General features: G+C 57.7%; 44 protein-coding genes, 3 tRNA genes, 3 rRNA genes and 1 pseudogene (1 of these 51 running past the window's edge). 28 read left to right on the forward strand and 23 right to left on the reverse strand.

Translation table 11 applies throughout. The annotated features are described in order from the left end of the window. Positions 1–190: 190 nt before the first annotated feature. From A0U94_RS00005 to A0U94_RS00030, 6 genes are all read left to right on the forward strand, one after another. A 16S ribosomal RNA gene (locus tag A0U94_RS00005) occupies positions 191–1,687 on the forward strand. 129 nt (positions 1,688–1,816) lie between these two features. Then, positions 1,817–1,893 (forward strand) — tRNA-Ile (locus A0U94_RS00010). Positions 1,894–1,915: 22 nt separating this feature from the next. Then, positions 1,916–1,991, forward strand: a tRNA-Ala gene (locus A0U94_RS00015). 366 nt (positions 1,992–2,357) lie between these two features. After that, positions 2,358–5,093: ribosomal RNA gene (locus tag A0U94_RS00020) — 23S ribosomal RNA — on the forward strand. 87 nt (positions 5,094–5,180) lie between these two features. Further along, positions 5,181–5,295, forward strand: a 5S ribosomal RNA gene (gene rrf / locus A0U94_RS00025). Together the 16S, 23S and 5S rRNA genes with 3 tRNA genes alongside form the textbook arrangement of a ribosomal RNA operon. A 50-nt stretch (positions 5,296–5,345) precedes the next feature. After that, positions 5,346–5,422 (forward strand) — tRNA-Met (locus A0U94_RS00030). Between the two features lie 731 nt (positions 5,423–6,153). On the opposite strand, the pseudogene A0U94_RS15615 reads toward A0U94_RS00030, so the two are convergent. Next, a pseudogene (locus A0U94_RS15615) lies at positions 6,154–6,405 on the reverse strand (IS5/IS1182 family transposase); the annotation flags it as partial. Positions 6,406–6,752: 347 nt separating this feature from the next. Here A0U94_RS15615 and A0U94_RS00045 point away from each other — a divergent pair. After that, positions 6,753–8,972: a TonB-dependent receptor gene (locus A0U94_RS00045; RefSeq protein WP_276329211.1), complete on the forward strand. Its 2,220-nt coding sequence runs from the start codon at positions 6,753–6,755 to the stop codon at positions 8,970–8,972. Here A0U94_RS00045 and A0U94_RS15620 read toward each other — a convergent pair. Continuing rightward, complete coding sequence (locus A0U94_RS15620) at positions 8,962–9,864, reverse strand: sensor histidine kinase (protein ID WP_167369324.1); 903 nt, start codon at positions 9,862–9,864, stop codon at positions 8,962–8,964. The genes A0U94_RS00045 and A0U94_RS15620 overlap by 11 nt on opposite strands. Positions 9,865–10,103: 239 nt before the next feature. Between A0U94_RS15620 and A0U94_RS00055 the strand changes: the two genes are divergently transcribed. Continuing rightward, a protein-coding gene (locus A0U94_RS00055) for an IS3 family transposase (RefSeq protein WP_149026621.1) occupies positions 10,104–11,235 on the forward strand; the annotation gives its coding sequence in 2 pieces (ribosomal slippage) (positions 10,104–10,351 and positions 10,350–11,235; 1,134 coding nt in all). Here the strand turns inward: A0U94_RS00055 and A0U94_RS00060 are convergent. Continuing rightward, on the reverse strand, positions 11,222–11,707 hold the full coding sequence (locus A0U94_RS00060; protein ID WP_077802025.1) for an SDR family oxidoreductase: 486 nt from the start codon (positions 11,705–11,707) through the stop codon (positions 11,222–11,224). The genes A0U94_RS00055 and A0U94_RS00060 overlap by 14 nt on opposite strands. A 452-nt stretch (positions 11,708–12,159) precedes the next feature. Here A0U94_RS00060 and A0U94_RS00065 point away from each other — a divergent pair, with 452 nt between their 5' ends. Both A0U94_RS00065 and A0U94_RS00070 read left to right on the forward strand, forming a co-directional pair. Further along, positions 12,160–13,425, forward strand: coding sequence for a multidrug effflux MFS transporter (locus A0U94_RS00065; RefSeq protein ID WP_077802026.1), 1,266 nt, complete (start codon positions 12,160–12,162; stop codon positions 13,423–13,425). Between the two features lie 17 nt (positions 13,426–13,442). After that, positions 13,443–14,174: a dihydrofolate reductase family protein gene (locus A0U94_RS00070; RefSeq protein WP_077802027.1), complete on the forward strand. Its 732-nt coding sequence runs from the start codon at positions 13,443–13,445 to the stop codon at positions 14,172–14,174. Here A0U94_RS00070 and A0U94_RS00075 read toward each other — a convergent pair. Further along, on the reverse strand, positions 14,131–14,457 hold the full coding sequence (locus A0U94_RS00075) for a carboxymuconolactone decarboxylase family protein (protein WP_338030059.1): 327 nt from the start codon (positions 14,455–14,457) through the stop codon (positions 14,131–14,133). The two genes, A0U94_RS00070 and A0U94_RS00075, sit on opposite strands and share 44 nt — an antisense overlap. Before the next feature lie 221 nt (positions 14,458–14,678). Between A0U94_RS00075 and A0U94_RS00080 the strand changes: the two genes are divergently transcribed. Next, on the forward strand, positions 14,679–15,572 hold the full coding sequence (locus A0U94_RS00080) for a LysR family transcriptional regulator (RefSeq protein WP_077802028.1): 894 nt from the start codon (positions 14,679–14,681) through the stop codon (positions 15,570–15,572). 52 nt (positions 15,573–15,624) lie between these two features. On the opposite strand, the gene A0U94_RS00085 is transcribed toward A0U94_RS00080, so the two are convergent. The 7 genes from A0U94_RS00085 to paoA all read right to left on the reverse strand — a co-directional run bounded on the left by A0U94_RS00085 (position 15,625) and on the right by paoA (position 22,670). Further along, positions 15,625–16,686: an NAD(P)-dependent alcohol dehydrogenase gene (locus tag A0U94_RS00085; protein ID WP_077802029.1), complete on the reverse strand. Its 1,062-nt coding sequence runs from the start codon at positions 16,684–16,686 to the stop codon at positions 15,625–15,627. A gap of 34 nt (positions 16,687–16,720) precedes the next feature. Further along, positions 16,721–17,719 carry an aldo/keto reductase gene (locus tag A0U94_RS00090; RefSeq protein ID WP_077802030.1) on the reverse strand — a complete coding sequence of 333 codons (999 nt, stop codon included), beginning with the start codon at positions 17,717–17,719 and terminating at the stop codon, positions 16,721–16,723. A gap of 48 nt (positions 17,720–17,767) precedes the next feature. Beyond that, entirely contained in the window at positions 17,768–18,094 is a 327-nt protein-coding gene (locus A0U94_RS00095) for a carboxymuconolactone decarboxylase family protein (RefSeq protein WP_077802031.1), read from the reverse strand. A gap of 29 nt (positions 18,095–18,123) precedes the next feature. Further along, positions 18,124–18,720 carry an SDR family oxidoreductase gene (locus A0U94_RS00100; protein WP_077802032.1) on the reverse strand — a complete coding sequence of 199 codons (597 nt, stop codon included), beginning with the start codon at positions 18,718–18,720 and terminating at the stop codon, positions 18,124–18,126. A 169-nt stretch (positions 18,721–18,889) separates the two neighbouring features. Beyond that, positions 18,890–21,094: an aldehyde oxidoreductase molybdenum-binding subunit PaoC gene (gene paoC, locus A0U94_RS00105; protein WP_077802033.1), complete on the reverse strand. Its 2,205-nt coding sequence runs from the start codon at positions 21,092–21,094 to the stop codon at positions 18,890–18,892. After that, positions 21,091–22,044: an FAD binding domain-containing protein gene (locus tag A0U94_RS00110; protein WP_077802034.1), complete on the reverse strand. Its 954-nt coding sequence runs from the start codon at positions 22,042–22,044 to the stop codon at positions 21,091–21,093. The genes paoC and A0U94_RS00110 overlap by 4 nt, the downstream gene beginning before the upstream one ends. Further along, complete coding sequence (gene paoA, locus A0U94_RS00115; RefSeq protein WP_077802035.1) at positions 22,041–22,670, reverse strand: aldehyde dehydrogenase iron-sulfur subunit PaoA; 630 nt, start codon at positions 22,668–22,670, stop codon at positions 22,041–22,043. The genes A0U94_RS00110 and paoA overlap by 4 nt, the downstream gene beginning before the upstream one ends. A gap of 605 nt (positions 22,671–23,275) precedes the next feature. Between paoA and A0U94_RS00120 the strand changes: the two genes are divergently transcribed. Genes A0U94_RS00120 through A0U94_RS00130 form a run of 3 tightly spaced genes read left to right on the forward strand, consistent with a single transcriptional unit; the run spans position 23,276 to position 29,025 of the window. Further along, positions 23,276–24,397: an efflux RND transporter periplasmic adaptor subunit gene (locus A0U94_RS00120; protein ID WP_408735617.1), complete on the forward strand. Its 1,122-nt coding sequence runs from the start codon at positions 23,276–23,278 to the stop codon at positions 24,395–24,397. Positions 24,398–24,403: 6 nt separating this feature from the next. Next, the gene (locus tag A0U94_RS00125) at positions 24,404–27,580 is read left to right on the forward strand and encodes an efflux RND transporter permease subunit (RefSeq protein WP_077802037.1); all 3,177 of its coding nucleotides are present in this window, start codon (positions 24,404–24,406) and stop codon (positions 27,578–27,580) included. Beyond that, entirely contained in the window at positions 27,577–29,025 is a 1,449-nt protein-coding gene (locus A0U94_RS00130) for an efflux transporter outer membrane subunit (RefSeq protein ID WP_077802038.1), read from the forward strand. Before A0U94_RS00125 ends, A0U94_RS00130 begins: the two co-directional genes overlap by 4 nt. A 73-nt stretch (positions 29,026–29,098) precedes the next feature. Here the strand turns inward: A0U94_RS00130 and A0U94_RS00135 are convergent, their stop codons facing one another. The 3 genes from A0U94_RS00135 to A0U94_RS00145 are packed head-to-tail and all read right to left on the reverse strand — an operon-like array spanning position 29,099 to position 33,375. After that, positions 29,099–30,598: an efflux transporter outer membrane subunit gene (locus tag A0U94_RS00135; protein WP_167369325.1), complete on the reverse strand. Its 1,500-nt coding sequence runs from the start codon at positions 30,596–30,598 to the stop codon at positions 29,099–29,101. An 8-nt stretch (positions 30,599–30,606) separates the two neighbouring features. After that, positions 30,607–31,683, reverse strand: a complete 1,077-nt coding sequence (locus tag A0U94_RS00140; protein WP_062032190.1) for an HlyD family secretion protein — start codon at positions 31,681–31,683, stop codon at positions 30,607–30,609. Between the two features lie 15 nt (positions 31,684–31,698). Further along, positions 31,699–33,375 (reverse strand): MFS transporter, encoded by a 1,677-nt coding sequence (locus A0U94_RS00145; protein ID WP_077802040.1) that lies wholly within the window; start codon positions 33,373–33,375, stop codon positions 31,699–31,701. Positions 33,376–33,543: 168 nt separating this feature from the next. On the opposite strand from A0U94_RS00145, the gene A0U94_RS00150 reads away from it, so the two are divergent. From A0U94_RS00150 to A0U94_RS00180, 7 genes are all read left to right on the forward strand, one after another. Beyond that, positions 33,544–34,506 carry a LysR family transcriptional regulator gene (locus A0U94_RS00150; protein WP_077802041.1) on the forward strand — a complete coding sequence of 321 codons (963 nt, stop codon included), beginning with the start codon at positions 33,544–33,546 and terminating at the stop codon, positions 34,504–34,506. Positions 34,507–34,681: 175 nt separating this feature from the next. Next, on the forward strand, positions 34,682–35,713 hold the full coding sequence (locus tag A0U94_RS15625) for a hypothetical protein (RefSeq protein WP_149026623.1): 1,032 nt from the start codon (positions 34,682–34,684) through the stop codon (positions 35,711–35,713). Between the two features lie 10 nt (positions 35,714–35,723). Then, positions 35,724–39,497 carry an AAA domain-containing protein gene (locus tag A0U94_RS00160; RefSeq protein ID WP_167369326.1) on the forward strand — a complete coding sequence of 1,258 codons (3,774 nt, stop codon included), beginning with the start codon at positions 35,724–35,726 and terminating at the stop codon, positions 39,495–39,497. Beyond that, positions 39,487–40,317, forward strand: a complete 831-nt coding sequence (locus A0U94_RS00165) for a DNA topoisomerase (RefSeq protein WP_149026625.1) — start codon at positions 39,487–39,489, stop codon at positions 40,315–40,317. Before A0U94_RS00160 ends, A0U94_RS00165 begins: the two co-directional genes overlap by 11 nt. After that, positions 40,314–41,300, forward strand: a complete 987-nt coding sequence (locus A0U94_RS00170) for a hypothetical protein (RefSeq protein ID WP_077802045.1) — start codon at positions 40,314–40,316, stop codon at positions 41,298–41,300. The genes A0U94_RS00165 and A0U94_RS00170 overlap by 4 nt, the downstream gene beginning before the upstream one ends. Further along, positions 41,297–42,073, forward strand: coding sequence for a hypothetical protein (locus A0U94_RS00175; protein WP_077802046.1), 777 nt, complete (start codon positions 41,297–41,299; stop codon positions 42,071–42,073). The genes A0U94_RS00170 and A0U94_RS00175 overlap by 4 nt, the downstream gene beginning before the upstream one ends. Positions 42,074–42,124: 51 nt before the next feature. Beyond that, positions 42,125–42,694 carry a hypothetical protein gene (locus A0U94_RS00180; protein WP_077802047.1) on the forward strand — a complete coding sequence of 190 codons (570 nt, stop codon included), beginning with the start codon at positions 42,125–42,127 and terminating at the stop codon, positions 42,692–42,694. Positions 42,695–42,700: 6 nt separating this feature from the next. Here A0U94_RS00180 and A0U94_RS00185 read toward each other — a convergent pair whose 3' ends face one another. After that, positions 42,701–43,339: a cation efflux transmembrane domain-containing protein gene (locus A0U94_RS00185; RefSeq protein ID WP_456303945.1), complete on the reverse strand. Its 639-nt coding sequence runs from the start codon at positions 43,337–43,339 to the stop codon at positions 42,701–42,703. A gap of 115 nt (positions 43,340–43,454) precedes the next feature. Between A0U94_RS00185 and A0U94_RS00190 the strand changes: the two genes are divergently transcribed. Continuing rightward, positions 43,455–43,904, forward strand: coding sequence for a MerR family transcriptional regulator (locus tag A0U94_RS00190; RefSeq protein ID WP_077802049.1), 450 nt, complete (start codon positions 43,455–43,457; stop codon positions 43,902–43,904). Positions 43,905–43,945: 41 nt separating this feature from the next. Here the strand turns inward: A0U94_RS00190 and A0U94_RS00195 are convergent, their stop codons facing one another. The 5 genes from A0U94_RS00195 to A0U94_RS00215 form a co-directional block, all read right to left on the reverse strand. Beyond that, positions 43,946–44,152: a hypothetical protein gene (locus A0U94_RS00195; protein WP_077802050.1), complete on the reverse strand. Its 207-nt coding sequence runs from the start codon at positions 44,150–44,152 to the stop codon at positions 43,946–43,948. Between the two features lie 107 nt (positions 44,153–44,259). Next, positions 44,260–44,928, reverse strand: a complete 669-nt coding sequence (locus A0U94_RS00200; protein WP_062032279.1) for a LexA family transcriptional regulator — start codon at positions 44,926–44,928, stop codon at positions 44,260–44,262. 34 nt (positions 44,929–44,962) lie between these two features. Then, on the reverse strand, positions 44,963–45,730 hold the full coding sequence (nagB, locus tag A0U94_RS00205; RefSeq protein WP_077802051.1) for a glucosamine-6-phosphate deaminase: 768 nt from the start codon (positions 45,728–45,730) through the stop codon (positions 44,963–44,965). Then, a complete protein-coding gene (gene nagA, locus A0U94_RS00210; RefSeq protein ID WP_208611684.1) occupies positions 45,727–46,833 on the reverse strand; it encodes an N-acetylglucosamine-6-phosphate deacetylase in 1,107 nt (368 codons plus the stop codon). Before nagA ends, nagB begins: the two co-directional genes overlap by 4 nt. A gap of 51 nt (positions 46,834–46,884) precedes the next feature. After that, positions 46,885–49,269, reverse strand: coding sequence for a TonB-dependent receptor (locus tag A0U94_RS00215; RefSeq protein ID WP_077802053.1), 2,385 nt, complete (start codon positions 49,267–49,269; stop codon positions 46,885–46,887). A 311-nt stretch (positions 49,270–49,580) separates the two neighbouring features. Here A0U94_RS00215 and A0U94_RS00220 point away from each other — a divergent pair, with 311 nt between their 5' ends. The 4 genes from A0U94_RS00220 to A0U94_RS00235 are packed head-to-tail and all read left to right on the forward strand — an operon-like array spanning position 49,581 to position 53,922. Continuing rightward, entirely contained in the window at positions 49,581–51,104 is a 1,524-nt protein-coding gene (locus A0U94_RS00220) for a sodium:solute symporter (protein WP_077803746.1), read from the forward strand. A gap of 4 nt (positions 51,105–51,108) precedes the next feature. Beyond that, positions 51,109–52,041 (forward strand): N-acetylmuramic acid 6-phosphate etherase, encoded by a 933-nt coding sequence (locus A0U94_RS00225; protein ID WP_077802054.1) that lies wholly within the window; start codon positions 51,109–51,111, stop codon positions 52,039–52,041. Between the two features lie 7 nt (positions 52,042–52,048). After that, positions 52,049–52,813, forward strand: a complete 765-nt coding sequence (locus tag A0U94_RS00230; protein ID WP_077802055.1) for a GntR family transcriptional regulator — start codon at positions 52,049–52,051, stop codon at positions 52,811–52,813. Continuing rightward, positions 52,813–53,922 carry an anhydro-N-acetylmuramic acid kinase gene (locus tag A0U94_RS00235; RefSeq protein WP_149026626.1) on the forward strand — a complete coding sequence of 370 codons (1,110 nt, stop codon included), beginning with the start codon at positions 52,813–52,815 and terminating at the stop codon, positions 53,920–53,922. The genes A0U94_RS00230 and A0U94_RS00235 overlap by 1 nt, the downstream gene beginning before the upstream one ends. A gap of 10 nt (positions 53,923–53,932) precedes the next feature. Here A0U94_RS00235 and A0U94_RS00240 read toward each other — a convergent pair whose 3' ends face one another. Beyond that, a complete protein-coding gene (locus A0U94_RS00240; RefSeq protein ID WP_077802057.1) occupies positions 53,933–55,366 on the reverse strand; it encodes a sugar porter family MFS transporter in 1,434 nt (477 codons plus the stop codon). A gap of 253 nt (positions 55,367–55,619) precedes the next feature. Further along, positions 55,620–56,366, reverse strand: a complete 747-nt coding sequence (locus A0U94_RS00245; RefSeq protein WP_077802058.1) for an SDR family NAD(P)-dependent oxidoreductase — start codon at positions 56,364–56,366, stop codon at positions 55,620–55,622. Between the two features lie 145 nt (positions 56,367–56,511). On the opposite strand from A0U94_RS00245, the gene A0U94_RS00250 reads away from it, so the two are divergent. Then, entirely contained in the window at positions 56,512–57,135 is a 624-nt protein-coding gene (locus A0U94_RS00250; RefSeq protein ID WP_244178029.1) for a TetR/AcrR family transcriptional regulator, read from the forward strand. A 54-nt stretch (positions 57,136–57,189) separates the two neighbouring features. Further along, positions 57,190–57,651: a YbaK/EbsC family protein gene (locus A0U94_RS00255; protein WP_062032307.1), complete on the forward strand. Its 462-nt coding sequence runs from the start codon at positions 57,190–57,192 to the stop codon at positions 57,649–57,651. Positions 57,652–57,669: 18 nt separating this feature from the next. Here A0U94_RS00255 and A0U94_RS00260 read toward each other — a convergent pair whose 3' ends face one another. Further along, positions 57,670–57,671, reverse strand: partial view of a DUF1826 domain-containing protein gene (locus A0U94_RS00260; RefSeq protein WP_077802059.1) — a 2-nt sliver only. The gene runs 604 nt beyond the window's last position; only 2 of the gene's 606 nt are visible here; its start codon lies off the right edge, out of view; its stop codon straddles the right edge of the window (only 2 of its three bases are visible, at positions 57,670–57,671).

A 57,671-nucleotide genomic window follows, 5' to 3' on the forward strand; every position in this document is an offset into this window, starting at 1 on the left:
GGGCTTCTGGGGCGGCGGGGATGACGGTCTTTGAAAATTGAATATGGAATTGGAAGGGATATGTTGGCGGCGTTTTGGTGCTGGTGATTTAGGATTAAGTTCCTGGGTCTAAGTATCGGAGATGTTGGTTGATGTATCTTTTAGATGCTTCGAATAGCCTAACGTTTTTGATATTTGGGTTTGTGGGATTGAACCTGAGAGTTTGATCCTGGCTCAGAGCGAACGCTGGCGGCATGCTTAACACATGCAAGTCCGCACGAAGGTTTCGGCCTTAGTGGCGCGGACGGGTGAGTAACGCGTAGGGATCTATCCACGGGTGGGGGGGACAAACTTCGGGAAACTGGAGCTAATACCGCATGATACCTGAGGGTCAAAGGCGCAAGTCGCCTGTGGAGGAACCTGCGTTCGATTAGCTAGTTGGTGGGGGTAAAGGCCTACCAAGGCGATGATCGATAGCTGGTTTGAGAGGATGATCAGCCACACTGGGACTGAGACACGGCCCAGACTCCTACGGGAGGCAGCAGTGGGGAATATTGGACAATGGGGGAAACCCTGATCCAGCAATGCCGCGTGTGTGAAGAAGGGTCTTCGGATTGTAAAGCACTTTCGACGGGGACGATGATGACGGTACCCGTAGAAGAAGCCCCCGGCTAACTTCGTGCCAGCAGCCGCGGTAATACGAAGGGGGGCTAGCGTTGCTCGGAATGACTGGGCCGTAAAGGGCGCGTAGGCGGTTTGGACAGTCAGATGTGAATCCCCGGGCTTAACCTGGGAACTGCATTTGATACGTCCAGACTAGAGTTCGAGAGAGGGTTGTGGAATTCCCAGTGTAGAGGTGAAATTCGTAGATATTGGGAAGAACACCGGTGGCGAAGGCGGCAACCTGGCTCGATACTGACGCTGAGGCGCGAAAGCGTGGGGGAGCAAACAGGATTAGATACCCTGGTAGTCCACGCTGTAAACGATGTGTGCTGGATGTTGGGTAACTTAGTTACTCAGTGTCGAAGCTAACGCGCTAAGCACACCGCCTGGGGGAGTACGGCCGCAAGGTTGAAACTCAAAGGAATTGACGGGGGCCCGCACAAGCGGTGGAGCATGTGGTTTAATTCGAAGCAACGCGCAGAACCTTACCAGGCTTGCATGGGGAGGACCGGTTCAGAGATGGACCTTTCTTCGGACCTCCCGCACAGGTGCTGCATGGCTGTCGTCAGCTCGTGTCGTGAGATGTTGGGTTAAGTCCCGCAACGAGCGCAACCCTTGTCTTTAGTTGCCAGCACTTTCAGGTGGGCACTCTAGAGAGACTGCCGGTGACAAGCCGGAGGAAGGTGGGGGATGACGTCAAGTCCTCATGGCCCTTATGTCCTGGGCTACACACGTGCTACAATGGGCGGTGACAGTGGGAAGCTACATGGTGACATGGTGCTGATCTCTAAAAGCCGTCTCAGTTCGGATTGTACTCTGCAACTCGAGTACATGAAGGTGGAATCGCTAGTAATCGCGGATCAGCATGCCGCGGTGAATACGTTCCCGGGCCTTGTACACACCGCCCGTCACACCATGGGAGTTGGTTCGACCTTAAGCCGGTGAGCGAACCGCAAGGACGCAGCCGACCACGGACGGGTCAGCGACTGGGGTGAAGTCGTAACAAGGTAGCCGTAGGGGAACCTGCGGCTGGATCACCTCCTTTCAAGGATGTTTCCTGACACGTTGGGAAACTCCGAAATAAAAGTCCTTGGCCAGATTGGCTAAGGCGCCAGACAATTCTGGATGATCGGCCTCAGGGCGCCGTCAACATATCCCTTCCTATAATTTTCCCGGGCTAGTAGCTCAGTTGGTTAGAGCACACGCTTGATAAGCGTGGGGTCGGAGGTTCAAGTCCTCCCTGGCCCACCATGGGTTTCGGATTTCGGAGTTTGGGGGCATAGCTCAGCTGGGAGAGCACCTGCTTTGCAAGCAGGGGGTCGTCGGTTCGAACCCGTCTGCCTCCACCAGTCATGGTTGAGACCTTGGTCTCCCCTGAGTGGTGAAAAGCTCGAAATCTGGTCCATACGGGAAAATCATAGGAAACGGGACGTCTGTTTCCTGATCCTGTCTCCACGAAGTTGGATGACGCGTCAGGGATGTTGGGTCTTTTAGAGTGTGAATAGGTTGGTGCGCAGTCTGCGTGTGCCATTTCCGGGTTGGTCTGACCCGTTGCTTTGAAGCTTAGGCTTTGAAGGGACGTTAAGGAAATGGAGAACACATTCAGACAGCGTGAAGAAAAGTGTGACTGACACCGCATAAGTGCGGAAGTCGGCAGCATCTTTATGGTGTGGCTGGTTTCTGTGCATGTGTCTTTGTCTTCGGATAAAGAATGGTGTGAGAATGAGAAGGGCGTTCGGTGGATGCCTTGGCACTAAGAGGCGATGAAGGACGTGGTACGCTGCGAAAAGCCATGGGGAGCCGCGAACAGGCTTTGATCCGTGGATGTCCGAATGGGGCAACCCCCTCGCAAGAGGATCATGCACTGAATACATAGGTGTATGAGGCAAACCCGGGGAACTGAAACATCTCAGTACCTGGAGGAAAAGACATCAACAGAGATTCCGCTAGTAGTGGCGAGCGAACGCGGAGCAGGCCAATGCCTGATCAGGAAGAAGCAAAACGGTCTGGAAAGTCCGGCAATAATGGGTGATAGCCCCGTATGCGTAGTGTTCTGATGAGGATTCGAGTAGGGCGGGGCACGTGAAACCCTGTCTGAACATGGGGGGACCACCCTCCAAGCCTAAATACTCCTTAGTGACCGATAGCGAACAAGTACCGTGAGGGAAAGGTGAAAAGCACCCCGATGAGGGGAGTGAAAGAGACCTGAAACCGGACGCCTACAAGCAGTCGGAGCCTCTTATGGGGTGACGGCGTACCTTTTGTATAATGGGTCAGCGAGTTTCTGTTTGCAGCGAGCTTAAGCCGTTAGGTGTAGGCGTAGCGAAAGCGAGTCTGAATAGGGCGAATGAGTTGCTGGCAGAAGACCCGAAACCGAGTGATCTAGCCATGGCCAGGCTGAAGGTGCGGTAACACGCACTGGAGGGCCGAACCCACGCCTGTTGAAAAAGTCGGGGATGAGCTGTGGCTAGGGGTGAAAGGCCAATCAAACTCGGAGATAGCTGGTTCTCCGCGAAATCTATTGAGGTAGATCGTCGGGTGTTTACCCTGGGGGGTAGAGCACTGGATGGGCTAGGGGGGCCCAAAGCCTTACCAAACCTAACCAAACTCCGAATACCCAGGAGTATAGCCCGGCAGACAGACAGTGGGTGCTAAGGTCCATTGTCGAGAGGGAAACAGCCCAGACCACCAGCTAAGGCCCCTAAATCGTGGCTAAGTGGGAAAGGATGTGGGGATTCCAAAACAACCAGGAGGTTGGCTTAGAAGCAGCCATCCTTTAAAGAAAGCGTAATAGCTCACTGGTCTATTAGAAACCCTGCGCCGAAAATGTAACGGGGCTCAAGCCACGTGCCGAAGCTGTGGGTGCATTCTTTGAATGCGCGGTAGCGGAGCGTTCCGTAAGTCTGCGAAGGAGACGGGGTGACCCTCTCTGGAGATATCGGAAGTGCGAATGCTGACATGAGTAGCGACAAACAGTGCGAGAAACACTGTCGCCGAAAGTCCAAGGGTTCCTGCGCAAGGTTAATCCACGCAGGGTGAGCCGGCCCCTAAGGCGAGGGCGAGAGCCGTAGTCGATGGGAACCAGTTTAATATTACTGGGCCTGCCAGAAGTGACGAATGAGAGATGTTGTCTGTCCTTAACGGATTGAACAGGCTTTTCAATCATTCCAGGAAATAGCTCTGGCGTATAGACCGTACCCGAAACCGACACAGGTGGACTGGTAGAGAATACCAAGGCGCTTGAGAGAACGATGCTGAAGGAACTAGGCAAATTGCTCGTGTAACTTCGGGATAAACGAGACCCAACCGTGGGCAACCATGATTGGGTGGCACAGACCAGGGGGTAGCGACTGTTTAGTAAAAACACAGGGCTCTGCGAAATCGTGAGATGACGTATAGGGCCTGACGCCTGCCCGGTGCCGGAAGGTTAAGAGGAGGTGTGCAAGCACTGAATTGAAGCCCCGGTAAACGGCGGCCGTAACTATAACGGTCCTAAGGTAGCGAAATTCCTTGTCGGGTAAGTTCCGACCTGCACGAATGGCGTAACGACTTCCCCACTGTCTCCAGCATCGACTCAGCGAAATTGAATTCCCCGTGAAGATGCGGGGTACCCGCGGTCAGACGGAAAGACCCTATGAACCTTTACTGCAGCTTTGCAGTGGCATCAGAGACATTCTGTGTAGGATAGGTCGGAGGCTTTGAAGCCGGGGCGCCAGCACCGGTGGAGCCATCCTTGAAATACGACCCTGAATTTTTCTGATGTCTAACCGAGACCAGTAAGCCTGGTCCGGGACCCTGCATGGTGGGCAGTTTGACTGGGGCGGTCGCCTCCCAAAGTGTAACGGAGGCGCGCGATGGTGGGCTCAGGCCGGTCGGAAACCGGCTGTCGAGTGCAATGGCATAAGCCCGCCTGACTGTGAGAGTGACAGCTCGATCAGAGACGAAAGTCGGCCATAGTGATCCGGTGGTCCCACGTGGACGGGCCATCGCTCAACGGATAAAAGGTACTCTAGGGATAACAGGCTGATCTCCCCCAAGAGTCCACATCGACGGGGAGGTTTGGCACCTCGATGTCGGCTCATCACATCCTGGGGCTGGAGCAGGTCCCAAGGGTTCGGCTGTTCGCCGATTAAAGTGGTACGTGAGCTGGGTTTAGAACGTCGTGAGACAGTTCGGTCCCTATCTGCCGTGGGTGTAAGAGACTTGAGAGGATTTGTCCCTAGTACGAGAGGACCGGGATGAACATACCTCTGGTGCACCGGTTGTCACGCCAGTGGCACAGCCGGGTAGCTAAGTATGGACGGGATAACCGCTGAAAGCATCTAAGCGGGAAACCCACCTCAAAACTAGGTCTCATAGAGCCGTGAGAGACCATCACGTTGATAGGCCGGGTGTGAAAGTGCAGTAATGCATGCAGCTAACCGGTCCTAATCGCTCATACTTCTCACATCAAACACATGCACAGAAATCAGCCACACTCTCTTCATAAAAACGCACCAACCTCCACCCTCTCTCAAAAGACAGGGTGGGCTGGAAGACCTGGTGGCCATTGCGAGGGCCCTACACCCGATCCCATCCCGAACTCGGCCGTGAAATCCCTCAGCGCCTATGATACTGCACCTTAAGGTGCGGAAAAGTCGGTCGCCGCCAGGTCCCCCAGCCCACTCACACCACAAAAAATACCCCAACATCAAAAACACCACCGCGGGGTGGAGCAGCCCGGTAGCTCGTCAGGCTCATAACCTGAAGGCCGCAGGTTCAAATCCTGCCCCCGCAACCACAGATTCCGACACTCCCGTGAGTACAGCTCCGGGAGTGTTTCTTTTTTCAGCCTTTCCAATGGCTTGCCGCTCGATCCAGGTCAGGATCGTTCCCAGTTCCCCATATAGCATCGCGACGAAGGCCGTGAGACGTCGGCTTCGTCTTTATCGCCTCAGTCTCCCTTTGGATCAGCTTTGTCCAAGGGCGCTAGCTGGACTTGGGCGGGTCGGACTTGTTGCTCCGATGCCCGCAACATTCTCTGTCAACTTGGAAGCCTTCTATTGTGCTCCCAATTATACCCCTGTGCCTTTATCGGTGGCGGAATTACAAACTGCAGCGGTAGGTTGGGTGGGACGCGATTAGAAAGGCAATCCAGTCAGTCGCCTCGTTCTTACCGATGGAGCCTGCGATAGTCTTTTGGCTGCGTTGGTTGGCTTGTTGGAAGAAATGGTCGCACCAGAGTCGCGGGGGCCTCTGCGGCTTGCTTGTTCTTCTGCAGCACTTCGCCGCAAACTTGAGACTGGCTTGGATCTCAAGAGCGTCAACGATAAGCGTTGGAGCTCCATATCCGTCAGTCGAGATGATAAGCTCTGTACTATACCATGGTGAAGGGATTGAAGAACTATTAATTGAATCTTTTACGGCCTGGTTTTTGGCTATAGCGGGCAGGTATTAATGGTTCTGGCTGATGATTTTTGCTCTGCGTTTTGAACAGAACAAGGGCCCCATGTTCTGGATGACTACGCCATCGGCGTTGATCCGTTCCAGGAACCGGAAGCTGCGCATGCTGCAGACGATACTGGCCAGCCCGATCCTCATGGTTGCCCGAGGTCTGGCTGAGGTTCGGACAAACAGTCCCGTCTTTGATTTCTGATCGGCAAAGACATGCTCGACATAGGGTCGGATAACGGATTTTCCGGCATTGGACCGCTAGATATGCTGCAGCATGGGTTTGAGATGCGGCTTTTTCCTGTGAATCTCCGAGACAAAACCATGCCTGTCCTTATGAGACAGCTTTAAGGGTTTGTCCCGCCCATCTTTTGGGAGCCGTCCTTCTCGGTCCACGCAGGGGAAGTAGAATCACAGAGACAGCTTCAAAACCACGGGGTTTCCCAAACCCTCCAGATCGCAACGTTCTCATGCTGGTGATATAAGGTCGCGATGAGTTCTATTGCGAATTAGTCGCATAATTAATAATCCCCAATGTTGCGTAATGTTGATTGTCCAAGGAGGCAAACAGATATAGCTAATGCGAAGCGTTCTCATTCAGGTTTGGAAAAATGTATCACTGTCAGAATGTCGTCCGTCTCTGTTCGTGTTCATTTATTTTCGGTTGTCTTGCGGGTACGATGCTTGGAAACTCGGCATGCGCAGCCGCTTCAACAGAGGTGAAATCTGAGCCCTCGAAAACAGGTTCGTCAAAATCATCAAAAAAGCCCCTAGAGCCCGGTGCGCAAGCCCTCAATTATAGCGGAAGCACACAGTCTAACGGCCAGGAAAAGCTGACAGTCTGGGGAAAGAACCATTCCCAATTGACGGGTAAGTCCCCAAACCGGAAATATACAGCATCTCTGCTTGATACGCCCCGCTCGGTTTCTGTTGTGACCCAGGAACAGATGAAACTGGTGAACGCGACCTCTTTTGAAGAAGCCATGCGAACCGTTCCAGGGGTAAGTTTCCGAGGTGGAGACGCTTATGCCATTCCTGGTGGTAACTATCCGGTGATCCGCGGTTTTGGTTCTTATAGTAACATGTTCATTGACGGATTGCGGGACAGTGGCGTCAGTCAACGCGAAGTATTCGATGTCGAAGAGATAGAGGTCCTGAAAGGTCCGGGGTCGGTGTATGGCGGTCGTGGTGGTCTGGGTGGCCAAATCAATATTACGACCAAGAAAGCTCAACTTGGCAACTTGACTTCGGGACAGATCGGTTTCGGGACAGCTGCTTACAAGCGAGGGACAATCGATATTAATCGGCAGATCAGCTCTTCGACTGCGTTTCGTCTGAACGCTATGGGCGATGAGGGAGACACGGCTGGTCGTGAACCTACTGGCGGTCATAAATGGGGGGTGGCACCGTCCATGTCTTTCGGGTTAGGGACGCCCACGCGCCTGACGCTTGGATATTATCATCTTTATTCTTTTGACATGCCGGATTATTCTGCACCGTACAGCAAAATTACGCATGAGCCACTCGATATTCCGCGGCATACGGTATTCGGTTTGCAGGAGCGGGATTTCGAGCGTAGTACAACAGACCTTGGTCAAATCATTCTTGAACGGGATTTGTGGCGTAATTTCGTATTCCGTAACACACTTCAGTGGACGAGTACCCAATTTAATTATATAGCCACCAATCCTCAGTGGCAAAATACATCTCTCACTAATCAGAACATTCTTCTGGAAGCAAAATCCGGAAAATTTCATACGGACAATTTCCAGGAACAGGCGATGGTGTCCGGAACATTCGATACCGGGTTCATTCATCATTCGATCAATACCGGTATCGAGGTGTCGCGTGAACGACTGACCCGTAATGAGTATTACGTAACCGACTCAACCGGGCATAATTTACGGAATGGTGGTTCCTGTTCCGTCGCTTACAATTGCGTATCTGCAACAAATATGGAGAGCTGGAGTGCCCATAACCCTTGGACCGGCTCCTATTCACTGGGGGAGCCCGGTATTGCCCCGCTTAATACCAATGTCACGACGGGATCAGCTTACGCTTTCGATACGATGAGCATGTTGAAGGACCATTTGCTCATCAACGGGGGGGTGCGATTTGATCGTTTCATGACGTCTGCCGTGCAAGGAAATGTTGGTCTGAGTAATAATCAGAGCTTCATTAATTATCAGGCAGGCGCGGTCTATAAGCCAATCAAGCCGGTCAGCATCTATTTCTCTTACGCGACAGCTTCCAATCCGGTTGGTGTGGATGCGGGTGCGGATGGGCAGATCGCTTTGTCGACAGTCAACAACAAACTTGCTCCGCAGAATGGCAAGAACATTGAGGTAGGCGCCAAGGCTGAGTTTTTTGACGGACGTTTCTCCATCACAGGCTCACTGTTCGATGGAAAGATGACCAATGCCCAGGTTTCTGACGGCTATGGAAATCAGATTGATGCCGGAACGCAGCGCGTCCGGGGAGCTGAAATCAACGTTGCGGGTAATATCACGCCTCGTTGGGAGGTCTTTGGTGGCTGGACATATCTGGATAGCACCGTGATGGACGGCGGCCCTACTCATGCGAATGTTGGAAAGCGCTTCCCTTACACACCAGGAAACTCCGTGTCTTTCTGGAGTACTTATAAAATACTGTCTCATTTCAAGGCTGGTGGTGGCCTAACCTATATGAGCAAGCGCTATACAAATGTGAACAATCAGACATGGGTGCCGGAGTATGTTCGCCTGGACATGGTAGCCGACTATCAGATTACCAGAACTCTGGATCTACAGGCCAATCTGCAAAATCTGACGAACAAGCGATATTATGATCGCGTTTATACCAATTATTCCCGAATTGCGGCTGGCCGAGCCGTTACATTCCAGTTGAGCTTCAAGATGTAACGTCGGAAACCTTGGGAAAATCTATCTCACATCGGAGGCCAGGTTCGTTATCCAGAAGGCGGATCTGCCCTCGATGAAGCCGAACAATAGCCCTCACCATGCTCAGGCCAAGTCCGGTTCCCGGGACAGAGCGGCTCCTGTCGAGCCTGACCATTTTGTCAAAGACACGCTCGCGTTCGTGAGCGGGGATGCCTGGGCCGTTGTCAGCGATCACAACGGTCACTGTCGTGGACTGTGCAGAAGCAGAAAGAGTAATCCTGCTTCCCGCAGGGCAATGATTTGTGGCGTTTTCAAGAAGGTTTGCAAGCATTTGCGTCAGAAGCACTCTGTTGCCCTCAAGACGCATGTTGAGAGAGGGCATCCTCAAGTCGAGGCTCTGGTTCCGGTCTTCCAGAATCGGTCGGTATAGGTCTGAAATCATGACCAGAAGATCTTGAGCGTCGAGAGCCTGACTATCAGGTGCGCGATCATCGGCCTCAATCTGAGCGAGCTTCAGCAAAGAAGAAAAAATTTCCAAAGCTTCGTCCAGATTATCTCTGGCTTGGCTCAGCGTTTCTGTTCCCGCTGGAGGTAGTGAAACTCCAGACAGATCCTCAAGGTGCTGCCTCAAATGCGCAAGTGGGCGTCGCATATCATGAGCGATGTCATCGGTAACCTGCCGTATACTGGTTACGAGGGCCTCGTTTCTTTCGAGCATAGCATTCAAGCTGACTGCAAGGTGATCGAACTCATCATCTGTCGCGTTCAAAGGCAACCGACGTGACATGTCGCCAGACATAATGTCACGAGTGGTCTGGCTGATGGCTTCAATCTTGCCCAAAACAAGCCGACTCAAAATAAAACCCCCGGCTACACCAATGAAGATAAAGCCGATGGTACTCCACCCCCACATGAACCAGAGATCCCGACGAAGGGTCTGAGCTGGCTCTGCGTCGATACCAACGAACAGGTACCCACCGTCTTGTAACGGCAAACCGTATCCGATAACGGGACGATGTTCAGGTGACAGGGAGCGATGGGTCCAGGATAGTCTTCGCCAGCCTGGGACGGGTCTGAGGTGAAATGGACTTGTGACGGTTTTGTGCCGGTGCACTGAGCATTTTATGCTCGCATCAAGAGAGGCACGGAACCATGGCTGTAACGCACACAGAAGAATTTCGCCGTGAGGCGGTAAGGATTGCCTTGAACAGCGGTTTGTCACGGACCCGCGTGGCGGCGGATCTGGGGATTGGCAAATCGACATTGGGACACTGGATTTCGCAGTATCGGACGGTCGAACTGCCAGTGCCTGAACTGCAGACGGATCTGGCTCGGGAGAACGAGCGTCTTCGCCTGGAAAACCGCGTTCTTCGGGAGGAGAGGGAGATCCTAAAAAAGCTACGCAGTTCTTCGCGAGCCAAAAGACGTGAGGTTCACCTTTATCCGTGAGCACCGCCATGACTGGTCCATCGAAAGATTGTGCCAGGTTTTGCAGGTCTCAACGCGTGGCTATCGGGCGTGGAAGGTAAGGCCGGTGTGCCTGCGCCAACGCATCGACTTGAAGGCCCTGGCGCATATCCGGGAGCATTTTGTCCTGAGTAACTCCACCTATGGTCGCCCTCGGATGACAAAGGAACTCAAGGAGGCCGGGCTCGATATCGGCGAACGTCGTGTAGGGCGTCTGATGAAACTCAATGGGATCCGTCCAGTGCGCACCCGTCGTCACAAAGTCACAACCGACAGCCGTCATTCCCTTGGTGTTGCAGCCAATGTTCTAAACGGCGATTTCGTGGCCAACGCTCCCAACCGGAAATGGGCAGGCGATATTAGCTACATCTGGACAAACGAGGGGTGGCTTTACCTGGCTGTCGTCATCGATCTGTTCAGCCGACGCGTCATTGGCTGGGCCGTGAGCGACCGGATGAAGAAGGACCTTGCAATCAAAGCGCTCGATATGGCTGTGCGACTGCGCGATCCATCGCCTGGCTGTATTTTCCACTCTGATCGTGGAAGTCAATATTGCTCACACGATTTCCACAAGAAACTGACGGAATACAGGATGATGCCATCCATGTCCGGCAGGGGAAACTGCTTCGACAATGCAGCCGTAGAGACCTTCTTCAAGAGCCTGAAGGCCGAAATGCTCTGGCGACAGACATGGCCCACACGGCAGCAGGCAACTGCCGCCATCTTCCAGTACGTCAACGGCTTCTACAACCCGCGACGGCGCCATTCATATCTCGGCAGCATCAGCCCACTCGCTTTCGAGGCTAAAGCCGCCTAACAGGATAACATACCGGCACAAAACCGTCACAAGTCCAGATCGCAAGCGCAGCGTTTTGTTCCTCCGTCAATGCTCCCAGGCGGTGCCCAGACTGGGACGCAATGACAACGGCTGAACCTCCCGCTGCGATAACGTTGCCAAACGTTTCGAGTACGAGTGCGGTCCCATAAAGATCAACGGCCAGAATTGTGGCCGGGGAGGCTTGTGAGGGTGAGACACCCGCCGCGTGGACAACACCTGTAATGTCACCCAGTGCGTTTGCTTTTTGAGCGAGCGCTTCGACAGAAATCCGGGAGGACACATCGACCTGTGTCGTACTGACCGTGAAGCCTGCATTGAACATCACCTCAGCAGCGGCTTGAGCATTTTCCATACGCAGATCGGCAAGAAGGATATGTTTTCCGACACCAACACGCCTGGCAATCGCCTGGCCGATAGAACCGGAGCCGATGACAACAAGCACTTTCTTCATGAATGATTCCTCTCGGTATTTCCTGAATTTAAATGCGTTAGAATTGTCTTCAGCATACGAGGGTTATTATTTTATACTGTTCTGCAGTCATCGGTTACTATCTGTTCGTCGCATAATGTTATGCTCCGAATTCATAAGTTCTTCTGTCGCAGATCAGCGTCACGCATTTTTCAGGCTCGTTTCAGAGCATGTGCAGGGATAGTTTCTCGTATTTTTTGTTTAATGAATCCGGTCAATTAATGAGATGCAGATATAATTGTATGCCAGTTTTCCCTCCTAATCGTGGGTCGCAATCTCATTTAAAATGACGAGACTACGCAGCGTGTTTCCGGAGGTATTTTGATAGTCAGGCAGGAAAGTAGTCTGTCAGCATCGGAAGGCGCCATGTGCCCAATTTGGGAATTCAAATACAGGGATCTGCTATTGTTATTCCTCAAAAGAATAACGTCATCATGACGGAAAACACCGATGATGTTTTCCCCGGTGATGCTTTCGAGAGTGCAGAAAGCGTCAATCATGATCCTTTGCTACGGGCAAAGGAGGCAGACCAAGGTTGGCATGTTCTTGCAATCCTGAGTGTGTTGATGGGGTTTGCGTCGATTTCGACAGACCTCTATCTGCCCGCCATGCCGACAATGGTCCGTGCTCTGGGAACGACAGTTGGAACGATTGATCTGACTGTTTCGGGTTATCTGATGGGCTTCAGTATTGGACAGTTATTCTGGGGGCCCCTCAGTGATCGATATGGGCGCAGACTACCTGTTGCAAGTGGCCTTGTTCTGTTCGTCATCGGTTCAGGTGGATGTGCCCTGGCGGGGAGCGGAGAAAGTCTGATCATCTGGCGCATGGTCCAGGCAGCAGGGGCCTGTGCGAGCGTGGTGCTGGCACGGGCTATGGTCCGTGATCTGTATGAAGGGCCGCAGGCCGCCCGAATGCTCTCGGTTCTGATGACTGTGATGGCAATTGCGCCATTGCTCGGACCTATCGTCGGAGCCCAGATCCTTGCTTTGGCGGGCTGGCGCGCCATCTTCGGGGTCCTGGGTATGATCGGTCTGTTAACGCTTGCTGCGCTGTTTACGCTGCCTGAAACTCTTCCTGAAGCGCAACGGAATTCTGAACCGCTTGGGAGAGCCATACTCCGTTATGGTGATCTGCTCCGTCATAGGCGGCTTCTTGGATATATGGGGGCCGGTGGGTTTTTCTATGCTGGCATGTTTGCTTACATTGCCGGAACCCCCTTCGCTTATATCACTTACTATCACGTTCCTTCAGGACTTTACGGGATTCTCTTTGGCGCGGGGATCCTGGGTATCATGGCGACCAATCTCCTGAATGGTAGGGTTGTTGCGTTTTTTGGCAGCGACCGGACTTTGCTGTGGGGGACGGCAGTCACGGCACTTTCTGGCCTGCTCGCCGGCGGTCTGGCTTGGACTGGCTGCGGCGGCCTTTGGGGGTTGGTCCTGTCCCTGCTGGTCTTTGCCGCGATGGCCGGATTTATTGTGGCCAATGCAATTGTAGGCGCAATGTCTGATTTTCCACGGCAGGCAGGCGCTGTTTCGGCTCTTGTAGGCGCTACTCAATACGGGAGCGGCGTTTTCAGCTCAGCCCTTGTAGGGCTGTTCGCCGATGGAACGCCCTGGCCCATGGGCCTCATTATCGCGCTGTGCGGTATTGCCAGCTTTGCCTCTGCGTTAACGCTCAAATATTCTGCAACCTGAAACCAAAGATAACAGTCATGCGCCCGCATATCATTTGTCATATGATCAGTTCCATTGACGGACGGATCCTGACCGATCGTTGGACACAGCCTGTTGATGGCAAAGCACGCGATGATCTGGTCAATCGCTACTATGACATCGAGAAGACATTCAAAGCGGATGCCTGGCTTGTCGGCCGTCAGACCATGCAACAACATTTTGTCCATGCAGGAGAACCAGATGCCTCAGGGCGCAGGGAATTGCCCCGTCGCGCCCATGTCTCTGAAGCGGCAAAACGCAGAGCCGGACGTCTGGCCGTTGTGGTCGATCCAAAAGGAAAGCTGCGCTACGAAAGTGACAACGCTGACGGTGACCCGATTATCACGATCCTTTCTGAACAGGTGGCGGATACCTATCTCCATGAGCTGCAGGGAACAGGGGTTTCCTATCTCTTTGCTGGGGAAGAAGGAAAAGATCTGGGGCATGCAATGAACAGCCTCAGAAGCGACTTCGGCGTAGAAAACCTGCTGGTAGAAGGAGGGGGACGGATCAATGGAGCCTTTCTCAAGGCCGGCCTTATCGATGATATCAGTTTGATGATCTATCCCGGCCTCGATGGATTGTCGGGCGGGACATGTGTCTTCGAATATGAAGGCGAAAAAGACGAAGAGCCCGCTATCGGGCAGTCTTTGTGCCTGACTGCATCAGAAACGCTTGAAGACGGGATCATTTGGGCACGCTACAAGGTGGAGCAGAACCACCAGCCGTAATCCGGATGGGCATATGTGACGCAATACCGGTTTGAAAAGCGTAAGGGCTGCACGGGGACAGGTCTTCGAGCACCTTGCGCAGGTGGCCTATGGAACTCGCAGCAGATGGGCCGCCTGCATAGAAGCCCAGATGCGTGGTCGTGCTGCTGAGTTCCTCGCGGGTCACACCGTGGTCCAGCGCGATCTTCAGATGGGTTTCCAATGCGCCCAGCCGGTACATCGACACCAGCGCTGAGACGGTGATGAGGCTTTTATACGAATTGAGAGGCTTGGCTGTTCCCAGGCGTTATCGAACAGGATCCTGTCCGTATAATCCGCAAGACCGGAGGCAATGTCACTATAACAGCGCTGTCCGATCGCGGATTTCCTCGCTCATGGCAGAGCACTTTTTCTAAAACTTGAATCGTTGAGTGGGGAGAGGCTGCCCCTGCCGAAATACAAGCAAGTATCTTTATACCGAATAATTGGCTACTGATCTATTGAAGCTATATTGGGAGTTCATGAATGCGGCGCGAAGAACTGGTCGATCTCAATGCCTTTCTTATTGTGGCGGAAGAGCAGAGCTTTACCAGGGCTGCGGCGCGGCTGGGGACATCTCAATCTACCCTGAGTTATACAATCCGCCGTCTGGAAACGCGGCTTGGTGTCAGGCTTCTGACCCGGACGACGCGGCGTGTGTCCCCAACAGAAGCGGGAGAACGCCTCCTGCGGACCCTTGCACCGGCCCTTGACAGTATCGCTGGTGAAATCGAACAGCTTGGGCAATTGCGGGACAAGCCGGCGGGCACGATCCGCATTACCGCAGGCGAGCATGCGGCGAACAGATTCCTCTGGCCGGTTCTGGAAACACTGCTTCCCGATTATCCCGACGTTCATGTCGAGGTCGCTTTACAGGCGGGGCTGACAGATATCGTCGCCGAGCGCTTTGACGCCGGTGTGCGGCTCGGAGAGTCGATTGCCAAGGACATGGTCGCTGTGAAGATCAGTCCCGACATGCGGATGGCTGTGGTCGGGGCGCCCTCTTATTTGGAGGGGAAAGAAAAGCCCAAAATACCGCAGGATCTGGCGCAACACCAATGCATAAACCTGCGTCTTGAGACATCGGGTGGCATTTACGCTTGGGAGCTGGAGAAGGGGAAGCGGGAACTGCATGTCAGGGTTGATGGCCAACTGGTCTTCAACAACGTCCCGATGATCCTGCGGGCGGCTGTAGCAGGGTTCGGTCTGGCCTGTGTTCTGGAAGATCAGGTGACGGGCCATCTTGCTGACGGCCGGCTGGTCCGGGTGCTGGAAGACTGGTGCCCGCCATTTTCGGGCTATCATCTCTATTATCCCAGCCGCCGACAGTCCTCCGCGGCTTTCAGGTTGCTCGTCGATGCGTTGCGTTATCGTCAGTAATGGATTTTTAAGAGATGCCCCATCTGCTCTCAAGGGGGATGGGGCATCTGTCTTACGAGGCTGTTGCGTCTGGCGTGAGTGTCGCCATGTCGATCACGAACCGGTAATGAACGTCCGAGCGCTCCAGCCTATCGAAAGCCTCGTTGATCTGGTCCATACGGATCATCTCACAATCAGGCAGGATGTTTTTACGGCCACAGAAATCAAGCATTTCCTGCGTCTGCGCAATGCCTCCGATGGGGGAACCCGCAATACGGCGACGCCCCATGATCATGGGAACGGTGCTGGGTTCATTTAGTGGCCCAACCTGACCGACGAGCACCAGTGTGCCGTCAATATCCAGCAGAGGCATATAAGGGTTGAGGTCATGCTTGACCGGGACTGTATCGATGATGAGATCGAAGCTGGAAGCCGCTTTGGCCATGGCTGTTTCATCGGTCGACACCAGAAGCCGATCCGCACCAAGAGCAAGGGCATCTTTCTCTTTGGCATTTGAGCGGCTGAGGACCGTGACATCTGCTCCCATGCCAGAGGCGAGTTTGACCGCCATATGTCCGAGGCCACCAAGCCCGATAACTGCTACGCGACTGCCCGGTCCTGCGTTCCAGGTGCGTAAAGGTGAGTAAGTGGTGATGCCAGCGCAGAGAAGGGGAGCTGCGCGGGAAAGATCCAGTGTTTCCGGAACTTTCAGGGCGAATTCTTCCCGCACGACGAGATGTTTGGAATAGCCGCCATAGGTGCGCTCGCCCGTAATACGATCCTTGTCGTTATAGGTCTGCGTATTGCCCTCCCGGCAGAGTTGCTCCTCGCCTTTGCGGCACTGATCGCAGGTCTGGCAACTGTCGACCATGCAGCCTACAGCTACAGCATCACCTATTTTATAGCGTGTGACGGCCTTTCCTGTGGCTGTCACACGCCCGACAATTTCGTGACCGGGGACCATGGGATACTGCGACCATCCCCAGTCATTCCGCGCCTGATGCAGATCTGAATGACAGACGCCGCAATACAGGATGTCCACGGCAATGTCGTTGTCTCGCAAGTCACGTCGCTCGAAACTGAACGGTGCGAGAGGGGCTTCACATGAGGTTGCTGCAAAACCATAGGTTTTCATGAGTGTTCTCCGTTTTTTTCGGAATTTTTCAGATTCAGGAAACAACGCGTCCTTCGACGGGGTAGCCCGGATCGGTGTAACCGGGAGTGGATGCATGCCCCGGATGGACCAGATCATTGATGAACGCCTCATCTTCCGCTGTCAGCGTAGCGTTGAGAGCATCCATGTAACTGTCCCAGTGGATTTCAGTACGAGGGCCTGCAATGGCTGCGCTGATGAGGCGGTTTCTCAAGACCCACGCGAGTGCAAAGGCGATGGAGGAAATGCCCTTTCCCCGGGCACGCTCGGCCACTTTCTGCGCGACAATTAGAGATTCAGCACGGAGTTCGGTCTGCTGAATACGGGCATCGCCACGGCCTGCCCGGGAGTCTTTGGGCAGATTGTCGAGAGACGCGTATTTTCCGGTCAGGACGCCGCGGGCCAAAGGGCTGTAGGGGACGACCCCAAGGCCGTACTGAGCGGCTGCAGGCAGTTGCTCGACTTCAGCAGAGCGGTCCACCAGATTGTAGAGTGGCTGACTGACTGTGGGGCGCTGGATGCCGAGATGATCTGCCAGTCTGACAATTTCGGCAATCCGCCAGCCATGGAAGTTGGAGACACCATAATAACGGATCTTGCCCTGACGGATCAGGTCCCCAATGGCCCGCAGCCCTTCCTCCAGCGTCACGCCGGGAAGGGCGCGATGGAAATAAAGGATATCAACATAATCTGTGCCAAGGCGCTTGAGGCTGCTTTCAAGCGTCTGCATGATCCATTTACGGGATTGTCCCTGCTGATTGGCACCACTCCCGTAGCCAAATTTGGTGGCAATAATCCAGGCATCCCGGTTGCCCTTTACGCTGGTGCCAACCACCTCTTCGGATTTTCCACCATTATAGACATCGGCAGTATCCAGAAAATTGATACCTTGTGAGGCAGCTTTGTCGATGATCCGCTTTGCCGTCTCGGCATCGGTCTCTCCACCGAACATCATGGCCCCGAGGCAAAGAGGGGAAACTTTAAGCGCGCTCTGTCCGAGATAACGGTAGTCCATGGGAGTATCCTTACTCTGCATCGTCTTGAAGGAAGTTTTTAAGAAGGCTCAGGATTTGGTTTCCTCGAACACGCCGCGCGCGATCGTCAAAGCCGTGGAGGCCGTTGGCCAACCTGAATAAAAGGCCAGATGTGTAATGACCTCGATGATTTCTTTACGGGTTATGCCGTTTTCGAGAGCTTTGCGGATATGGAAGCCGAGCTCGTTGGTTCTGTAGAGCGAAATCAGGCTGGAAACAGTTATCAGACTTCGGTCGCGCGGTGAGAGTTCGGGACGCTCCCACACATCCCCGAAAAGAACCTTGTCGGAATATTCGGCCAAGGCCGGAGCAATATCACCAAATGCCTTGCGTGCGGCTGAAGGGGTCTCAGACATGGAGAATCTCCTGTTGAAAACAGGGTTGGTTACTGGGCTGAATATCCGCCATCGACCAAGAGAGCATGCCCAAGCACCGGACTGGCCTCCGAACTGCAGAGCCAAAGAGCCGCCGCAGATTTCGTCAGACCAATAATGCCATATTTGGAAGCGATATAAGCAGGCAGTCCCGCAACGCCGTTCAGGCCACCAACAGAGGAAGCGTTGACGATTGCGCTGCTCTCCTGAGAGAGCATTCGCTTCAACTCATGCTTCATGCAGTACCAGGTGCCACGCAGGTTGATCGACACGACACGATCCCACTCTGCGTCTGGCAGGTCTGCTGTATCGTGATGCGGGCTGATAATTCCGGCGTTATTGAAGGCGCAGTCCGGACGTCCAAAAGTCTCGACCGTCCGAGCCATCATGGTTTCAACATCTGTTTCTGAGGCAACATCACACCTGACGGTAAGAGCCTTGGCTCCTTCCTTGGTTGATGCCTTGGCCGCAGTGACAACGCTTTCCTCATTGATATCCACAAGAACAACGTTGGCAACGGCCCGGGCGAATGCCTGAGCTGTGGCTAGTCCCATCCGGGCACCGGCACCTGTTGCCAACGCAACTTTACCCTTGAATTTACCGCCCATAATGAACTGCCCTCCATTTCTCGGTGTATCAACCAAGGACAGTAATTCATGAAACGACTATTGATTAGGACGTATAGAGCGCATGAAGCTATATCGGATGTTCATGAATACGATCATCCGCACGAGCTGCTTTCATCCGAGGGATGATCATGGAAGGCGTAGTGAGTATTCAAGACAGACGGGGTAGATCAGCCAGATGCTTGTCCAACGTGACTGGGTAATCACGGACACGGACACCTGTTGCATTATACACGGCATTGGCAATCGCTGCGGCTACACCACAAAGCCCCAGTTCTCCGACCCCTTTTGCTTTCATGGGTGAAGAGAGAGGATCTACTTCATCAAGAAAAATTACGTCCTGATGAGGGATATCGGCATGAACGGGGACCTCGTAGCCCGCCAGATCATGATTAACGAAGAAACCGTACCGGGTATCGACCGCCAGCTCCTCCATGAGGGCTGCACCCGCTCCCATGGTCATGGCACCAATGACCTGGTTCCGGGCAGTTTTGGGGTTCAGAATGCGGCCTGCGGAGCAGACGGCCAGCATCCGGCGGATACGGACTTCGCCGGTAAATCCATTGACACCAACTTCGACGAAATGGCTCGCAAAGGTGGATTGCTGGTATCGTTTGTCTACGTCAGCATATTCAATAGTGTCCTCGGCAACCAGGTCGCCCTCATGTGCCGCCTGCCCAAGGGGGAAAACACTGTTACCGACATGGACATTCCCGCCGGAGAACTGCGCTTCGGCTGGCGGCAAGCCCAGCTTCTCCGCAACATTTTCCCGTAGTTTGACGCAGGCGGCATATACGCCCGCAGCGGAATTGTTGGCGCCCCACTGGCCCCCGGACCCTGCTGATACGGGGAAATCTGAATCACCAAGAATGACCCGGACCTGATCGATGGAAACTCCCATCATTTCGGCGGCTGTCTGGGCAAGGATGGTATAGGTGCCTGTCCCGATATCGGTCATATCGGTTTCGACCGTTACGGTGCCCTGTGAATCAAGTCGCACGCGTGCTGCGGATTTTGTCAGGAGATTGTTTCGGAAGCCTGCTGCGACGCCCATGCCAATCAGCCATTCTCCCTCCCGCACTGATGCGGGGCGAGGGTTGCGATGGCTCCAGCCAAACTTTTCGGCTCCACGTTCCAGGCAATCGACGAGATGCCGCTGCGAAAACGGCCGTCCCGGCTTTTCGGGATCGACCTGCGTGTCATTCAGAATTCGGAAACGCACGGGATCCATGCGCAGGCGTTCAGCCATCTCGTCCATGGCGATTTCGAGCGTCATCAGGCCGGATGCTTCGCCGGGCGCGCGCATCGCATTCCCTTCCGGGAGATCCAGAACAGCCAGCCGCATTGCTGTCCGTCGATTGGCCCCCGCATATAACAGCTTGGTTTGATCTGTCGCGGCTTCCGGACGCCCGTGAGGAAGATTTCCCGACGTGCTTTCATGGGCAATGGCGGTGATCCTGCCGTCACGATCCGTACCGATCCGGATGCGCTGGATCGTCGCAGACCGATGGGTTGTATTGTTCATGATAAAGGGGCGGGTGAGCGCAACCTTGACGGGACGTCCTGCGGCTTTGGCGCCGAGAGCCGCCAGCACGGCGTCAGATCGCAAAAACAGTTTCCCACCGAAACCGCCCCCGATATACGGGGAATCAACCCGGACATTGTCCTTCGACAGACCAAGCGCGGTCGCGATATCGCGCCGGTTCCAGGCGATCATCTGGTTGGACGTCCAGAGCGTAAGTTTTTCGCCTTCCCATGCGGCGATCGTCGCATGAGGCTCCATCATGGCATGTGTCTGATCCGGCGTAGTGTAAGTCTCGTCCAGACGCGTTGCAGAAGCCGAAAACGCCCTTTCAAAGTCTCCAACACAGTCCGCAGGAGATCCGTTGGCCCCCGGAACCGGACGAGCGGCATGTTGCGCCTGCTTCAGATCGAACTGACCCTCAGCGTGGTCATATTCTGTTTCGATCAGAGCGGCTGCCGCGCGGGCCTGTTCAAAGGTTTCGGCCACCACGATCGCAGTGGCCTGATGGTAATGGGTTATTTCGGGTCCACCAAAGAGCTTTGCCGTATTCATGGGACCGTTTTTCAGGGCTGGCATGTCAAGTGTTGTGACGATTGCCAGAACGCCCGGTGCGGCCTTCGCGCGGGCAACATCCATGCGGGTAACCCTGCCTGTGGCGACAGCACTTCCTATAATGTAGCCGTAAGCCTGATGAGGGACGACATCATGCCGTTCATAGGCATACGGTGCAGTGCCTGTTGTCTTGAAACGTCCGTCGATGCGGTCCAGAGGATGGCCGACGACATGTAACTGATCAATGGGGTTTTGGCCCGCGGCCCTATCGAACTTCATGATGCCTTGGCCTCCTGAATGATGGCTGCCAGAGTGCGCTCTACCAACGGAACCTTAAACGCATTCGCGGGGGTGGGAGTGGCACCTGCCAGAAGCCTTGCCGCAACAGCCTCTGATCCTTTCGGCATTTCTGAATCCGCAGCCTCGACACGCCATGGTTTCGGCGCGATACCACCAACGGCAATCCGGCCTGTACCATCTTTCTGAAGGATGGCTGCAACCGAGACGAGGGCAAAGGCATATGAAGCCCGGTCACGAACCTTACGGTAGAAATGTTGTCCTCCAGAGGGAGGCGGGAGGGTTACGGAGGTGATCAGTTCATCCCGGTTCAGAGATGTTTCGATATGCGGACTTTTTCCCGGAAGACGGTGAAAATCGGCAATGGGAATACGACGGGATTGCCCACGGACATTTATGGTCTCAACAGTGGCATCAAGAAGGCGCATGGCGACGGCCATGTCACTGGGATGCGTCGCAATACAGGCCTCGCTTGTCCCGATGATGCCGAGCTGTCGGCTGACGCCTCCAATGGCCGCGCATCCTGCTCCTGGCTGGCGTTTGTTACAGGGCTGGTTCGGATCATAAAAATAGGGGCACCGTGTGCGCTGTAGCAGGTTGCCGGCTGTCGTTGCCTTGTTCCTAAGCTGTCCTGAAGCACCTGCAACAAGGGCACGGCTCAAGACGCCGTAATCGCAACGAACCCGCATATCCGTTGCAAGATCCGTATTCCGGACAAGCGCACCAATACGGAGCCCTCCGTCTGAGGTGTCATCAATGGTGTCCAGACCAATCCGGCCGATATCGATCAGATGTTCCGGCGTTTCGATCTGGAGCTTCATCAGATCAAGGAGGTTCGTTCCTCCGGCAATGAAACGCGCTCCCGGTGTCCGGGCGAGGGCAGTAACCGCTTCGTGGGGCGTCCGGGCACGTTCATAAGTAAATGCTTTCATGGTTGCGCTCCCGCGACTTCGGCCATGGCTTCCGCGATGTTCGAATACGCACCACAACGACAGATATTGCCACTCATCCTCTCCCGCATTTCCAGACCGCTATGCTCCATCGGTGCGAGCAGATCCTTCGTCACATGGCTGGGAATGCCCTTCCTGATTTCATCAAGAACCGCAACGGCAGAGCAGATCTGGCCGGGTGTGCAGTATCCGCACTGATAACCATCATGCCGAATGAAAGCGGCCTGCATCGAGTGAAGATGATCCGGATTTCCCAACCCTTCGATGGTTGTAATTGTGTCTCCCTCGTGCATGACGGCAAGGCTCAGGCAGGAATTGATGCGCCGGCCGTTCACAATAACCGTGCAGGCCCCGCATTGCCCATGATCGCATCCCTTTTTGGTGCCCGTCAGAAGCAGATGTTCGCGGAGGGCATCCAGAAGCGTGGTTCTTGGATCCAGACGAAGGCTGTGAGCGCGCCCATTGACTTCGAATGTGACGTCCATGTCTTTGCTCACCTGTGTTCGAGCCTCAGCGAATGGCACGCCAGAGGCTATGATGGTCGCGGTGCTGCCTGCCAGAACCATGCGACGAGGAAAGCGCGGGCTCTTAATCGTCTGAAAGATCATGATTGGGTTCCTCGCTCGTGGTTGAGAGCAGGCGGCACCAGCTTAACTCAGTGCTGACTGGTGGTTAGGATATTCTATTGCTTATCAGAATAACGTATCCGGACCACAGAGGTTCTGGTCCGATTGATCGTTCATTTCGCATAAGGTTATAGGCCTTATTCATTAATCATCTTTTGTTTATCGCCGAGATGTCTCTCCATGAGGTCTGTTCGTCATGAGATGCGGTAAAATAAATGCATAAATATTTTGATAATTCCGGGTATTATAATCAATAAATGGGTTGGTCAAATACTGGATATTACCATTGATATAGACAGGTACCTTCTGATTGCCAGGCTAACCACCCGCATATATCATTAATATCTGCCGTAGCGGCTCAATATGCGTGAAACAAGTTGTCTGTCATTCATATTAGTTTTTCATAAGACCATGCTGTTTTTATGATCTAATCGACATTTTTGTCCTTGGCTATGTTGCGAAGTCAAACTGAGAATTCTCAAGCCTTCAGAGCGATTTCGGACATAATGCCTCATCGAAGATACGCGCCACCAGCGCCGCATAGCCCGTTCACCCCCAAAAGAGATCGCTTTCGTTCCGCGTTCGGTCTGATTTCTCTTTGCTCGGTGCCGCTCGCCTTGGCAGGTTGCCAGAAGAAAGCCACGCCCCCGCAACTGTTACCGCAGTCTGTGGGGATCATGACGTTACAAACACAGCCGGTCACGCTTGAGACGTCTCTACCCGGTCGAACGGATGCCTACGAACAGGCGCAGATCCGCCCGCAGGTGAATGGTGTCATTGTCTCGCGCGACTTCGAACAGGGTGCAGACGTTAAAAAAGGGCAGCAGCTCTTTCAGATCTACATCGCGCCGTATCAGGCTGCTTATGACCAAGCCAAGGCCCAGCTCATGAACGCGCAGGCCGTGGCCGCGCGGGCGAACGGTCAGCTCAAGCGGTATCGTCCGCTGGTGGCGGCTCATGCCGTGAGTTCACAGGACTTCGATAATACGCTGGCAACGGCGCGTGAGGCTGAAGCGCAGATTGCCCAGGCGAAAGCCAATCTTGAGGCCGCTGAAGTTAATCTCAATTATACCCATGTCCGGGCCCCGATTGATGGTCGTATCGGTCGTACGCTTTACACACCCGGTGCGTTGCTGACAGCCGGTCAGACCCCGCCTGTTGCAGTCGTGACACGACTTGATCCGATCTATGTGGACGTCAATCTGGCAGCTTCGGACATGTTGCGGCTCAAGCATGAGCTGGCAACAGGCCAGGTCGAACGCAGGGGTGATGATGCCGCCGCTGTTGGTCTGAAGCTTGAAGATGATTCAGACTACCCACACCGCGGTAAGCTCCAGCTTTCCGAAGTCACGGTGGATCCGGCGACCGGAACACTTGTCATGCGCGCCGTTTTCCCGAACCCGGATCATCTGCTGCTGCCGGGCATGTTTGTGCACGCCCATATTCGTGAAGGTATTGATCCGAACGGTATTCTGGTGCCGCAGGTGGCTGTCCAGCGTGACGCGAAGGGAAACCCCTTTGTGATGACCGTTGGTGCAGAGAACACGGTGCAGCCGCGCCCGATCCAGACGTCCCGGACGGTTGGAAAGGACTGGCTGGTGACGGAAGGCGTGCAAGCAGGTGACAAAATCATCGTGAATGGTCTGCAGAAGGTTCAGCCGGGCGTGAAGGTCGCACCTCAGGACGTTCCTGCGGGAAAGGCTGAGTAACAGCATATGACGCTTTCACGCTTTTTCATTGATCGGACGATTTTTGCATGGGTGATCGGGCTGATCATCATGCTGGTTGGGGGCGTTGCCATCACCCGCATGCCGATTTCTCAGTATCCCAGCATCGCACCGCCGCAGATCGGCATCACTGTTGACTACCCTGGGGCATCTGCCGAGACGGTGAACAATACGGTTGTCCGCCCGATCCTTCAGCAGATGTATGGTCTGGACCATCTCGAGTATCTGTCTGCTTCGTCTTACGCGAGCGGACATATGGAAATCGACCTGACGTTCGAGCAGGGTACGAACCCTGACATCGCGCAGGTTCAGGTCCAGAACAAGCTTCAGCTGGCCCAGCCGCGTCTGCCGGCGGAAGTCACGGCGCAGGGGCTGAGCATCACGAAGGCGACCAAGAACTTCATGATGGCGATCGGATTTATTTCCGAAGACGGCAGCATGTCTGGTCAGGATGTCGCAGACTATGTGGCCTCTACCATATCCGATCCACTGTCCCGTGTTTCAGGTGTAGGCGACCATACGCTCTTTGCGTCCGAATATGCGATGCGCGTCTGGCTGGACCCGTCGAAGCTCTACAATTTCGGCCTGACGGTCGGCGATGTCCAGTCCGCCATCCAGGCGCAGAACATCCAGGTTTCTTCGGGTGAGCTGGGTGGTCTTCCGGCCAAGAAGGGGATCGGGTTCGATGCCACGATCATTGGTCCGACCCGTCTGAGCACGCCTGACCAGTTCAAGGAAATCCTGCTCAAGGTGCAGCAGGATGGCAGTCAGGTGCGTCTGAAAGACGTGGGGCGGGTCGAGCTCGGAGCACAAAGCTATAGCATGACATCCTTTATCAACAACCATCCTGGCGCCGCCCTGGCTCTCAAGCTGGCAGCCGGCGCCAACCAGATTGTTGTTGAAAATGCTGTTCGGACAAAGTTGAAGGAACTTTCACATTATTTCCCTCCTGGTCTGAAAACAGTCTATCCGCTTGATACCGAGCCTTTCATCACGCTCTCCATCAAGGAAGTCATTGAGACGCTCGTGGAAGCCATCGCGCTCGTATTCATCGTGATGCTGATCTTCCTGCAGAACTTCCGCGCCACGCTGATTCCGACGATTGCCGTGCCAGTCGTTCTTCTGGGGACGTTCGGGCTGCTGTCTGTTCTCGGGTATAGTATCAACACGCTGACCATGCTGGCCATGGTGCTGGCGGTCGGCCTGCTGGTCGATGACGCGATCGTGGTGGTCGAGAACGTCGAACGTGTGATGACGGACAGGGGGCTGTCACCGAAAGAAGCGGCCCGTGTCTCGATGGACGAGATCTCGGGTGCGCTTGTCGGCATCGTGCTGGTGCTGACGGCGGTGTTCCTGCCGATGGCAGCGTTCGGCGGTTCCACGGGTATTATCTATCGCCAGTTTTCCATCACGATCGTTGCGGCCATGTGGCTGTCCGTTCTGGTGGCGATGGTTATGACGCCGGCCCTCTGTGCGTCCATGCTCAAGCCGACCCACAAGGGGCATGATCGTGGACCCGCAGCCTGGTTCAACCGGACATTCGATCGTCTGACCAATGGATATCTGAGTGGCGTGAAGTGGCTGACACGTCATGTTTTTATCAGCATGGGGGTGTTCATTGCCACAACAGCGGGTGTCATCTTCCTTTTCATGAAAATTCCTGGTGGGTTTCTGCCGGATGAAGATCAGGGTCTGATTTTCGGTCAGGTGACAATGCGCGCGGGGGCCACAGATGCCCAAACCGCGGCCGTAAATCGCAGGATTGCAGACTATGTTCTAAAAACTTACGGGAATACGGTAGATTCTGTTCTGTCGATGAACGGGTTTAATTTTGCAGGACAAGGGCAAAATGCAGGTGCTTTCTTTATTCGCATGAAGCCTTGGGATGAAAGGCCCGGCTGGAAGAACTCAACGGCTGCAATCGCGGGCGAAATCATGAAGCATTTCCAATCAGATCCGGAAGCCATGATCTTTGCCGTCAATCCGCCAGCCGTCCTTGAACTGGGCAATGCGACCGGTTTTGATCTGGAGTTGGAAGACACCGGACATCTGGGTCATGAAGCGCTGCTGGCCGCGCGAAACCAGATCCTGAGCGAAGCAGCGAAAAATCCGCTTCTGATGGCTGTTCGTCCGCTGGGTATGGAGGATGCGCCGCAGTTCAAGCTTGATATCAACCGTGAGCGCGCCAACGCTTTCGGCCTGACGAATGCGGATATCAACACGACAATTGAAGGTGCGTTTGGCTCCATCTACGTCAACCAGTTCATGCGCAATGACCGCGTCAAGCAGGTCTATATCCAGGGCGAGCCCTGGGCGCGCATGACGCCGGAGGATCTGAACCGCTGGTATGTCCGCAATACGACGGGAACGATGGTGCCGTTCAATGCCTTTGCTTCGGGGGTCTGGGTTAACGGTCCGCAGAAGGTCGAGGACTATAACGGTCTGAACTCCTACGAAATCCAGGGACAGCCGGCCGTGGGCGCAAGCTCGGGTCAGGCGATGACGGAAATGGAGAAGCTTCTGGCCAAGCTGCCGCGCGGCATCGGTTATGAGTGGACGGGTCTGTCGTTCGAGCAGCTTGCTTCGAGTGGATCGACCGGGCCGCTTTATGCTCTGGCCGTTGTGGTCATCATGTTCTGTCTGGCGGCGCTTTATGAGAGCTGGGCCATTCCGTTCGCGGTGCTGCTCGTGCTTCCGCTCGGCGTGCTGGGTGCCATCGCATCGACGCTGGGACGCGGGTTGGCCAACGACGTCTATTTCCAGGTCGGGCTGCTCACGACGGTGGGTCTGTCGGTGAAGAACGCGATCCTGATCGTGGAATTCGCCAAGGCCTTCTTCGAAAGTGGCGAAACTCTGGAAGACTCGGTTCTGGAAGCCGGGCGTGAGCGTCTGCGTCCGATCCTCATGACGTCGATCGCCTTTGTCTGTGGTGTGTTTCCGCTGGCGATCGCGACCGGGGCTGGCTCGGCAGCGCGCGTGGCGATCGGAACCTGTGTCGTGGGTGGCATGCTCTCGGCAACGCTGCTGGCGGTCTATTTCGTCCCGGTCTTCTTCGTTGTGGTGCTGCGTCTGTTCCGTGTGAGCCGGGTCAGGGACCGCAAGGACCCGTATGCCCATCTGGACAACAAAGCGGCGCCTGTCGCTGAAGGGGAGCACGGAGCATGAAGGCCCGTCTCGGACTGACTTCCGGATTTGCCGGAATGCTGATGCTTTCGGCCTGTAACATGGCGCCGGTTTACCACCGGCCCACGCAGGCCATCCAGAACAGCTACCCCGCGGATACGGCATCGAGGAACACGCCTGCGGCTCAGGCCGCGTCCAATCTCGGGTGGGAGGATTTCTTCACCGACCCGCGGCTGAAGGCGCTCGTGGCGCTGGCGTTGAAAAACAACCGCGACATCGCAGCGCAGCTTGATGCTGTGGGCGTGGCGCGCGGCCAGTACGAGATCCAGAATGCCTCGCTGTTTCCGATCATCTCGGCTGGCGGACAGGGGCTGTTCATGGCGCCATCCGATACGGCAGGTTTCTCCTTTGCGCCTGGCGTTGGCGAGCATATCTCAACCCTGCGTCTGTATCAGACGTCGATCGGATTTTCGTCTTACGAAATTGATCTGTGGGGCCGCATCCGCAACCTGACGCGTCAGCAGAAGGAAACGGTGCTGAACAACGTCGAGAACGCGCGGAACGTTCTCATCACGACGGTCTCGCAGATCGGGACGACCTACATCCAGTGGCTGGCTGATCGCGAGCAGCTCCGGGTGACGCGTGCCACGCTGGCGTCCGAGCGCGATACCCTGCGGCTGACCCAGCTTTCCTATGACAATGGCGAAACGGATGCGCTGACGCTGGCGCAGGTCAAGACACAGGTCGAGCAGGCTTCCGCCTACGAGGCGCAATATACGCGCGCTCTGGCGGATGACGAGCATGCGCTTCAGCTTCTCGTCGGCTCGCCGCTGCCCTCGACCTTGCCGGAACCGGCGCCCTTCGGATCGCAGACCATGATCACGGATCTGCCGGAGGGCCTGCCTTCGGATCTGCTGGAGCAGCGGCCGGACGTCCGTGCGGCAGAGCATACCCTGCTGGGGGCCAATGCCAATGTGGGTGCAGCGCGCGCGGCGTTCTTCCCCCGCTTTACGCTGACGGCTTCGGAAGGCACCAGTTCGCTTCAGTTCCGCAAGCTGTTCACGCCGGGTGCCGAAACCTGGAGCATTTCCCCGTCCATCAGCATTCCGCTGCTGACCTGGGGGCAGAGCGAAGGGAATCTGATGATGGCCAAGGCGCAGTCCCGTCAGAATGCGGCGCAGTATGAAAAGACCGTACAGTCGGCGTTCCGTGAAGTTTCGGATGCATTGACGGCACGGGAAACCTATACGACCCAGCAGCGCCACATGGACGAGCTGGTGGCGCAGTCGCAGCAGGCATTCGATCTGGCCAACATGCGCTACAAGGCCGGTATCGACAGCTATCTGACCACCCTGACGCAGCAGCGCACCCTCTATCAGGCGCAGCAGAACGACATCATGGTCAAGGCCGCAAGGTTCCAGAATATTGTAACATTGTATCGCGCACTCGGGGGTGGCTGGAGCCAGAAGACAGTTTGGCAAGACTGATCGTCTGTCGAAGATTACGTGTTTAGCACCTGTGTTTAAGCGAGGGTGAGAACGATTTCAGTTGGATTGAACGTCAGGGTTTCTGTGTCCACCCCCCTCCGAGTGCCCTGTACAGGTGGGCAATGGAAATCGAGACGTTGGCGCTCGATTCCGCCAACGCGCTCCGACTTGCTAGAAGAGCATTCTGCGTCGTCAGGACGTTGAGGAAGTCTCCGGCCCCCTGACTGTACTGAAGCTGCGCGATATGGACGGCGGTTTCATCTTCCGAAACCGTTTCTTCCAGTCGGTTGCGACGTTCCTGCGCTGCGCTTAGATCCGCCATGGAGTCATCGACTTCTTCCCACGCCTTCAGGAGCGTGCGATGCAACGCAATCGCGGCTTCCTTCTGCTGGGCTCTGCGGAGATGAAGCTGCCCCGTCAGCCGTCCCCCTTCGAAAAGCGGCAGCGTCATGGTCGGACCAAACCCGTACTGACGCGACGCCCATGAACCCAATCCGCTGAACTGCAACGCCTGAATATCCAGACTGCCCGACAGCGTGACACGCGGAAAAAAGTCCGCGACCGCCACGCCGATACTCGCCGTCGCGGCATGAAGATGGTCTTCAGCCGCTCGCACATCCGGGCGACGCTCCGCCAGTTCGGACGGCAGACCAACTGGAATATCAGCCGGGACGGGCGGGATGATCCGGCTCGATCCAAGTCTGTCCTTCAACGCGCCTGGTTCCCGTGCCGTCAGGAAGCTCAGCGCGTTTACGAGATGCACTTCCTGACTTTTCAGGACCGGAAGACGCGCCTCGAAGCCATGCATCTGTCCACAGGAATAGGCGACATCGAGCTTCGTCGCCGTGCCCTGCGCGAACCGGAGTTCCGTGAGTTTCACGCTATGCTTTGCGATATCAATGCTCTGTTGCGTGATGCCGATCTGTGTCTGGACATTGCGCAGGTTCAGATAATCCTGCGCCGTTTCAGCCATGAGCGAGACGAGCACATCACGGCGCAGCTCGTCGGTTTCGTGCATCGCAGCCGTCGCCGCTTCGACCTGCCGGCGGACATGCCCCCAGAAATCGACTTCCCAGGATGCACTCAACCCGTATTGGGGCAGATTGAACGAGGGATTGCCCTTTGCTCCATCCATGGCAGCCGGCCCAAAGCCCTGTTGACCGCTGGCGATCTCGCCGGGGCCCGCCTGCTGCATGGTCCCCAGTAGACCGAGAATACCATTTGTGCTGGCGCGTTCGCGGGCATAGGAGGCAGCACCTTCCATATGCGGCATCTGGGCTGCACTGGCGATCCGGCGTTCAGCCTGACTTTCCGTGAAATGCAGGGCGGCCTCGCGCAGGTCGAGGTTGTTACGCGCCACATCTTCTTCCAGCGCCGTCAGCGTGGGGTCACGATAGATCTGCCACCATTGTGCATCGACGGCGGAGGTTTCCTGCGGATGACTGGCAGCGGGGGCCAGGCTCTGGTGCCAGTGCGCGGGCGCATGGGGATCGGGCCGATGATAGTCCGGCCCTACCGTGCAGGCAGAGAGACCTGTCAGCGCCAGGAGAAGGCAGCGGGAGTTCTGGAACATGGAAGCTCTCATTTCCAGAGATATCGTGCGTCATGGGAATGAGTGCCCTCGGGCGTCGAAGACGTGTCGATCCGTGCTTCGACGGACATACCGACGCGCACTTTTTCTGCCAGATTCTGACCGGGGTCGAAGGTCAGTTTGACGGGAACGCGCTGAACGACCTTCGTGAAGTTTCCGGTTGCGTTATCGGGCTGGATAGCAGCGAAAGCCACACCTGTGGCTGGGGCCAGACTGTCCACATGGGCCTTGAGCGGATGACCGGGAAACGTATCGACCCAGACCGTCGCACTCTGGCCGGTCTGGACTTTCGTCAGCTGGGTTTCCTGAAAATTCGCCAGCACATAGGCCTTGCGGACCGGCACGACCGCCAGCAGCCCCGTGCCCGGATGGACATAGGCACCGACACGCACGCCGCGCTCTCCCACCACGCCGTCCACCGGTGCGGGAACGGTGCAGTAGGACAGGTTCAGTTCGGCCTGATGCTCGGCACTTTTCGCCTTCAGAAGCGCACCCTGAGCCTTTTCAAGCTGCGCCTTCAGCACCGCGACCTGCTGTTCAGCCGTACTGGTTCCGGCCTTGTCGCGGGCAAGGGCCGCAACCGCTTCAAGCTGCCGGGCTTCCGCGCCCTGCTGCTGTTCGATCGTGCTCGCGCCCCCTGCGGACAGATTGCGATACCGGGCCGCATTCTGCCGTGCAAAAACCAGCGCCGCCTCGTCGGACTGCACGGTATATTTCGCCGCGTCGACGATGGAGCCCTGACGGTCCAGCAGGGCCTGAAGATTGGTCACATCGCCCTGAGCCGCAGCCGTATCGCCACGGGCCGCATCCAGCGCTGCGCGGTAATCGTCGTCCTCGATATGCGCAAGTTCTTCCCCGGCATGGACGTATTCATTGTCCTCGGCCAGCACCCGGTCGATACGCCCGGAGACCTTCGGAGCCACGGTCGTGAAATCGGCCGTGACATAGGCATCGTTGGTTTCCTGCCGGATACCATCACCCACGAAGAAACGGTCTGCCGTCCAGGCCAGACCCGTCAGAACAATGACCGCACATCCGGCCAGAAGAAGGGGTTTTCCGTAAATCATATAAAGGCAGGTCCGTCAGTGCGCGGTGGCGGGAATGGGTGAGGGGGCGGGTTCAGGTCGGGGGTCACGGGCGGCGGCAGGCATGGCCGGAGCAGGCCCCTTGCCGGGCGGATAGACCCGTTTAGGCAGCACGGCGGTCAGCGCGACATAAGCAAGGCAGAGGCACATCACGACGAAATAGATGTCCACCAGCGCCAGCGTGATCGACTGCTCGTGCAGATAGGTGTGGAAGATCTGAAGCGTATTTCGCGCCACATGATCGCCGTCAGGCGAGCTGTTGCTGATCGCTCCGTGAATTGGATCACCCATACCGGACAGCGCTGTAGCGTTATTGCCCGCCCGGTCCAGCAGCATCGTGGAATGATACTGTTCCCGACGACGGAGCAGGATTTCGAAAATAGCGGCAGCGAACGCATTGGCCATGCCCTTGAGCATGTTGACCATGCCCGAGATGAACGGGCCGTCCGCCGGCCCCAGAGACATGGTGGCCAGCATCAGCACCGGGATCACGACCATTGGCTGACCGAGGATCTGAAGCGCCTGCAAGAGATAAAAATTGTCCCGTACCCAGTCCGGCGTCAGCCAGGTTCCAAGGAACGCTGCCAGCGCCAGACACGACATGCCGAACGCCAGCACATACCGGCAGTCCACCCGCGCGGAGTTGCACAGAGCAGCTGTCAGCGGCAGCATGATGAGCTGTGGCAGGGCAACCGTCAGCGCGACCGGAGCTGCCTGAATGGGCCGATAGCCCCGCACGGCTTCCAGATACGTCATCGGCACCTCCATCATCAGCCCGCAGATGATGAGCACACCCACGAGTGTCAGCAGAGACATCGTGATGTTGCGGTTCTTCCAGTACTGAAGCCGGAAGAACGGGCTGTGATGGTGCCATTCATGGAACAGGAACCCCACGAACAGCGCACCGCCCCAGAATGTCAGATGAGAGATGATCGGCGAACGGAACCAGTCCAGCCGGTCCCCCTGATAGAGTACGGTCACCACACACAGGATGGATGGCACACCAATGAAGAAACCGCGCCAGTTGAACTTTTTGAACCGTTCGAGATGCACCGGATCGCGCGGCAGTCCGTAGGCCATCATGGCGATGGCGATGATGCTGAAGGGAATGACCTCCCAGTACAGCCAGCGCCAGCCCACATGCTCGAACCACATTGCCTCAAGCGGCCCACCCAGATTGGGGCCAAAGGTGGCGCTCATCGCATAGCCGCCAATGCCGAAGACCTTGATGGGCGGCGGCAGATATTTCAGCATGACCGTCATCAGGACGGGTGGCAGACACCCTGCACTCAGCCCCTGTGCCGCACGAAGAAAGCACAGCGAGACCATGTCCGGCATGAAGGGCAGGGGGATCGACAGCATGGCGAGCACGGCCGTCATGAAGATCGAAAACCGGTAGATCGAAAACGTCATGTAGAACCAGGGCGTGAAGGCCATGGCCGCGATGTTGAAAGCCTCGTAGATCGAGGTGAACCACGTCCCCTCATCATGCCCGATATGCATCGCGCCCCGGATATCGGCGAGGCCGATTTCCGTGATGTGTTCGTTGAATCCGGCGACATGCACGGCCAGCAGCATCCCCAGACAGCCGACAATGGTCCGCATACCGAAAGGCGGAATATAGGAAGGCTGCGCGGGTGGAGCCTGCGGCGATGATGAAACTGCTGGGGTCATGGATCTTTTCCGTTACCCGACAGCCTGTATCCGGCAGGCACAGGCCCGAAAACCCACGTTTGCGGCAAGTGACGTTTCCACTTTCCGCAAGGGTTGGAATAATGCCTTCCGTTTTGTGCAAGAAACCGTGAAAACGGGGTGTGGAAACGGCAGGAAACAGGAAGAACGATGGCGAGACGCAACAACAGCCGCAGATTCTATGACCTTGATCTTCTGCGCTATCTTCAGGCCCTGGTGGAGGAAGAGAGCGTCTCGAAAGCGGCGCTTCGCCTGAAGGTGAGTGATGCCGCCATGAGTCGCCATCTCGCCACGTTGCGGAGCGTTTTTGGCGACCCCATTCTGGTCCTGTCCGGGCGCCGGATGATGGCGACGACTTTTGCCAGTCGCATCCGCGACCGGGTTCAAAGCATTGTGAGGGACGCAGACGCGCTGGTGCACGATAGCGAAACGCTGAATCTGCGCCATCTCTCGCCCCGTTTCACGATCCGCGCCAACGATCTTATCGTGAGCGCATTCGGCCATGTGATCCTGATGGCGCTCAAGGCTGAGTGCCCGAATTGTAGCGTGGTGTTCGCTCCGGAGACGGAAGAACCAGCCAGTGAGGCACTGCGTAACAGCCGGATTGATCTGTACGTAGGTGCAACGGATGATCTGCGTCCAGAAATCATGCGCCAGACTTTGTTCCTGACGTCATTCCGCGCCATGGTCCGTGAGGGGCACCCCATTTTCGCGCAGGGGATCACTCCGCAGACACTCGTGGAATACGACCATATCAGCGTCTCCCGCAAAGGCCGCCCCTATGGTCCGATGGATGTCATTCTCAAGGAACGCTACGGGCTGACCCGACAGATCGCGATGGTCGTTCCAACCTATCATTCCATGATCGAGACCATCCGCGAAACAGACATGATCCTTCCGCTACCCGATATCGTTATCGACCGTCTGCCACTTTCCCAGATCCAGCTTGAGGCTTTCGAATTTCCGTTCGAACTGCCCCCCGTCATATCCTTTCAGGCATGGCATCCCCGTGTGGATAGCGATGGCGTTCATCGGTGGCTGAGGGATACGGTCTTTCAGGTCATTCAACGCGAACTGAAAAACAGAAGACCCCCTGAAACCGCAACGGTCTGATTTCAGGACTGGCGGATATGACAGTCATGAGCAGTCGAAGACATATCTCGATGATTTTATGATGCTCTTCCTTCAGTAGATCAAAGTCGTGTCCTGATACCGGAAAACGGATTGACCATCCCTCTTCGCAGACTATCATGGCCTCGATGGAAATTCTGTTTTCGGGGGAGCAGGTGTGCCTGAGACGATAAAGGCGCGGGGACGGCTTTACTTCGGACGGAAGGGCAATAATTCCTACTGTCGTTTCAGCGGGCTGACCGAGGATGACAGTCAGGAGGTCACGGCATTCGCGGATGAAGACGCTGTGCGGGTCTGGTTCGTTGGTGAAGAAACGGACGAATGCAAGGTGATTCTTGTCCGTCGTTCCAATGGCTGGAAGCTGGAGGGCCCGCATATATTGCATGCCTTTAAGGATATTGAGGCAGTTGCCACGGGCACCTGTTCCGAGCCCGATCCGGTGACGGGTCTTCCCGAATGGATCGAGATCGCTTTTACGGCGGCTTCCGGCGTACGGCAGATTGTTCGCCTCTGGTCTTCGGTGATGCATAAAGCCGGAGTTGCGGAAATTGGCGAAGGCTGCGTCGTACGCGGCACTTTTTCAAAAAATTCGAAAGGCTGGTGGGAGGTCTCTGATCTTTCTGTGCCAGGCTTGGCGGGCGCATTCCCTGAAGACGAAGATATCAGTGGCGTGCTCGCTTCAGACTGGAACAGGGCGGCCCGGACTGCGCCCAAAATCGTGTTCCGCTCCCCTCACACCAGCCTGTCAGTCATAAAGGAAGTTCCTTCGGCGCTGGCCAATTTTGCCGGCTGGACACGTATGGAGCGCGGCACAGAAATTACCTGCAAGCTGATGTGGCGCGAAGGGGGTGCCATCGCACGCAAACATGAGCGCTGGACGGTCTCCGAACTGTGCGCGCCCGTCCGCAATACCGTGTTTTCGCGTCTGAAGAACGCGCCGGAGAGCGATATTTTCGAGGTGTCCGGCCTGATCCTCGAACCGGAGCGTGAGGAGAGCATCCTGGTGCACTTCAGTGACAGCAAGATCGGTGGCGACATGATCCTCAGCGGATCGTTCCAGAAATGGCCGCTCAAAGCCCTTTCAGCGGCGGTGTGCGCGGAATTGGTGCCGGGACGCCGTGTCGTCATGGATATCGCCCTTCGAGCACAGCAGGCCTATGCCGGACGCCTGCACCGGATTGAACTCTAAGGAGCCGGTCATGGATGCGCTGACCCTCACCCGCTATCTGGCCGGGGCACTCGATTTCTTCAACATGGACGATCTTGTCCTGAACAACGATCCGCTGGCCACTCTTGACGAGGCTCAGTGCGCGTCAGGCCGGGTGGGCGGGTCGGGCGGCGGAAAAGTGGACAAGGCCGTGTTTGTGCTCTGCCTTGTCCGGTCGGGATACAAGATGCGCCGCTTCGCACTTGCCGCCTGTGCGTGCTCGATCGACGAAGAACAGTGTCTTGTTCCCGTTCCGGGTGAAACACCGTTTTTCAATCATCGTTTCTTCGAGGATTCACAGCAGGATTCTGCCTTCTCGATCGGAGAGTCGAGCACCGATGTGGAGTTCCGTGGAACATATCCCCCTCCACTGGCGGCGGAATGGCGGCCTCTGTGGACATGGATGGCCTCACTCCTGTGCGCGGTGACGGAAACCCGGACATTTGCAGAAGCGGAAGCGGAGCTTGGCCGTCGGGCGGAAGAGGCGGTCGCCTACGGAAAAAAATCAGAAGCCTCCTATTCCCTGTGCGGGCTGATCTATGAGGCAACGTCGGAAAAAGGGGCAACGATCAATACCCGCGCGCTGGGCGCATCCCTGCTCGAAGGCTGGGATTATGCCCGCATTGGCGAAACGGCGCTCGCAGCGTTCGAGAGTAACGAAGGTCTTCGCCCCACCCGGCATCAGTGGGGCACGGACGGCATTTATGGCCACATGGACGAGCGGTCGGGTCTGGGGCGCGTACAATTCCCCCTTGATGCCAGTCAGAGGAGCGCCGTACGTCATCTGGGTGCGCTCGCCCCAGGCGAGGCGCAGGCTGTTAACGGGCCACCCGGCACCGGCAAGACTTCGATGCTCAAGGCCGCTATTGCGTCACGCTGGGTACAGGCCGCCATCCGGGGAGAGGACTGTCCGGTTACGGTGGCGTGCGGCGCGACCAACCAGTCCGTAACCAACGTCATCCGTGCTTTCGGGGACGTGCATGCCGAAGAACATGCTCAGTTTGTGCTGGGGAAGCGCTGGATTCCTTCTCTCGTCTCTTATGGCAGTTTCTTTCCATCCAAAAGCTATCTGGACAAGAAGCCGGAGACCGCAAACCTGTTTCAGGTGATCCGGGAAGACAGGGAAGGTGCGCTGTATGAGTTCGTAGGGCGCAAACCCGTTTTCAGCGCAGCGGACAGGGACGCGCGCGAGTCAGACTATCTTGATTTCTTCCGTGAGATATTTCCACAGAAGAATGGCACGACCACGCTTGCCGATGCGATCGCCACGTTGCGGGAGCGGGTGATCGACTGGGGCGAGATGTTTCCTGCGCTGCTGGCCCGTCATCTGCATGCGGGCGACGGAGCGTCGGCTTTTGGGAACAGGGAGGCACTGCGCGCCCGGCTGAATCCGTTTGGCCTCGTCTATAATGAAGCCGCAGCGCAGGCGGTTGATGACCTTCTGGAACTTCTGTTCGCGCCCCACAGCGCGGATGCACAAGCACTCGTGGCCGGGGCCATGGAAGACGGGCAGGACGGACGGGCGGCGCGTCAGATGGTGCTGGAAAAGGCGCTCGACTGCAGCCTGCGTCCGCTCGCATTCCATGCCGCCGCGCGCTACTGGGAAGGGCGTTTCATCGCAAGCCTTGGAACGCGCCTGTTTTCCCGTTCCGAGCGCAATGTGACAGAAGGGTTGCGGCGGCTGTGCATGATCACGCCCTGTCTCGTCACCACCCTGAACATGGCTCCGAAGCTGGCGAGGCTGGAGGCGCTGGATCCGGACATGCCGCGTCGTTACGCGTTCGGGCTCATCGACATGCTGATCATCGACGAGGGGGGACAGGCGCTGCCGGAGATCGGTATTCCGGTTCTTGCTCTGGCCAAGCGCGCCGCCGCCGTCGGAGACCGGCTGCAGCTTGCGCCGATCTGGACGCTCGATACGGTGCGCGACGTGGCCCTTTTCGGGCGATGTGGCTTGTCCGACAGAATTGACCGCTTCATGGACGCGGGCGTTTCAGCATCGTGCGGGAGTGTTCTGGCGGCTGTGCGCGGTGTGGCGCGATACAACGAGGTTATGGATCGGGGAATTACGCTCCGCTATCATTACAGATGCCACCCTGACATCATCGAATACTGCAATATTCTCTGTTACGGTGGGACGCTGATCGCGAAAACGTCGCGTAAGGTTCTCACCGCGACAGAAGCCGGGAAAACATTTCCTGCGATGTCGTGGGTGGATTGCGGTACGGAGGCCAAGAAACAGAGCGGCTCCTGGGTCAACGAGGAGGAAGCGCGGCAGATCGCCTCCTGGATCGTGACGAACTGGCCTGCCCTGAAGGAGGCGACGGGCAAGACGGAGCTGAAGGAGACGATTGCCGTTGTCACGCCGTTCAAACCGCAGGTCGAGCGGATTTATGCCGCCCTGAAGGAGAGAATGGACCCCGAGGAGGCCGAGGCCGCAGGCCTCGACGATATGATCATCGGCACGGTTCACTCTCTTCAGGGGGCGGAATGCCCGGTCGTGATCTTCTCTTCCGTCTTTTCAGGGCAGGGCAGCCGGCTGCCGTTCTTCGACAAGGGAACGGAACTGCTGAATGTCGCTGTCTCCCGTGCGAAATCCTGTTTCCTGTGCTTTGGCGAGGATGCGCGTTTCGGCTTTACACGGCCCGAACCGCTTCCGTCCGATCTTCGTGAACTCCGCGACCCTCCCTCCCGTCTTCTCGGGCGGCATATGGCCAATATCGGCGCAAAGCGGCTGTTTCCGAATGTCCTCGTGATTGTGGAGGCACCTGGAAAGGTCGAGAGCATCAGTCATTATCTGGGGCTTGATTACCAGGTTCTGGCCACGGGAGGTGCGGTTGCCGAACTCGGGCTGGATCATGCGAGCCTGTCCTATGCCGATGGACTGGTCCCCCATCATCAGCTTTCAGCGACGGGACAGGATGCGATTGCACGGATTTGCCTCATGGCGAAGGGGATGGAGCGCATCGTTATTGCGACTGACGCCGATCTGATGGGGGAAGAAATCGCCTGGCATGTCGAAACCGCCATTGGGCAGTGTTTGCCGGAATGGGCCGGGCATATTGAACGTGTGCGGCTGGGCGCTATCACCCGTGAAAGCATTTCTGAAGCCTTTGGAGCAAACAAAGAGCCACAGAGGCTCGATCAGTCGGTTGTTGCGGCCGCGTTACTGAGAGAGGTGATCGACATTCTCGTCGCACGCCGTCTGGGTCATGTTCTGGCGGTGGGCCGGGAAGAGCTGCCCGAAGACGAATCGGGCAATACGCCCGAAGATCTTGCGGCGCGTGCGGATGCTGCGGGGCTGCTTGCACAGCCGCCCGCCAAAGGATCGCGAAATGTGGGCATGGGGCGCGTGCAGGCCGGGGTTCTGGCTCTGATGCTGCGGCATCTGCGCGGAGAATTGCAGACCGATGGCCTGTGGGACGTGGGCGTGACAGTGACGGCTGGTCAGGGCAGACGAAACGCAGGTGACAGCAGGGACCGCCCCTGGGCCATCACGGGACGCCTGATGCGCCAGGGCGGCATTGCCCTGTTCGAGGAGGCGGCGGCGCGGGACATGGCGCAGCGTCTTCAGAAAACGTCCGGGCATCTGCGCGAAACGGTAACGCAGCGCGTGGAAATGGGCCCTGCTCCTGCGGCGGGGACAGCCTTCCTTCTCGCCGAAGCATGGCGCCGTCGTGGAATAGCCCCGCGTGAGGCAATGGCATGTCTTCAGAGGCTGTATGAGGGCGGTGCCGGAGTGAAGGGGAATACCCGTGACCGATAACAACAGCGCGCACCCTCCCATAACGCCCACGGACCCCGAAATGACGCCCGCCCGGGTGTCCGGTCGCCTGAGTCCGGAGGAATTCGCTCTTTACGAAATTGCCTATCGTGCCATGCGCGCAGCGCAGGCTCCCATGCCTGTCGTGGAACTGGGCGAAGCGACCTATACGGTCGATGACGTCTCCCCTGCGGACAGAATGCCCTGCGCGGAACAGGGTCTCTGCGAGGTTCTGGTCACCACGGCGTCCGTCCTGTCCGATGGTTGGTGGGAGGAACTCCCTGATGCAAAAGAGAGCTTTCTGTCAGCACTGACGGCCCCTGATACGGACGCAGGCCTGCGGGACGCGGCGGCGCATCCGGACGTCCGGTTCGTTGCTACGCCCCGGCTGCGTCGTGCGGAGCCCTGGACACTCGATGAATTGCTGCTGGCCATGGCCGGGAATGGCGTGGGACGGCCCTCCACGTTCCACGGTGTGCTGGAACTGATGGCGGAAAAGCGCCTGCTCGTCTGGGATCGGGAAACCCGGCAGATCTGTCTGACACAGGCCGGTCTGGATGCCGCGCTGACGCTGGAGGAGGAGGCGCCGGACATCAGCAGTATCGAGTTCGTCGCCTGTCTGGAGCAGCTTGTCGATCAGGTCTCCACAGGAAACCTGCCACCCCACGAGGCCCTGCGGACGGTGGTAGCGCTCCTTGAGGGAGAAACATTCGCGCGTCGCGTTGAGACAAAACTCTGGCAGAACGTGGACGATGTCCTCGCGGCCCAGGATACGGAAGAGCCGGGTGGCCTTCTGACCATGCCGGGAATGGGCAGAGCATGAGCGCACGCCGCGCCGCAGGTGGACGACCGGCGCCGCTCCTCAGCTATCCCCGTACGGCGGCGGAAGCGGCCACCTGCATTGATCAGTTGATTGTTGCGGTCAACAGCCTGACATCGCCCGCTACCGAGAATGCCCTGTTCGAGGCGCAGCGGCTGCTTTCGACCTGTGGTTTTCCAGCAGGTTCGCAGGAAGCGGAAGCCGCGTTCAATCTCCTGAGCGCGGAGCAGCATGCAACGGTGGCCAGACTGGCCAAAAGACTGTGGACCGCGCAGGCCGCAGCCATCACACCCGGAAGCCGCGTGTCACCGGGGCATGTGATGTGGGTGATGGTGCTGGGCGGGGCGCACTGGGAAATCGGCACGCCGTGGGACGAGGCCGCGGCCCGCAGACTTCTGTCCGGTCCGAACCCGAGCAATACAGAGCTGGAAGCGTACGGCACAAGGGGCGCATTGTGGAAACTGAGCGCCCTGTTGCAGCAGGACGTCACGACCCTGCAGACGAAATTTCTTGGCCAGTCGCGCGACGAGATCGTAGAAACGCAGGCCAGTACCACAAACAACACCACAGGTGGCACCACAATCCTGCAATATCTTGGCAGCGGGTCCAATACACCCAACATCGTGCATTTCGTCGAAGGTGTGAACTTCGCGATCGTTCTGGAATCCAAGGCCAATACGAGCGCTTACAAGGATCGTTCCGTCGTCCTGATCGACGGGACCCGTACGGGACATGGGCGTGTTCGTCAGGATGACCCGAAGATGGTCGCGACCATTTCGTCCTGCATGATCCATAACAAGTCCAGAGATCCCCAACGCGCCCAGGCGAAGCGGGACATCGGCCACAGGCTGCGTGACCTGTGCCGGAAGGGGCGCGTCGGCTATCTCTGCGTCCGGAGCAATACGCGGCGCAATGAGCCGCCGCAGGTGGAACACCGGAAGTTCTTCAATCGTTTTCTCTTTCAGGAAACGGAGAATGTTCAATGACCCTTCCCGGAACTCCGCTGCCGGACCTGCGCGCCTATCCCCATCTGGAGGCAGAGGAGGTTGCAGCCCTCGTCGCGGAAAGCGGGTCGAGGGAGGAACTGCTGAAGGTTCAGGATCTCTGGCGCGCCAAACATCTGCGGGACGTCAACGCAATGGCGATCTATACGATGCTGATGGATACCGACGACCTCATCGGGGCGGCATATGCTTCGGGAGATATCGCCGGTTTTCAGGCTCTGCTCGCACGCAGGATATCGTGGTTCAGTCTGCCGCTGGAACGATGCGCACTCGTTCAGCCACCGCTTGCTCTGGACATGCAGCTCACTTCGCTCGCTCTCGGGGATACGGAAACGGCGCGGAGATGGGCGATGGAAGCGGTCGAGAGAGGAGATGCGGAAACTGATGATGGTGAGGCAATAAAGATCCTGTCCCAGGCTTTCACGGCTGCCGTCGGGCGTCGATATGCCGAGCTTCTGAGGCTTTGCAGCCAGTTGGAGCAGCTCTGGGCAGGTCGGCGGACCGGGCAGTTCATGGGGAAAACCGCAATCACAATCGCGCGCGCCTTGCTCGCGGTGCAGAACAGGGATGCGGAAGCTCTGGGAGTGGCGCTCGATTTTCGTCAGAAGTTCCTTGTGGGCTGGTGGACGAAGTATGCCGCTGTCGATCGGGCCGCCGCGCTGTTCGACGTGACCGGACAGGCGATCCTGGCGCTTGCCGCCCGCGAAGGTCTGGCCTGTCGCGGGAATGTTTTTTCCGATCCGGCGTTTCTCTGAGCGGTTTTCCCGGTCCGTTGGAATTTTCAGTTTTGCAGGGAAGGGGAAGAAATGGGCTTTGCAGTAACGGCATGGCGATGTGACGATGAACTGGCAGGTCTGTTGCGCGATGGCTTTGATGAAGCCCGCGCCCTGCATTTCACAGACCGCATCGACGTTTTCCCTGAATGTGAGGCAGACATCAGCCGTTCGCGGATGCTGGCGGCCTTCCGGCTGCATCGCGGGCGAAGCCAGCACAAGCCCACCCCCCAGGAGACCGCCGACATCGTCCGGGTCATGAGCGCAGTCATCCCGCAATGGGGCGGAACGCCCCTCGGTCGCGTCGTGCACAACACTCTGGCGGGGGAGGCGTTCAGGGCATTTCTTGCGGCGCTGGGCGCGCGCAACGAGCATTTTTCGGATCTGGAACGGATTCTATACGATCCGATGATTGTAGCCGGCTGGCGGGGCTATCCCTCCGTGGGCCATCTTGGGCGTGAGCAGGTCGCAGCGATGCATAAGGCCCTTCTGCTGTTGAAAAACATGAAGGATGAAGACGAGATCAGTTGGATTTTCGAATTGCGACGCATCTTCGTAGAAGGGGACTGGCAGTGCTGTGGTCTTGCCACTGTCTATGAATGAGAGGGCCTAAAGCATTTTCCCTCTCCGGCCGGAGATGAGCTCCGGGGAAAGTCCTTCCGTTCTGACGCGGCTTCCCTCCGCAAGGGCATGACGTACAATCTGTGTGCCGCCATACAGACCCAGCCCGCCCATGATGAAGGCCACGATGATATCAGGCCACCCTGTGCCGGTGCCGAAGACGCCCAGTGCCGCAAGCAGAACCGCCAGATTGCCGATGGCATCATTGCGCGAGCAGATCCAGACTGAACGCATGTTCGCGTCCCCACTGCGGAAGCGGTACAGCATCAGCGCGACACCCCCATTGGCCAGCAGTGCGAGTGCGCCGATCAGGCCCATGGTGTCGGTATGGGGCAAAGTGCCGGACCTGGCATGCCAGAGCGTATTCCCCAGCACCCAGACCGCAAAGACAAGCATGGTGCCGCCTTTGAGCAGGGCCGCCCGGCTGCGCCATGACAGAGCCATGCCCGTGACGGTGAGGCTGATGGCGTAATTGGCACTGTCTCCAAAAAAGTCGAGGGCATCCGCCTGCAGGGAAGCGGAACCCGCCATGACGCCCGCGACAATCTCGGTCAGGAAAAACCCGCCATTGACGATCAGGGCAATCCACAACGCCCGGCGCCAGCGACGGGCTTCATGACCGGTCAAAGGAGATACGGAACTCGGGCAGCAGGAGTCATGACAGCAGGGCATGGCGACACTCTCGTAAATAACGAAGAGCTCCCCATATCCACCCTGTAGTCACTACAGGGTCAAGAGCTTTATGACGCGGACATATACGATTGGCGAACTCGGACGCCTGACGGAGACGAAGGTTGAAACCGTGCGTTATTATGAACGTGTGGGACTGCTGCCGCATCCGCCCCGAAGCAGCGGCAATTATCGCGTTTACGACGGCGCGCATCTGGGGCGTCTGGGCTTTATCCGTCGGGCGCGTGAGCTTGGCTTTCCGCTGGATCAGGTTCGGGAGCTTCTGGAACTGGCCGGACAGCAGACCCGGTCCTGTGAGCAGGTGGATAAGCTTGTGCAGGCCCATGTCACGGATATCGCGCGCAGGATTTACGATCTGCAGACACTGCAGCAGGAACTGACGCAGCTTCTTGCGCAATGCCAGCATGGCAAGGTCGCGGACTGCCGGATTATCGAGGCACTGCAACCCTATACAGACGCGCAGATGGCCGCAGCCCGTCCGGCGCAATCAAGCAGGCCGTAGGGAGGAATGTTGTGGGCGTAACCACATTGCTGCCTGAAAAATCAATGGGGCCTGCTGTTTACCACGGAGCCAGACATCGTTTCCAGCTGTTTCGTCAGCCTTTCGAGACCCAGAGCCGAAATATTCAAATCAACCAGAAAATCGAACCACTCGTTATTCGTCATTCCGTAGTTGTTGACCTTCCCTCCATTCTCGCTGAGGAGGGTGTATGCTTTCCGGATCGCTGAAATATTGCTTTGTGCCACCATGACTAAATCCTCCAGCCCCACTGCGGGACACGGAAGATTTGTAATTTACGCTTACATTTTAGTCAACCAAAAATGTAAGCAATGACTGATTATGTAAGTGATTCCGCTTACAGCCGTCGGGAAAACCACACAACGCGGCCAAGAATCTGGCACCTGTGGGCTTCCACCTCGTAGGGTTTGAAGCGCTCGTTTTCAGACTTCACCTGAAACGTAGGCGTCTCGGCGCCATGGACGAGCTCAACCCATTTGCAGACCACGCCGTCCCCGTCGAAGAGAACAAAAATCCCCTCCATCGCAACGTTCTTCTTCCGCATATCCACCAGAACCGTGTCCCCACTTCTGAGAAGCGGCTCCATGGACTGGCCTTCGATTTCCACAACACACAGATCGGATGCGGAAGCCCTCAACTCCCGCTGCACAAAGCCGGATTCAAAGAAACGCGGTGGTCCGAACGCATGGTCGTCAATGATTCCGCCGCCTCCAGCGCCAGCCCTGACGTCCAGTGAGCGCACGGGAACATAATCGACCGGCTCGTCTGAACCCGCATCATCAATCAGGTTCGCCGGCAGGTCGGGCAGCTTGACCTTGACGCCTTCCTTCTCGGCAATTTTTTCCGACAGATAATCAATGACTTTCTGCTCATGCTCGCGATTGGGACGCTTGCCCGTCTTCCACTGACTCACGGCCTGACTGGTGATGCCAAACCTCTTTGCGAGATCAATATTGCGGACAGCGCCAATTTTAATGGCGTGCTGGAAGAGCTCTTGGAAAGTCATTCTTACGTTATAGCGTTAAATTCACTTACAATCACTATAAGTTTTCAGTGCTATTTGGTAAGTGACCATTCTGCCGCCAGATCCGGGCCGCTGCCGCATCCAGAATGACTGTTACGTCGTCATGAAGCCGGATGGCCGTGGCACTGACGCCCTCGCTGATCGGACCGTTCAGCGCCTCGTCAACGATCGCCGCCTTGCCGTCGCCAACGGCGACCAGCAGAAGATGGCGCGCTTCCAGGATCGTCCCCACTCCCATCGTCAGGGCGCGTTCCGGCACGCGCTCCGGGTCGTCGCCGAACATGCCGCTGTTCTGCCGCCGCGTCACGTCGTCCAGATGGGCAACCCGTGTCCGGCTGTCGAACGCGGAGGGCGGTTCGTTGAAACCGATATGTCCCGTCTCGCCAATGCCCAGAAGCTGCAACCCGAGGCCACCGGCCGCGCAAATGGCCGCTTCATAACGCGCGCATTCCGCATCCAGATCCACGGCCGAGCCGTCCGGCACATGCCCCTGACCGGCAGGCATATTCACATGCGAAAACAGATGCTCCTGCATGTAATGGCTGTAGGAGTTCGGGTCCGTGGGCGGCAGGCCGACATATTCGTCCAGATTGAACGACGTCGTGCCGGAAAAATCCAGCGTCCCCGCGTCATGCTGCTGCACCAGAATCCGATAGATGCTTTCCATCGTGCGGCCCGTCGCCAGCCCCAGAACGGGCGCCTGAGACCCGCGGATTTCCTCCGCGATCATGTCCGCCGCGCGCTGAAACGCCTGATCTGGCGTGTCCGTGACGATAATTTTCATACCCTGCGCTCTCCATTGACCCAGACTTCGCTGACCTGAAACCTGTCATCAAGAACCGTGAAATCTGCCAGAAGATCCGGCGCAATGGCCCCCCGGTCATGCAGCCCGAGATAGGTGGCGGCATTCGTACTGACCAGACGCGCCGCTTTCGGGAGCGACATCCCGGCGTCGAGGGCATTTCGCAATGCCTGATCCAGCGTCAGCACGCTCCCTGCGAGCGTCCCGTCCGGCAGACGGACCACACCGTCGTGGATCATCACGTCCTGCCCGCCAAGCTGGCTCGGACCATCGGCCTCGCCCGTGCCGCGCATGGCATCTGTCACGAACAGCAGCCGCTGTCCCATCACGCGCTCCGCCAGCCGGAAACTGGCGGGATGAACGTGATGCGTATCGAAGATCATCTCTCCATAAGCCACGTCGCTGCACATCAGCGCCGTCACCGGGCCGGGACGCCGCCCTTCAATGGCCGACATGGCATTGAACAGATGCGTCCCCCCCACGGTTCCACCTGCGGCACAGACCAGACAGATCGCCCGCTCGGCGCCTTTGAAATCCGTGGTGGTATGCCCCAGACTGACCCTGACACCCGCCTGCGCAAAAGTCTTCATGGCCGTCGGTGCGTGTTCAAGCTCCGGCGCGATGGTCACGACACGCACACACCCCGTCGCAACGGCTTCCGCCACACGTTCAGCGGTCGGCTCGATATTGAACGGCGGCTGGGCCCCCAGCTTGTGCGGGCTGACGAACGGCCCTTCCAGATGCGCGCCATGAATGCGCGGCCCATCCTCTACGCCCCGGCGCGAGACTTCCGCCACCGCCCGCAGGGCCGCCATCACGTCCGGCCAGGGCGCGGTGATCGTGGTGGGCAGGATCGTCGTGGTTCCATGGCCCAGATGAAAGCGCGAGAGCTTCTCGATGGCCGCAACCCCGTCCATCGTATCGGCACCGCCGCCGCCATGGACGTGACCGTCAATGAACCCTGGCAGGATATAGCGCTCCGCCACCCCGGACCGAGGCACGATCCCGCGGATATGGCTGTCAAAATCCACCCGCCCCGGGACTACGCGGTCACGCAGGACAATCCTGCCCTCAAGATGCATCATCATCGCTCCTGATTCCAAACCCAGGCGCAGGGTATCCGGTCATGCCCATTCTCAGAAACCGGCCGTCACGGAGACCACGCCCGCAAACCCGCCACCGACATAATAAAGCGGCGTCTGGGCAGCAATGTTCGTCCCATACACGCCTTTGGTGGCCTTGGCATTCCCCACAAGGCTTGACGCGCCGGACAGATACCCGCTGTTGCCGAGATTGATGAGGTTCAGCTGGATCTGGGGGTGCTTTACGAACCGGTAGTTTTTCATGCGATAGCCAAGGGTGACATTCCCCGTGAAATAGGACGGAATTTTCTGGTCATTCATGAAGGTGGCGTATTGCGATCCCACATAATTCAGGTTGAAATTCCCGAAAATCGAACCGTTGTCATAAGCGAGCCCGATCGCCCCGCTGAAGGTCGGCGTATTGACGGCGGTCTTGCCCTTTGTCGGCAGCAGATCGCCCCCAGACGCCAGATTGTTGTCGATCGTGGCGTGCAGATACTGGCCCGACAGATAAGGGCTGAAATGGTGCCAGGGACGCAGGCCAAGCTCCAGTTCCGCACCGCGTGACGTCTGGCCACCCGCATTGATGGAGGCCGTTGTCGCCACACCGTTGAGATAGACGGTGGAGCTGAGCTGGCGGTTCGTCAGATTATAGTTGAACAAGGCAGCGGAAATGTTGACCAGACCCGTATGGCGATACCCGATCTCCTCGCCAATCGAATATTCCGGAGAAAGATTGCTGGCACGGCTATGCGCGATCTTCCCGGTGGAAGTGCTGAAATAATCGGCCATCGTCAGAATGGAGGAGGGCGCCCTGAAGCCTGTCGAGCCATTGATATAGATCTGGTCGTGCGGCGTAATGCGATAGCTCGCGGCAAACTGCGGAAGCGGTTCCGCATAATTGACGGTCGATTTGTAATTCGCCCCCGGGATGAGCTGGGTCGACATGCGCGAGACCATGGCTTCCTTGAAGCCGGCCTCGATGGTCAGACGGTCGTTCAGCGCCTTGAACGTGTCGTTGATGAACAGGGCGTTGGTCTGCTGGACAAAATTGATGTTGTACCGGGACAGCGGAATACCGGCCTGCGTCATGATGGGGTAACGGCCGGTCATGGAAGCGATGTTCCCGTTTCCATCCGCTTCCGCATAATAGGAATGTTCCTGCTGGGTGTAGTAGGAATACCAGTATCCGAAGGACAGCGTATTGTGCTGCGTCTTCCAGTGGATGGCGCTGTTCAGACCCGAATTCCGTTCGGTGAACGTATCAATTGCCGCCCCGATGACGGATGACCCGCTCTGGGAGACCTGAAGCGGACCGGTATTCTGGTTGCCAACATAGCTGTAACCCGTCGGCAGCGTGGTGCCGCCATCTCCATAGCCCCAGAAATAATCATAATAAGGCGTAATGTCGGCCGTCAGAGAGTGGCTGAGGTTCAGATGAACCGGCGCCCCCAGAATCAGTGAATTGCGCTGGTTTTCCTGAAATTTGTAATAGGATGCGCCCCCGCTTTTGAAATTGGCCGCATAATTGGCTTTCGTCCCCAGAGCGTTCCACTGCGCCATCGAGGGCGTCTTCAGATAATATCCCGTTGGACTGTTATAGGAGAGGATGAACGAGGCGCGGTTTCCCTCTCCCCATTCCTTCAGGGCTTTGCCATCCACATGATACCGCGTGGTCCGGCCCGATCCGCGCCAGTTATCGGCCCCTTCATAGGAAAAGGATACGAAGCTGCGGATGCCACTATGGCCAATATCGCCACTGTCGATCCGGGCGAATTCCCGGTTGAGCGCATAGGAACCGTAAGCAAGATTGAGCAGACCCCCGGCCTTGTGGGACGGATCGCGCAGAGTCTCGCTCAGCTGGCCCCCCACGGCATTATAGAGCGGGGCTGAAATATCGGCCGATCCCTGCGAGAGCGACAGGCTCTGGATATTTTCATTGTCAGCGGTCGTTCCGGTGAAAATGAAGAAATTGAGCGGATCGGCCGCAGGAATCCCTTCATAGGTATAGCCCAGCTCGAACTGGTTCAGACCCCGTACGGACAGGCTGACCTGCTGATCGCTGGTGCCCAGAGGGTCTCCGCTTCCCGTCACAACACCCGGAAGGCTGGCGATCATGGTGGTGGGATTGCTGGTCGGGCTCTGCTTTGCGATGTAATCGCGGGTCAGACCACTGCGCGATTTCGGGGCGGTCTGGGGCGGCATCATGCCCCCACCCGGTGTGGCACCCGTCACCCCTGTCGCGCTTTGCAGGTCGGAATGAACGGTAATCTGCTCGGGGTCGGAATGAACAGCCGCCGCTGCCGGAGCCGGCTTTGCGGGCTTTTGCGATTTCGAAGACAGGGCTTTCCGGGGCTGCGTGCTGGCCGCACTGGCAGATGTCGCAGCAAGGGCAATCAACGAGACAGAAACAAGGAAAGACCTACTGAGGTTCTGCATTGCCGTTTCTCCCTGACCTGTCCCCGGAAAATTCCGCGCGAAGGACGGCCGAACTGTTCATGTCATGTACCGGTCGGCACCATTTCTAAGTCCAATCTAATACCGAAAACAAACCTCGTTCAACCTATTTCGAAAACGAATCGTAAAAACGGCCGCTCTGAAACTTTCCAAGAGTCTTGCGGGATCTCTTTCCGCCCGAATGAGCAACCCGTCCATAACGCTCGGCCCACTTGGCAGGCTGCTCCGCAAATCCCGGTATTGATCTGGTATTATATTTCTCCTATATCGAAACGAACAAGGGGACATGCTTCATGCGCTTTGCCGACATCGCCGTAATCTGCGCATATTTCGTTTTGCTCCCCCTCGTGGCGATCACGGTGTCGCGGCGCGGAAAAACATCCGGTGATTTCCTGTCCGCATCGCACGATCTTCCCTGGTGGGCGATCTGCCTTTCGCTCGTGGCGACAGAAACCTCGACACTGACCTTCATCAGCATTCCCGGCATTGGCCATACGACGGGAATGGTCTTTCTCGGCCTTGCCGGGGGATATCTGATCGGCCGGCTGATCGTGGCGATCTGGTTTCTGCCGCTCTACGCCCAGGGCCAGATCAGGAGTGCGTATCAGTATCTGGGCGAGCGTTTCGGTCCGGGACTGCAATGTGCTGCCTCTGGCGCTTTTCTCGTCACGCGGCTTCTGGCCGAAGGGGTCCGCCTCTCCGCAGGGCTCCTGCCGCTGACATGGATGCTGGAACACAATGGAATATCCATAAACCATCTGGCTGTTCTGGGTCTCATCATGGCTTTTACGCTGGCCTATACGGTTCTGGGCGGTCTGCGGGCGGTTGTGTGGTCCGACACCATACAGCTCTGCATTTATCTCTTCGGCGCCGCCGCATGCGCCGGTCTGCTGATGCACGGTCTCCCATCCGATGGCTGGACACAGGCATGGGCCGCCGGGAAAATGGCCCCTTTCCACGCCCTGCATGTCAGCACGCTGCTGTCCGATCCTTTCACACCCCTCGCGGCCCTGGTCGGAGGCGCCATTCTTTCAGTCGCGTCCCACGGCTCGGATCAGCTCATGGTCCAGCGTCTGCTGGCGGCCAGAACCCTCCGGGATGCCCGCTACGCGCTCGTTGGCAGTGCCTTTGTGGTGGCGTTTCTGTTCGGGCTGCTGTCCCTTGTCGGCGTGCAGCTCTGGATCACGCATCACGGCCAGTCCCTGACAGAACTCGGATTGCACTCGCCCGACGAACTGTTCCCAAGTTACATTGTCTCAGGATTACCCGCCGGACTGGGCGGCCTGCTGCTCGCAGGCGTTTTGAGCGCCACGATGGGCTCCCTGTCTTCCACTCTCAATGCCATGGCCGGCGCGTCCCTGACGGATTTCGGGCCTCTGCCGGAACGTCTCCTCAAACGCTGGGGACGCTTCTGCGGATTCCGGGAAAGCCCGTTGTTTGCCCCCCGTCTTACGACGCTGCTGTGGAGCATCGCGCTCGTTCTGGTTGCCCTCTGGTTTGCACAGGGCGAGCAGTCCGCCGTGATTCTGGGCCTGACGATCGCAGGGTGGTCCTATGGCCCGACTCTCGGGGCTTTCCTCTTTGGCATGTTGTACCCTGATGCCCGGCCGCGGGATGCCCTGACGGGTTTTCTGGTCTCGCTGGCGGCCATGGCAGCCATCATGAAATTCCTCCAGTATTCCGGCTATCACATCGCTTTTCCCTGGCTCGTTCCTCTGGGTATCGCAGGAATGCTGATGGCGGCCCGTTTTTCCATGCTGTTGACAGGCGCGCGCCGAGAGAACCGCCAGTCGGCTTATGACGCCCGAAAGGATTGAGGCCATGAGTGCCAAGAACACGCCCCTCACGTCTTCAGTTGCGCCGGGCGGGACCGAGCAGCAGGACCCGCGCTATGGTGACATCGACCTGTGGCCGGTGACATCGGTTCTGGACTCTCTGGCGGAAGCCCAGATGACCGCAACCGCCGTCGCCCGGGCCGCGGTTCCGCAGATGAACGATGTCGTCACGGCTGCCCTCCCGCGTCTGCGGGCCGGAGGGCGGCTGTTTTATGTGGGCGCCGGAACGTCCGGCCGCGTAGGGCTTCAGGATGGCGTGGAACTCACACCCACCTTCGGCTGGCCGTCCGAACGCCTCATCCTGATGCTGGCGGGAGGCACCACGGCCCTGTTCGAAGCCGTGGAAGGCGCCGAGGACCGCGAAGAGACCGCAAGCCGGGAAATCCTGTCTCACAACCCCGGCCCGAATGACGTGGTGTTCGGCATCGCGGCCAGTGGCGCCACGCCCTATACCTGCGCCGCCATTGCGGCCGCGCGAAACGCAGGCGCCCTGACCGTCGGAATCAGTTGCAACGGGGAGGGCCGTCTGCTCAGGGAAGCGGAACTGGGCATTGCCATCGTCACGGGCGCGGAAGTCATTGCAGGCTCCACCCGGCTCAAGGCAGGCACAGCCCAGAAAGCCGTCCTGAACATGCTGTCCACAACCCTGATGATCAAACTCGGACATGGCTATCGCGGCCAGATGGTGGATATGCGCGTCGTCAATGCCAAACTCGAAAAGCGTGCCGCCCGCATGGTGCAGGATCTGGCCGGAGGCACCCCCGAAGAAATCGAGGCCGCCCTTCAGGCCAGCAGCCAGAACGTCAAACGCGCCATTCTCATCCGCTCCGGACTGACGCTGGAAGACGCGGAAACCGCCCTGACCCAATACGCAGGCGATCTGCGCGCCGTCATGGCCGCACAAGCAGACCGGGGCTGAGGTTTTTATGGACGTGAAGCCCACGGAAAATATTTTTGCCGCCCTCACACCGGATGAGAGTGACCGCAAACCCCTGTATCTGCAACTGGCTGAACGCCTGCGCGAACTCATCAACGGGGGAACCCTGCGCGGCGGCGACGCCGTCCCGCCGGAGCGTGAACTGGCCGCGCTGACAGGCGTCTCCCGTGTGACGGTCCGCAAATCGCTCGAACAGCTGGTGACGGCTGGCCTCCTGACCCAGCGCCCCGGCGCAGGAACATTCGTCTCCCGCAGGATCCAGCAGCCGCTTTCGGTCCTGATGGGGTTTTCTGACGACATGCGGGCCCGCGGCTACGAACCGGCATCAATCTGGCTGGACAAGCGCGCCGCAGGCGCCAGCCCGGACGAAGCTATGGCGCTGGGCATCGCTCCGGCCGCCCCGGTCCTGCGCCTGAAACGGATCCGGACCGCGGACGGCGAGCCCATGGCCATCGAAACAGCCGTCATCTCACGTCGGGATCTGGCCTCTCCGGAACTGGTCGGGGAATCGTTTTACGCGGCCCTGAAAGCGCACGGCCTGTTGCCCGTCAGGGCACTTCAGCGGATCCGGGCGCGCATGGCCACACTCCACGAATCCGAACTGCTCCATATCAGCCACCCCACGGCCATTCTTGAAATCGAACGGCGCTCCTTCCTTCCTGACGGGCGCGTCCTTGAGGTCACATTCTCCTGCTATCGCGCCGACCTCTATGATTTCGTCGTGGAACTGCAAACCTCCGAGGAGCACGACTGATGCGATGCCTGACCGCAATAGGCCTGATGAGCGGCACATCGCTGGATGGCGTGGACGCAGCCCTCGTCCGGACGGACGGTGAGAAGATTGTCTCGCATGGCCCCGGCCTCAGCCTGACATATTCGCCGGAACTGCGCGCCCGCGCCCGCGATCTGCTGTCGCGCGCCGCAACGCTGAGCCCCGAAGATCCCGAACTGCGCAGTGTGGAGCGGGACCTCACCCTGCGTCACATCGAGGCCGTCCAGATCCTGCGCCAGAAGACAGACACCGTCGATCTGATCGGCTTTCATGGACAGACCATCCTGCACGCCCCCGAACGCCGCCTGACCTGGCAGATCGGCGACGCCGCCCTGCTGTCGCGTGAAACCGGCCTTCCGGTCATTCATGATTTTCGCAGCGCAGATGTCGCTGCCGGTGGGGAAGGGGCCCCTCTGGCGCCGTGGTATCACGCCGCCCTGCTGCGGGAACATGAAGGCCCGGTTGCGATCCTCAATATTGGCGGGGTTGCGAATGTGACGCTGGTGGAGGCGGACGGAAGCATCCATGCCTGCGATACCGGCCCGGGAAACGCCCTGCTGGATGACTGGGCCTTTCTCCATACCGGCACCGCCTGCGATGTGGACGGCGCACTGGCCCGCTCGGGATCGGTTCACGAAGACATTCTTGAGCCTCTGCTGGCAGATCCCTATTTTTCCCGACCGGCCCCCAAATCGCTGGACCGGCTGACCTTCCAGCGCGCCATGACTGCGGTCAGTGCGCTGTCACCGCAGGACGGTGCCGCAACGCTTGTCGCCTTTACGGTCGAGGCCATCCGGCGCACACCGCTGCCACGCCCTCCGGCAGCCTGGTATGTGTGCGGAGGCGGTCGCCACAACCCGGCCCTCATGGAAGAGCTTGAGCGCGCTTTGCCGGCGCCCGTGATGCCGGTCGAAAAACTCGGCTGGAATGGCGATGATCTGGAGGCGGAATGTTTCGGATTTCTGGCCGTACGGGCCCTGCGAAAACTGCCACTCTCCGCCCCGACCATCACCGGCGCCCCCTCCTGCCTGACCGGCGGACGCCTGACATGCAGCGGCCTGGTCCCTCCGGCCTTGTGGTCAGAGGGGTAGGCCGCATCCGTCATGGGCTGCTTGGAAGTGTTGCAGGGCTGACGTTTCCGGAGTCATCCGGGGAGAGATGATCTTTGAGATGCGTCTCCAGCTTCTCCAGCGACAGGCCCTTCGTTTCCGGAAGAAACCGCGCCACGAAACACAGGGAGAAGACGTTGATCGTCGCGAAGACAAAAAACGTGCCCGGTCCGATCGCATGCAGGAAAACGGGGAAAAGAAAGGCGACTGTAGCGTTAAAGATCCACTGCGATGAGACTGACAGACCCGTCAGAACCCCACGGGCGCGCATTGGAAAAAGCTCGGACATCAGCAGCCAGTACAGCGGAGAAACCATCATCTGGATGAAGAGCAGGGCCAGAAGGATGAAACCCAGAGCCGCATAGCTTTCCACGGCCGTTCCCTTGAGAAACAGCAGCGTTGCTCCAAGCCCCAGATGCGCCAGAACCACACCGCACAGCCCACCCAGAAGCGTGACGCGTCGCGGGAAGCGCCCGATCATCCAGATACCCGCAAAGGTCGCCCCGACGGCAACAAGACCATCGCCAATCGTCGCGATCAGCGCCGCCTCGGTTCCAAGCCCCGTCTGGCGCAGGATGATGGGCGTAAAATACATGAAAGCATTGACGCCGGTGAACTGGGCCGTAAATCCAAGCCCCACCCCCAGCATCAGCAGACGCCGGATCCAGACTTCCCCGAATGCCTGACGCCAGCCAATCTGTTCCGCATCGTCGTCCACGGCCGTGTAGATCGCCCGCATCTCGTGACGGACCTGACGGTCGGTGGAGCGGATGAGTTCCAGCACATGCTTCGCTTCGTCCGTCCGGCCCTGACTCGCCAGCCAGCGCGGAGAGCGCGGAACGAAAAACAGGCCCACCCCCAGAAGGATGGCCGGAACCGCGGCAATCATCAGCATGGTGCGCCAGATGGACGGTGATTCCGAAAAATGCGCCAGTCCGGCATTGAGCGTGTAAGCGACGAGCTGTCCCGTCACGATCATCATTTCGTTCTGGCTGACCAGTCGCCCCCTGCGTCCGGAGGGCGCCATTTCGGAAATGAACATGGGCACAAGCGCGGACGCTCCGCCCACGGCAAAACCCAGCACGGCCCGCATGGCCACCATCACCGCAACGGACGGTGCCTGCGCCGTGCCGATCGCCCCGATGACGAACACGACCGACAGCGCCATCAGACTGTCCCGTCGTCCGAACCGATCCGCCATCATCCCGCAGATCAGCGAGCCGAAAGCCGCCCCCAGAACCAGCGCGGATGTCACCAGTCCTTCCGTCAGAGGCGTAAGCCCCAGCCCGCCCTTCGCGACCGGAAGCTGCATGAACGGCAGCGCTCCGGCAATGACGCCCGTGTCATATCCGAAGGCCAGCGCTCCCATCGTGACGACCACCACGATTTTCGTGATCAGCCTGTCCGCCTCGCTGCGTTGTCTCATCCCTCTTGCGGCAGTCCTTCGACTGCGTTCCCTGAAAAAACAGTGCACCCCACTGCGCACCGGGTTCTGCAACCTGAGCGGTAAACATCCCGCTTGTGCTTCGGGTTCCGTCGTTTCCAAGGAATAGTTTCCGGTTCTGTGTGTATAAAAACCGGAAGGATAAATAATTCTCTGTCGCCAGCAGGTCTCGTACGGCAGGGGAGGCAAGCAAAAAAAATGACCCGGCAGAACTCCGCCGGGTCAATATCGGACCTTACCGCAGGCCGCCGGACGCGATGAGTGTCTCGCCAGTCAGCCAGCGGGCTTCGTCGGAGGCAAGGAACACGGCAAGCGGGGCAATGTCCTGCACCTGGCCACTGCGTCCCAGGGGAGTCTGTGAAACAATAAACTGTTCCGCCTCAGAACCAACGACATTGGCCGCTTTGGTTCCTTCCGTTTCGACCAGACCCGGATTGATGGCATTGACCCGGATATTTCGTGGGCCGAGTTCGCGCGCAAGGGAGCCGGTTATGGCATCCACCGCACCCTTCGTTCCCGTATAGACGGCCAGATCGGGCGGCGTAATGCGCGAGACGACAGAACTGATGTTGATGACACTTCCGCCATCCCCCAGATGCTTTACCGCGGCCTGCGTGGTCAGGAGCGTGCCCAGAACGTTGATATTAAAGAGCCGGTGGAAATGCTCTTCGGTGATCTGGTCGATCGACGCAAATTCGTAAACACCGGAATTGTTCACAAGAATATCCAGCCTGCCGAACTGGCTGATTGCCGTCTCCACAATCGCCTGCGCATCCGCCTTGCGCGAGACATCGCCCTGCACGGAAACCGCCTTTCCACCGCTGCCCGTAATGGCGGCAACAACGGCGTCCGCCCCGGATTTGCTGGATGCGTAATTGACGACGACCGCCGCGCCTTCTTCGGCGAGCGCCTTGGCGATACCCGCGCCAATGCCCTTGGATGCGCCGGTCACGATTGCCACTTTTCCGGAAAGTCTGCTCATGGAGATGTGCCTGTCTGTAAGGGCTGGAACGCCTGCGCGCTTCACATGCCCGGTTTGTTAAAACCAGAGGATTTAAATGTGGAGTGATCGCTCCAACATAAGGCATATGAGGCTTGGATTTCCGGTTTCAAGGATTTATGGAGCGATGACACCAAAAAAAGAACCCGGCGAGCGGAGGGGGCGGGGCCGCCCTCAGTCCTTTGACCGTCAGAAAGCCCTGTGCGCCGCCATGCGCCTGTTCTGGGACCGTGGCTATGAAGGCACGAGCTTCGACGACCTGATCGCGGCCATGCAGATCAGCGCCTCCAGCTTCTACAACGCCTTCGGCAGCAAGGAGGCGCTGTATCACGAGGTGATCGAGACCTATCTGAGCGTTGCAGGCGGCTGGTTCCTCTCCATTCTGCGTGAAGACGCCGATACGCGTACGGTCTTTCGGGATTTGACGACCGCCGCCGCCGTGGAATTCACGCGCCCCGACCGGCCAGCAGGCTGCATGATCTCGGTCGCGGCGACGCAGTGCTCGCCGCACCAGACCCGCCTGCGCGACCTTCTGACCAGTCAGCGGACCCAGGCCGAAGACGCCATGGCCAGCCGTCTGCGAAAAGGGCAGGACGTGGGAGACCTGCCAGCCGATACCGATATCGAAGCTCTGGCGGCCTTCTACGGCTCCCTGCTGCGTGGCATGGCGGTTCAGGCCCGTGACGGCGCTTCCCGGGAGCGTCTGCTCGAAATCGCCCGGATCGGCATGCAGGCCTGGCCCGTGACGTGAAATCCGCCTGAAACCGGATTACAAACGGTCTTCCCGCATCATGAGGAGCAAGAGATGAGCCGCAGTTCCGTGCAGGCGTTTTTTGAGGCAAACGCACCCGATATCCAGCCCGTCGTACTGGAAGACAGCACCGCGACGGTGGCGGAAGCCGCTCAGACCCTCGGAGTGCAGGAAGGACAGATTGCCAAGACGCTGGCGCTGAAAGTGGGCGAGGAACGGATTCTGGTCGTCATGGCCGGGACGGGGCGTCTGGATAACCGCAAGACGAAAGACACGTTCGGAAACCGGCCGCGTATGCTGCCCGCGGACGAGGTGCTGCAACTGACAAGCCATCCGGTCGGGGGCGTCTGTCCTTTCGGCCTGCCGCAGCCGGTCCGCGTGTTCTGCGACATCTCCCTGCGGGCCTTCGATAACGTCTGGCCCGCCGCAGGCGACAGGAACAGTTCCGTCTGCCTGACACCGGACCGTCTGGCAGAACTCGTCAGCGCGGAATGGGTCGATGTCACCCAGACATAAGAACGCTTCTTATCAGCCTC

This window comes from Gluconobacter albidus (genome assembly GCF_002005485.1).
Classification (GTDB): Bacteria; Pseudomonadota; Alphaproteobacteria; order Acetobacterales; family Acetobacteraceae; genus Gluconobacter; species Gluconobacter albidus.

Excerpts from the sequence above, each read along its gene's own strand:
- A0U94_RS00130 (WP_077802038.1), top strand. The coding sequence starts at position 27,577 with ATGAAGGCCCGTCTCGGACTGACTTCCGGATTTGCCGGAATGCTGATG.
- A0U94_RS00095 (WP_077802031.1), bottom strand. The coding sequence starts at position 18,094 with ATGTCTGAGACCCCTTCAGCCGCACGCAAGGCATTTGGTGATATTGCT.
- A0U94_RS00200 (WP_062032279.1), bottom strand. The coding sequence starts at position 44,928 with ATGACTTTCCAAGAGCTCTTCCAGCACGCCATTAAAATTGGCGCTGTC.
- A0U94_RS00245 (WP_077802058.1), bottom strand. The coding sequence starts at position 56,366 with ATGAGCAGACTTTCCGGAAAAGTGGCAATCGTGACCGGCGCATCCAAG.
- A0U94_RS00045 (WP_276329211.1), top strand. The coding sequence starts at position 6,753 with ATGCTTGGAAACTCGGCATGCGCAGCCGCTTCAACAGAGGTGAAATCT.
- paoA (WP_077802035.1), bottom strand. The coding sequence starts at position 22,670 with ATGATCTTTCAGACGATTAAGAGCCCGCGCTTTCCTCGTCGCATGGTT.
- A0U94_RS00180 (WP_077802047.1), top strand. The coding sequence starts at position 42,125 with ATGGGCTTTGCAGTAACGGCATGGCGATGTGACGATGAACTGGCAGGT.
- A0U94_RS00215 (WP_077802053.1), bottom strand. The coding sequence starts at position 49,269 with ATGCAGAACCTCAGTAGGTCTTTCCTTGTTTCTGTCTCGTTGATTGCC.
- A0U94_RS00080 (WP_077802028.1), top strand. The coding sequence starts at position 14,679 with ATGCGGCGCGAAGAACTGGTCGATCTCAATGCCTTTCTTATTGTGGCG.
- A0U94_RS00190 (WP_077802049.1), top strand. The coding sequence starts at position 43,455 with ATGACGCGGACATATACGATTGGCGAACTCGGACGCCTGACGGAGACG.
- nagB (WP_077802051.1), bottom strand. The coding sequence starts at position 45,730 with ATGAAAATTATCGTCACGGACACGCCAGATCAGGCGTTTCAGCGCGCG.
- A0U94_RS00170 (WP_077802045.1), top strand. The coding sequence starts at position 40,314 with ATGAGCGCACGCCGCGCCGCAGGTGGACGACCGGCGCCGCTCCTCAGC.
- A0U94_RS00110 (WP_077802034.1), bottom strand. The coding sequence starts at position 22,044 with ATGAAAGCATTTACTTATGAACGTGCCCGGACGCCCCACGAAGCGGTT.
- nagA (WP_208611684.1), bottom strand. The coding sequence starts at position 46,833 with ATGATGCATCTTGAGGGCAGGATTGTCCTGCGTGACCGCGTAGTCCCG.
- paoC (WP_077802033.1), bottom strand. The coding sequence starts at position 21,094 with ATGAAGTTCGATAGGGCCGCGGGCCAAAACCCCATTGATCAGTTACAT.
- A0U94_RS00150 (WP_077802041.1), top strand. The coding sequence starts at position 33,544 with ATGGCGAGACGCAACAACAGCCGCAGATTCTATGACCTTGATCTTCTG.
- A0U94_RS00135 (WP_167369325.1), bottom strand. The coding sequence starts at position 30,598 with ATGTTCCAGAACTCCCGCTGCCTTCTCCTGGCGCTGACAGGTCTCTCT.
- A0U94_RS00220 (WP_077803746.1), top strand. The coding sequence starts at position 49,581 with ATGCGCTTTGCCGACATCGCCGTAATCTGCGCATATTTCGTTTTGCTC.
- A0U94_RS00060 (WP_077802025.1), bottom strand. The coding sequence starts at position 11,707 with ATGAAGAAAGTGCTTGTTGTCATCGGCTCCGGTTCTATCGGCCAGGCG.
- A0U94_RS00175 (WP_077802046.1), top strand. The coding sequence starts at position 41,297 with ATGACCCTTCCCGGAACTCCGCTGCCGGACCTGCGCGCCTATCCCCAT.
- A0U94_RS00140 (WP_062032190.1), bottom strand. The coding sequence starts at position 31,683 with ATGATTTACGGAAAACCCCTTCTTCTGGCCGGATGTGCGGTCATTGTT.
- A0U94_RS00230 (WP_077802055.1), top strand. The coding sequence starts at position 52,049 with ATGGACGTGAAGCCCACGGAAAATATTTTTGCCGCCCTCACACCGGAT.
- A0U94_RS00070 (WP_077802027.1), top strand. The coding sequence starts at position 13,443 with ATGCGCCCGCATATCATTTGTCATATGATCAGTTCCATTGACGGACGG.
- A0U94_RS00255 (WP_062032307.1), top strand. The coding sequence starts at position 57,190 with ATGAGCCGCAGTTCCGTGCAGGCGTTTTTTGAGGCAAACGCACCCGAT.
- A0U94_RS00250 (WP_244178029.1), top strand. The coding sequence starts at position 56,512 with ATGACACCAAAAAAAGAACCCGGCGAGCGGAGGGGGCGGGGCCGCCCT.
- A0U94_RS00125 (WP_077802037.1), top strand. The coding sequence starts at position 24,404 with ATGACGCTTTCACGCTTTTTCATTGATCGGACGATTTTTGCATGGGTG.
- A0U94_RS00090 (WP_077802030.1), bottom strand. The coding sequence starts at position 17,719 with ATGGACTACCGTTATCTCGGACAGAGCGCGCTTAAAGTTTCCCCTCTT.
- A0U94_RS00085 (WP_077802029.1), bottom strand. The coding sequence starts at position 16,686 with ATGAAAACCTATGGTTTTGCAGCAACCTCATGTGAAGCCCCTCTCGCA.
- A0U94_RS00065 (WP_077802026.1), top strand. The coding sequence starts at position 12,160 with ATGACGGAAAACACCGATGATGTTTTCCCCGGTGATGCTTTCGAGAGT.
- A0U94_RS00235 (WP_149026626.1), top strand. The coding sequence starts at position 52,813 with ATGCGATGCCTGACCGCAATAGGCCTGATGAGCGGCACATCGCTGGAT.
- A0U94_RS00100 (WP_077802032.1), bottom strand. The coding sequence starts at position 18,720 with ATGGGCGGTAAATTCAAGGGTAAAGTTGCGTTGGCAACAGGTGCCGGT.
- A0U94_RS00240 (WP_077802057.1), bottom strand. The coding sequence starts at position 55,366 with ATGAGACAACGCAGCGAGGCGGACAGGCTGATCACGAAAATCGTGGTG.
- A0U94_RS00160 (WP_167369326.1), top strand. The coding sequence starts at position 35,724 with ATGGATGCGCTGACCCTCACCCGCTATCTGGCCGGGGCACTCGATTTC.
- A0U94_RS00145 (WP_077802040.1), bottom strand. The coding sequence starts at position 33,375 with ATGACCCCAGCAGTTTCATCATCGCCGCAGGCTCCACCCGCGCAGCCT.
- A0U94_RS15620 (WP_167369324.1), bottom strand. The coding sequence starts at position 9,864 with ATGTGGGGGTGGAGTACCATCGGCTTTATCTTCATTGGTGTAGCCGGG.
- A0U94_RS00195 (WP_077802050.1), bottom strand. The coding sequence starts at position 44,152 with ATGGTGGCACAAAGCAATATTTCAGCGATCCGGAAAGCATACACCCTC.
- A0U94_RS00225 (WP_077802054.1), top strand. The coding sequence starts at position 51,109 with ATGAGTGCCAAGAACACGCCCCTCACGTCTTCAGTTGCGCCGGGCGGG.